This is a genomic window from Chitinophaga niabensis, from assembly GCF_900129465.1.
GTDB lineage: Bacteria > Bacteroidota > Bacteroidia > Chitinophagales > Chitinophagaceae > Chitinophaga > Chitinophaga niabensis.
Genome location: NZ_FSRA01000002.1, coordinates 576,714 through 634,384 on the forward strand (window position 1 = coordinate 576,714; position 57,671 = coordinate 634,384).

General features: G+C 46.3%; 53 protein-coding genes and 1 riboswitch (2 of these 54 cut by a window edge). Of the genes, 24 read left to right on the forward strand and 29 right to left on the reverse strand.

The window, feature by feature from the left end; translation table 11 throughout:
* The 5 genes from BUR42_RS19235 to BUR42_RS19255 all read right to left on the reverse strand — a co-directional run.
* Nucleotides 1-1,627: the 5' portion of a SusC/RagA family TonB-linked outer membrane protein gene (locus BUR42_RS19235; RefSeq protein WP_084185707.1), read on the reverse strand. The gene continues 1,886 nt to the left of window position 1, outside the view; only the first 1,627 of its 3,513 coding nucleotides appear in the window; the start codon lies at nt 1,625-1,627; the stop codon falls past the left edge of the window.
* Between the two features lie 119 nt (nt 1,628-1,746).
* Nucleotides 1,747-2,940, reverse strand: coding sequence for a FecR family protein (locus tag BUR42_RS19240; RefSeq protein ID WP_084185708.1), 1,194 nt, complete (start codon nt 2,938-2,940; stop codon nt 1,747-1,749).
* A gap of 56 nt (nt 2,941-2,996) precedes the next feature.
* Nucleotides 2,997-3,539, reverse strand: a complete 543-nt coding sequence (locus BUR42_RS19245; RefSeq protein ID WP_159442305.1) for an RNA polymerase sigma-70 factor — start codon at nt 3,537-3,539, stop codon at nt 2,997-2,999.
* A 65-nt stretch (nt 3,540-3,604) separates the two neighbouring features.
* Nucleotides 3,605-4,147, reverse strand: a complete 543-nt coding sequence (locus BUR42_RS19250) for a hypothetical protein (protein WP_074241079.1) — start codon at nt 4,145-4,147, stop codon at nt 3,605-3,607.
* 275 nt (nt 4,148-4,422) lie between these two features.
* Entirely contained in the window at nt 4,423-4,746 is a 324-nt protein-coding gene (locus BUR42_RS19255) for a YegP family protein (RefSeq protein ID WP_074241080.1), read from the reverse strand.
* A gap of 81 nt (nt 4,747-4,827) precedes the next feature.
* Here BUR42_RS19255 and BUR42_RS19260 point away from each other — a divergent pair, with 81 nt between their 5' ends.
* The 3 genes from BUR42_RS19260 (at nt 4,828) to BUR42_RS19270 (ending at nt 6,931) form a co-directional block, all read left to right on the forward strand.
* The gene (locus BUR42_RS19260; RefSeq protein ID WP_074241082.1) at nt 4,828-5,529 is read left to right on the forward strand and encodes a hypothetical protein; all 702 of its coding nucleotides are present in this window, start codon (nt 4,828-4,830) and stop codon (nt 5,527-5,529) included.
* A gap of 15 nt (nt 5,530-5,544) precedes the next feature.
* Nucleotides 5,545-6,102, forward strand: coding sequence for a Crp/Fnr family transcriptional regulator (locus tag BUR42_RS19265; protein WP_074241084.1), 558 nt, complete (start codon nt 5,545-5,547; stop codon nt 6,100-6,102).
* Between the two features lie 82 nt (nt 6,103-6,184).
* Nucleotides 6,185-6,931: a type 1 glutamine amidotransferase domain-containing protein gene (locus BUR42_RS19270; RefSeq protein WP_074241086.1), complete on the forward strand. Its 747-nt coding sequence runs from the start codon at nt 6,185-6,187 to the stop codon at nt 6,929-6,931.
* Nucleotides 6,932-6,969: 38 nt separating this feature from the next.
* Here the strand turns inward: BUR42_RS19270 and BUR42_RS19275 are convergent, their stop codons facing one another.
* Nucleotides 6,970-7,500, reverse strand: coding sequence for a GNAT family N-acetyltransferase (locus tag BUR42_RS19275; RefSeq protein ID WP_074241088.1), 531 nt, complete (start codon nt 7,498-7,500; stop codon nt 6,970-6,972).
* Nucleotides 7,501-7,559: 59 nt separating this feature from the next.
* Between BUR42_RS19275 and BUR42_RS19280 the strand changes: the two genes are divergently transcribed.
* Nucleotides 7,560-8,492 carry an ankyrin repeat domain-containing protein gene (locus BUR42_RS19280; RefSeq protein ID WP_074241090.1) on the forward strand — a complete coding sequence of 311 codons (933 nt, stop codon included), beginning with the start codon at nt 7,560-7,562 and terminating at the stop codon, nt 8,490-8,492.
* 4 nt (nt 8,493-8,496) lie between these two features.
* On the opposite strand, the gene BUR42_RS19285 is transcribed toward BUR42_RS19280, so the two are convergent.
* The 5 genes from BUR42_RS19285 to BUR42_RS19305 form a co-directional block, all read right to left on the reverse strand.
* Nucleotides 8,497-8,868: a hypothetical protein gene (locus tag BUR42_RS19285; RefSeq protein WP_074241093.1), complete on the reverse strand. Its 372-nt coding sequence runs from the start codon at nt 8,866-8,868 to the stop codon at nt 8,497-8,499.
* A gap of 70 nt (nt 8,869-8,938) precedes the next feature.
* A complete protein-coding gene (locus tag BUR42_RS19290) occupies nt 8,939-9,373 on the reverse strand; it encodes an FKBP-type peptidyl-prolyl cis-trans isomerase (RefSeq protein WP_074241095.1) in 435 nt (144 codons plus the stop codon).
* A 27-nt stretch (nt 9,374-9,400) separates the two neighbouring features.
* Nucleotides 9,401-10,141 (reverse strand): tetratricopeptide repeat protein, encoded by a 741-nt coding sequence (locus tag BUR42_RS19295; RefSeq protein ID WP_074241098.1) that lies wholly within the window; start codon nt 10,139-10,141, stop codon nt 9,401-9,403.
* 20 nt (nt 10,142-10,161) lie between these two features.
* Nucleotides 10,162-10,713 carry a hypothetical protein gene (locus BUR42_RS19300; protein ID WP_074241099.1) on the reverse strand — a complete coding sequence of 184 codons (552 nt, stop codon included), beginning with the start codon at nt 10,711-10,713 and terminating at the stop codon, nt 10,162-10,164.
* A 66-nt stretch (nt 10,714-10,779) separates the two neighbouring features.
* Entirely contained in the window at nt 10,780-11,553 is a 774-nt protein-coding gene (locus BUR42_RS19305; RefSeq protein WP_074241101.1) for a hypothetical protein, read from the reverse strand.
* Between the two features lie 110 nt (nt 11,554-11,663).
* On the opposite strand from BUR42_RS19305, the gene BUR42_RS19310 reads away from it, so the two are divergent.
* Nucleotides 11,664-12,371: an MIP family channel protein gene (locus BUR42_RS19310; RefSeq protein ID WP_074241103.1), complete on the forward strand. Its 708-nt coding sequence runs from the start codon at nt 11,664-11,666 to the stop codon at nt 12,369-12,371.
* 77 nt (nt 12,372-12,448) lie between these two features.
* Here the strand turns inward: BUR42_RS19310 and metE are convergent, their stop codons facing one another.
* Nucleotides 12,449-14,758: a 5-methyltetrahydropteroyltriglutamate--homocysteine S-methyltransferase gene (gene metE, locus BUR42_RS19315; protein ID WP_074243098.1), complete on the reverse strand. Its 2,310-nt coding sequence runs from the start codon at nt 14,756-14,758 to the stop codon at nt 12,449-12,451.
* 147 nt (nt 14,759-14,905) lie between these two features.
* Nucleotides 14,906-15,103: riboswitch (cobalamin riboswitch) on the reverse strand.
* A gap of 417 nt (nt 15,104-15,520) precedes the next feature.
* Between metE and BUR42_RS19320 the strand changes: the two genes are divergently transcribed.
* A complete protein-coding gene (locus tag BUR42_RS19320) occupies nt 15,521-15,904 on the forward strand; it encodes a response regulator (RefSeq protein ID WP_074241105.1) in 384 nt (127 codons plus the stop codon).
* 84 nt (nt 15,905-15,988) lie between these two features.
* Here the strand turns inward: BUR42_RS19320 and BUR42_RS19325 are convergent, their stop codons facing one another.
* The 3 genes from BUR42_RS19325 to BUR42_RS19335 are packed head-to-tail and all read right to left on the reverse strand — an operon-like array spanning nt 15,989 to nt 20,103.
* Nucleotides 15,989-16,753: a LytR/AlgR family response regulator transcription factor gene (locus BUR42_RS19325; RefSeq protein ID WP_074241106.1), complete on the reverse strand. Its 765-nt coding sequence runs from the start codon at nt 16,751-16,753 to the stop codon at nt 15,989-15,991.
* The gene (locus BUR42_RS19330) at nt 16,750-17,778 is read right to left on the reverse strand and encodes a sensor histidine kinase (RefSeq protein ID WP_074241108.1); all 1,029 of its coding nucleotides are present in this window, start codon (nt 17,776-17,778) and stop codon (nt 16,750-16,752) included. The genes BUR42_RS19325 and BUR42_RS19330 overlap by 4 nt, the downstream gene beginning before the upstream one ends.
* A gap of 9 nt (nt 17,779-17,787) precedes the next feature.
* Entirely contained in the window at nt 17,788-20,103 is a 2,316-nt protein-coding gene (locus BUR42_RS19335) for a carboxypeptidase-like regulatory domain-containing protein (RefSeq protein ID WP_074241110.1), read from the reverse strand.
* 112 nt (nt 20,104-20,215) lie between these two features.
* Between BUR42_RS19335 and BUR42_RS29590 the strand changes: the two genes are divergently transcribed.
* The 4 genes from BUR42_RS29590 to BUR42_RS19355 are packed head-to-tail and all read left to right on the forward strand — an operon-like array spanning nt 20,216 to nt 22,970.
* Nucleotides 20,216-20,431, forward strand: a complete 216-nt coding sequence (locus BUR42_RS29590) for a hypothetical protein (protein ID WP_143197521.1) — start codon at nt 20,216-20,218, stop codon at nt 20,429-20,431.
* A 47-nt stretch (nt 20,432-20,478) separates the two neighbouring features.
* The gene (locus BUR42_RS19345; protein WP_074241114.1) at nt 20,479-21,747 is read left to right on the forward strand and encodes a Y-family DNA polymerase; all 1,269 of its coding nucleotides are present in this window, start codon (nt 20,479-20,481) and stop codon (nt 21,745-21,747) included.
* Entirely contained in the window at nt 21,740-22,216 is a 477-nt protein-coding gene (locus tag BUR42_RS19350) for a hypothetical protein (protein ID WP_074241116.1), read from the forward strand. The genes BUR42_RS19345 and BUR42_RS19350 overlap by 8 nt, the downstream gene beginning before the upstream one ends.
* Before the next feature lie 4 nt (nt 22,217-22,220).
* Complete coding sequence (locus BUR42_RS19355; RefSeq protein ID WP_074241118.1) at nt 22,221-22,970, forward strand: SOS response-associated peptidase; 750 nt, start codon at nt 22,221-22,223, stop codon at nt 22,968-22,970.
* Here the strand turns inward: BUR42_RS19355 and BUR42_RS19360 are convergent, their stop codons facing one another.
* A complete protein-coding gene (locus tag BUR42_RS19360; protein ID WP_074241120.1) occupies nt 22,971-25,025 on the reverse strand; it encodes an ATP-binding response regulator in 2,055 nt (684 codons plus the stop codon). It lies immediately after the preceding gene.
* Nucleotides 25,026-25,701: 676 nt separating this feature from the next.
* Between BUR42_RS19360 and BUR42_RS19365 the strand changes: the two genes are divergently transcribed.
* The 4 genes from BUR42_RS19365 to BUR42_RS19380 all read left to right on the forward strand — a co-directional run bounded on the left by BUR42_RS19365 (nt 25,702) and on the right by BUR42_RS19380 (nt 30,012).
* A complete protein-coding gene (locus BUR42_RS19365) occupies nt 25,702-27,087 on the forward strand; it encodes a cytochrome ubiquinol oxidase subunit I (protein WP_074241122.1) in 1,386 nt (461 codons plus the stop codon).
* Complete coding sequence (cydB, locus tag BUR42_RS19370) at nt 27,087-28,121, forward strand: cytochrome d ubiquinol oxidase subunit II (RefSeq protein ID WP_074241124.1); 1,035 nt, start codon at nt 27,087-27,089, stop codon at nt 28,119-28,121. Before BUR42_RS19365 ends, cydB begins: the two co-directional genes overlap by 1 nt.
* 280 nt (nt 28,122-28,401) lie before the next feature.
* A complete protein-coding gene (locus BUR42_RS19375; RefSeq protein WP_074241125.1) occupies nt 28,402-29,361 on the forward strand; it encodes a helix-turn-helix transcriptional regulator in 960 nt (319 codons plus the stop codon).
* A gap of 48 nt (nt 29,362-29,409) precedes the next feature.
* Nucleotides 29,410-30,012 carry a GyrI-like domain-containing protein gene (locus BUR42_RS19380; protein WP_074241127.1) on the forward strand — a complete coding sequence of 201 codons (603 nt, stop codon included), beginning with the start codon at nt 29,410-29,412 and terminating at the stop codon, nt 30,010-30,012.
* 89 nt (nt 30,013-30,101) lie between these two features.
* Here the strand turns inward: BUR42_RS19380 and rnc are convergent, their stop codons facing one another.
* From rnc to BUR42_RS19395, 3 genes are read right to left on the reverse strand one after another with little or no spacing between them, the layout of a single operon-like run.
* Nucleotides 30,102-30,830: a ribonuclease III gene (gene rnc, locus BUR42_RS19385; RefSeq protein WP_234979723.1), complete on the reverse strand. Its 729-nt coding sequence runs from the start codon at nt 30,828-30,830 to the stop codon at nt 30,102-30,104.
* Nucleotides 30,831-30,834: 4 nt separating this feature from the next.
* Nucleotides 30,835-32,088, reverse strand: coding sequence for a beta-ketoacyl-ACP synthase II (fabF, locus tag BUR42_RS19390; protein ID WP_074241131.1), 1,254 nt, complete (start codon nt 32,086-32,088; stop codon nt 30,835-30,837).
* A gap of 23 nt (nt 32,089-32,111) precedes the next feature.
* Complete coding sequence (locus BUR42_RS19395; RefSeq protein ID WP_012788038.1) at nt 32,112-32,348, reverse strand: acyl carrier protein; 237 nt, start codon at nt 32,346-32,348, stop codon at nt 32,112-32,114.
* Nucleotides 32,349-32,796: 448 nt separating this feature from the next.
* Here BUR42_RS19395 and BUR42_RS19400 point away from each other — a divergent pair, with 448 nt between their 5' ends.
* From BUR42_RS19400 to BUR42_RS19410, 3 genes are read left to right on the forward strand one after another with little or no spacing between them, the layout of a single operon-like run.
* The gene (locus tag BUR42_RS19400; protein ID WP_074241133.1) at nt 32,797-33,879 is read left to right on the forward strand and encodes an efflux RND transporter periplasmic adaptor subunit; all 1,083 of its coding nucleotides are present in this window, start codon (nt 32,797-32,799) and stop codon (nt 33,877-33,879) included.
* A gap of 20 nt (nt 33,880-33,899) precedes the next feature.
* A complete protein-coding gene (locus tag BUR42_RS19405; protein ID WP_074241135.1) occupies nt 33,900-37,028 on the forward strand; it encodes an efflux RND transporter permease subunit in 3,129 nt (1,042 codons plus the stop codon).
* Between the two features lie 18 nt (nt 37,029-37,046).
* Complete coding sequence (locus BUR42_RS19410) at nt 37,047-38,372, forward strand: TolC family protein (RefSeq protein ID WP_074241137.1); 1,326 nt, start codon at nt 37,047-37,049, stop codon at nt 38,370-38,372.
* Nucleotides 38,373-38,637: 265 nt separating this feature from the next.
* Here the strand turns inward: BUR42_RS19410 and BUR42_RS19415 are convergent, their stop codons facing one another.
* A complete protein-coding gene (locus tag BUR42_RS19415; RefSeq protein WP_074241139.1) occupies nt 38,638-39,387 on the reverse strand; it encodes a carboxypeptidase-like regulatory domain-containing protein in 750 nt (249 codons plus the stop codon).
* A gap of 118 nt (nt 39,388-39,505) precedes the next feature.
* Here BUR42_RS19415 and prs point away from each other — a divergent pair, with 118 nt between their 5' ends.
* Both prs and BUR42_RS19425 read left to right on the forward strand, forming a co-directional pair.
* Nucleotides 39,506-40,435, forward strand: a complete 930-nt coding sequence (gene prs, locus BUR42_RS19420; protein WP_074241141.1) for a ribose-phosphate diphosphokinase — start codon at nt 39,506-39,508, stop codon at nt 40,433-40,435.
* Nucleotides 40,436-40,444: 9 nt separating this feature from the next.
* Nucleotides 40,445-40,876: a GNAT family N-acetyltransferase gene (locus BUR42_RS19425; RefSeq protein WP_074241142.1), complete on the forward strand. Its 432-nt coding sequence runs from the start codon at nt 40,445-40,447 to the stop codon at nt 40,874-40,876.
* Here BUR42_RS19425 and BUR42_RS19430 read toward each other — a convergent pair.
* Together BUR42_RS19430 and BUR42_RS19435 are read right to left on the reverse strand one after the other, a co-directional pair.
* Nucleotides 40,852-41,238 carry a YcxB family protein gene (locus BUR42_RS19430; RefSeq protein ID WP_159442307.1) on the reverse strand — a complete coding sequence of 129 codons (387 nt, stop codon included), beginning with the start codon at nt 41,236-41,238 and terminating at the stop codon, nt 40,852-40,854. The two genes, BUR42_RS19425 and BUR42_RS19430, sit on opposite strands and share 25 nt — an antisense overlap.
* Nucleotides 41,239-41,369: 131 nt before the next feature.
* Nucleotides 41,370-41,864 (reverse strand): hypothetical protein, encoded by a 495-nt coding sequence (locus tag BUR42_RS19435; protein WP_074241146.1) that lies wholly within the window; start codon nt 41,862-41,864, stop codon nt 41,370-41,372.
* Between the two features lie 272 nt (nt 41,865-42,136).
* On the opposite strand from BUR42_RS19435, the gene BUR42_RS19440 reads away from it, so the two are divergent.
* Nucleotides 42,137-42,883, forward strand: coding sequence for a Dph6-related ATP pyrophosphatase (locus tag BUR42_RS19440; RefSeq protein WP_074241148.1), 747 nt, complete (start codon nt 42,137-42,139; stop codon nt 42,881-42,883).
* Between the two features lie 1,135 nt (nt 42,884-44,018).
* Here the strand turns inward: BUR42_RS19440 and BUR42_RS19445 are convergent.
* Nucleotides 44,019-47,342, reverse strand: coding sequence for a vitamin B12-dependent ribonucleotide reductase (locus tag BUR42_RS19445; RefSeq protein WP_074241150.1), 3,324 nt, complete (start codon nt 47,340-47,342; stop codon nt 44,019-44,021).
* 286 nt (nt 47,343-47,628) lie between these two features.
* Here BUR42_RS19445 and BUR42_RS19450 point away from each other — a divergent pair, with 286 nt between their 5' ends.
* A complete protein-coding gene (locus BUR42_RS19450) occupies nt 47,629-48,390 on the forward strand; it encodes a phosphoglycerol geranylgeranyltransferase (RefSeq protein ID WP_074241152.1) in 762 nt (253 codons plus the stop codon).
* A gap of 425 nt (nt 48,391-48,815) precedes the next feature.
* Here the strand turns inward: BUR42_RS19450 and BUR42_RS19455 are convergent, their stop codons facing one another.
* Complete coding sequence (locus BUR42_RS19455; protein ID WP_074243099.1) at nt 48,816-49,544, reverse strand: LytR/AlgR family response regulator transcription factor; 729 nt, start codon at nt 49,542-49,544, stop codon at nt 48,816-48,818.
* A 59-nt stretch (nt 49,545-49,603) separates the two neighbouring features.
* Entirely contained in the window at nt 49,604-50,635 is a 1,032-nt protein-coding gene (locus BUR42_RS19460) for a sensor histidine kinase (RefSeq protein WP_074241153.1), read from the reverse strand.
* 176 nt (nt 50,636-50,811) lie between these two features.
* Here BUR42_RS19460 and dxs point away from each other — a divergent pair, with 176 nt between their 5' ends.
* From dxs to BUR42_RS19475, 3 genes are read left to right on the forward strand one after another with little or no spacing between them, the layout of a single operon-like run.
* The gene (dxs, locus tag BUR42_RS19465) at nt 50,812-52,740 is read left to right on the forward strand and encodes a 1-deoxy-D-xylulose-5-phosphate synthase (RefSeq protein ID WP_074241155.1); all 1,929 of its coding nucleotides are present in this window, start codon (nt 50,812-50,814) and stop codon (nt 52,738-52,740) included.
* 44 nt (nt 52,741-52,784) lie between these two features.
* Nucleotides 52,785-53,840, forward strand: coding sequence for a ferredoxin--NADP reductase (locus tag BUR42_RS19470; RefSeq protein ID WP_074241157.1), 1,056 nt, complete (start codon nt 52,785-52,787; stop codon nt 53,838-53,840).
* A 49-nt stretch (nt 53,841-53,889) separates the two neighbouring features.
* Nucleotides 53,890-55,443: a PAS domain-containing protein gene (locus tag BUR42_RS19475; RefSeq protein ID WP_084185712.1), complete on the forward strand. Its 1,554-nt coding sequence runs from the start codon at nt 53,890-53,892 to the stop codon at nt 55,441-55,443.
* Nucleotides 55,444-55,445: 2 nt separating this feature from the next.
* Here the strand turns inward: BUR42_RS19475 and BUR42_RS19480 are convergent, their stop codons facing one another.
* The 4 genes from BUR42_RS19480 to BUR42_RS19495 all read right to left on the reverse strand — a co-directional run.
* Nucleotides 55,446-55,820: a hypothetical protein gene (locus BUR42_RS19480; RefSeq protein WP_143197522.1), complete on the reverse strand. Its 375-nt coding sequence runs from the start codon at nt 55,818-55,820 to the stop codon at nt 55,446-55,448.
* Between the two features lie 121 nt (nt 55,821-55,941).
* Nucleotides 55,942-56,655 (reverse strand): pirin family protein, encoded by a 714-nt coding sequence (locus BUR42_RS19485; protein ID WP_074241163.1) that lies wholly within the window; start codon nt 56,653-56,655, stop codon nt 55,942-55,944.
* Between the two features lie 156 nt (nt 56,656-56,811).
* Complete coding sequence (locus BUR42_RS19490) at nt 56,812-57,222, reverse strand: OsmC family protein (protein WP_074241164.1); 411 nt, start codon at nt 57,220-57,222, stop codon at nt 56,812-56,814.
* Between the two features lie 265 nt (nt 57,223-57,487).
* A protein-coding gene (locus tag BUR42_RS19495) for a YceI family protein (protein WP_074241166.1) crosses the window boundary here: on the reverse strand, nt 57,488-57,671 show its final stretch. The gene runs 344 nt beyond the window's last position; only the last 184 of its 528 coding nucleotides appear in the window; its start codon lies beyond the right edge, outside the window; the stop codon is at nt 57,488-57,490.

The window sequence follows — 57,671 nt, forward strand, 5'->3', positions numbered from 1 at the left end:
GCGCGGAATTACTGCCCACATCATAAGGGATGGCACGATAGGTGAGATCTGAAGCATAGGAGCCATCTGCATTATAAGGTTTCTCATAAGGGTTGGCGAATACGGCATACTTAAACGGATCTACACCAGCCTGTCCTTCTACGTTCTTTTTAAGGGTGGTATAAAGATTTACCCTGAAGAGTAATTTATTCGTTACAAAACGGGAAAGTTTCATATTGAAACCACCGGTCTGGAATTTATTTTCAATCAGGCTTCCTTTTGAATCCTGGAAGTTGAAACCTGCGTAGTAAGTTGTTTTTGTATTACCTCCGCTGAAGCTGATGTTGTGTGACTGGCTGTTAGCTACCCGGTAGAGTTGTTTGATCCAGTCTGTATTCGTTTGCTCAAGTAATGCTATCTGCTTTTCTGCTTCATCATAGGTGATAGCACCTTTATCAGCAAGGCTCAGCAATTGTATCACGCGGCCACCGGATTCATAAGGAGGATAATAATCATCCCGCAGCCCTCTTTCAAACGCCACTTTTTCTTTGGAGTTCATGAAATTGAATCCGTTCTCCGGGCGCATGGTTACCCCCAGCTTACCGGTGTAATTAATATAATCACTGCCCATTTTACCGTTCTTGGTAGTGATCACAATAACACCGTTGGCCGCCCTCGATCCATAGATCGAGGCAGCCGTGGCGTCTTTGAGGATAGTGATGCTTTCTATATTTTCAGGAGGTATATTACCAATACCGTTTGTGATCAGGCTGTTCATGCTGGCAGATACTTCATCTCCCTGCAAAGGCATACCATCCAGTACATACAGCGGATTCACATTTCCCGTTAAGGTGTTCACACCACGGATAATGATCTGCCCTGTTTCTCCGGGGCGGCCAGAAACGCTGCGTACATATACACCCGGCATCTTTCCGGCCAGGGCTTTATCAAAAGTGGTGATACCTGAATTCTCCAGGTCTTTAGCAGTAACTGTACTGATAGATCCTACAGAAGCGATCTGCTTTCTGTTCTGGAAACCATTGCTCACCACGGAGATGGTACTAAGGTCGTTGGATGCGGCGCTCATTTTGATAGCAGCCGTGCTTGTAATCGCCGGTACTCTCATAGTTACAGCCCTGTAGCCGATATAAGATGCACTCAGTACCGCATCATTATCTGCTTTGATACTGAACTGCCCGGCCTGGTTAGTGGTAGTTCCCCCGGAACGTCCCAGGATGCGGATACTCACCCCCGGTAATGGCTGCCCGGAACTATCTGTTACCACACCCACAATTACTTTCACACCCTGGCGGCTGGTATCTTCCGGTATGCGCGGCATAGCCATGGTAAGCGCTCTCTTTCGCCGGATAATAATGGTGCGGTTCTCAATGGCATAATCGAGATGAGGGCCTTTGAATAATTCATTGAGAAAAGGTTCCAAAGGCATGCTCTTTGCGCTGATGGTAACAGGCGGCGCATCTTTAATGAGTTGGCTGTTGCTCATGACGAGGTACTTCGTCTGTTTTTGCACTTCGGTCAGGACGTCCTGCAAGGGTACTTTTGTACCGGTATAGGTGATCGTTTGTCCAGCCGCCTTGCCGCAAAGGAGCGTTGCGCATGCAAATAGCATTAAGGCAATAAATCGCATAGTCAGTAATTGATCTTGGTTGGTAAATGAATATGAAAAATAAGGCGCACTTTCCCTCACGAGCCAGGAATGGCCCACGATACATGCGTCCGCATACTTTTTACTTTTTTAGATTGTTGCTATTGTAACACGATCAGCTTGTTGACACTCTCCAGTTTTACTCTCACGTCCATACCGTTAAGTATCGTTATCAGCTGTTGCAGATTCTGGTTCCTTTCCATCCTGCCCCAAACCTTTATATCCGGAATACTTTTTTCATAAACAATATCGATGTTGTACCACCTGGATACCTGGCGCATTACTTCAGACAGCTTTGTGTCGTTGAAATCAAATACGCCGTTCTTCCAGGCTACGGCACGTACGGTATCTGCGGGTTCTACAATAATGGCCTTATTTCCATCATGATCTGTAACTGCTCTTTGCCCCGGAGCGATTGCCCTGCCAAAGCTGCCGGAATTTACGGCTACAGCTCCTTCTAACAGCGTGGTGTTGATCTTCTCTTCGTCTGTATATGCATTTACATTAAAACGGGTCCCCAATACCTGGATGGAAGTATGTTGGTTGACATCCACAATAAAAGGTTTCTTCACATCTTTGGCCACTTCAAAATAAGCTTCGCCGCTGAGCTGCACCCTTCTTTCCGTTCCCGAAAAACGGGTAGGGAAACGGATGGATGATGCGGCGTTCAGCCAAACGTGTGTGCCATCTTCCAGCAGCAAATGATATTCCCCTCCTTTGGGTGTGATCAGCTGGTGAAATTGTATTTCTTCATAGTTGTCGTTAATATCTTCATATGCCAGCAATCCCTGCTGTTGCTGCACTTTTACAGATGCCCCCTGCATAAAGGAAGTATCGTTACCGGTGTTCAGTTCCATGCTATTGCCGTTAGACAATACCAACTGTGCTTTCTGGCTGCCGGGCAATACGTTTTCAGCATATTCCGCCGTGGTGATATGGTCCGGTTTACGGAACTGTGTTTGCCAGATCGCAGCGGCGGCGGCCAGCACTAACAGTAATACCCCTGCGGCCCTGTAAAAGAACAGGCGCCTTGTACGGAAAACTTTACGCCTGGCCACTTCAGCGGCTAGCTCTTCCCGGGCTTTTTCTGTTCTTTCCCGGTAATAAGCCAGCTTACGCCATTCTTCCGCAGCCTTTTCTTCATTGATCAGTTCTTCCAGGATTGCCCGGTTACTTTCATTGGCAGCCAGCCACTGCTCCAGCTCCTGCCGCTCTGCATCGCTGAGCGTATTCCGGAGATAACCGGCCAGTAAACCCGTCATCCTAAACGTAGTGTGTAATTGCTGATCTTCCATGTACTTAAATAAAAACAGCGCCCAAAGACAAAATGGGACAACCGGGGTCAATTATTTTAAAAAAAACTTAACAATACATTGAAAGATTTAGGGGAAAGCAGCTTCCGCAGGGATTTCAGGGCACGCATCTTTTGTTTGTTGACGGTACCCACAGGAATGTTCAGCCGCTCGGCGATCTCTGCATTTTTCATTTCTTCTTTATAGGCCAGTTCCATGATCAGGCGGTATTTTTCCGGCAGCTGCTCAATGGCGCCATAGATCTCGCGCATAGCTTCTGCTTTAAAGATAGTGCTGAGGGTTACTTCTTCTGATATGGGCGCAACAAGTTCCAGCGCATGCTCATGTTTGCGCTGGCGCTGTATCTTTTCAAGGTAATTGAGACAGGCATTACGGGTGCTGATGTACAGGAATGCTTTCAGGGAGGGAAATGCATCAAAATCCGCCTGTTTTTCCCATACCCTGAGCATCACGCCCTGTACAACTTCTTCAGCGGCAAAGCGGTCTTTCAATAGCTTTTCTGCGAAAAAACAAAGGGCGGGGTAGTATTCGGAAAACAAGCAGTTAAACGTAGCCTCATCTCCACGCCGTAGTGCACTCATCGAAAAAGAATCGGGAAAAGCAGCCTTCATACCTCCGTTAATCTGGCAGAAAGATAGAAAAAAATCTACGCTATCACTATTTCCCTGTTTGTGCGGTTACCGGGCAGGTCTTCCGCCACAGCCATCACCCTGCATCCCGGAAGCGCTTCTGTGATTGCAGTATACATCCAGTCCTTACCATTCCTGCCCATCAGGGCATTTCCTTCTTCCAGCATCACCCCTTCAGCAGAATAAATGCCCACGGTCACACGGTATACCCTGAAATCGTCTGTAGCACGTACAATAATGTTGTTTCCCGCCTTTTCCATGTTTTCTATCACCGGGGGATTGTAAGCATCCCTGATTGCAATATTATAGGCATTCTGCCCCGGCTGGGCCATGGAACGGTAAACAGCAGCCATTTCCGGATCCGCCAGTACGCCTTTTGCATAGGCCGTTGCCTCCGTGAATTTATCCTGCGCCTCCAGCTGTTTCCCTGTTGCCGCCTTTTCCCTGGGCTGCTGGGCTTTGGAGACAATGGTTTTTCCGCCCCTTTGTTTGATGGTTACCTGCTTGCCGATGCTGCCGGAGAGCTTGCTGAGCAGCACATTATTGTCCGCTTTTGCCATAAAAATGATTGTTTTGGTGTTATAACATTGTTTATCAAGCTATTATAACAACATTAGGGGCATAAAAGTTCATCGATTCCGGCCCTCAGCTATATCACTCCTATAGCATTCCTATAGCATTGTAGGCACATACTTATATCCAAACGATATAGGAATGCTATAAGAGTGCTATAGGAATGCGCCTTCAGCGTTATAGGGATATACAAGTATCGGGCTAATAAAAAGCCCGTAAGTAAAACTTACGGGCTTTTTTAATCTCGCTGAGGTTAAGCAGACTATTCAACTACATCCGCATCCGGCGCATTCTTTTTTACCGACGCAATACCTGCATCCCTGTTGGAAGTGTTGCTATACGTTTCGCTGGTGCCTATCACCTGGTTATTCGCTGCTTTCAATACGAAGTAAGGACTTCCGTCCGCAGCGGTTTTCTTCTCATGCCTTTCATCTGCCTGGGAATTATCCCGTACTGATTCAATGCCTGCCAGGCAGTTAGCTTTTGCGGTGTACGTTTCGCTGTTAAGGATGGTTTCGCCATTACCGGCTTTTAATGTAAATCGAAATTGTCCATTTGGGGTTGGGGAGATAACAAATGAGGCCATAATGTATTGTTTTAGATACAGGAAGTTAAAGAAAATAACGGAAAATTATACTAGATTTAAATTTGTAATATAAGTCCCTCTATGCCTGATTTCCTCACTTTCCGCAAGTTTGACACAGCAGAAGAAGCTATCGCTATCAGTGATCTCTTAAAGGAAAAGGATATTCCTGTTATGCTGGAAAATACGCCGGTGTTATTAGATCAGCAATTGATCGGCCAGCAATTTGAAAATACCTTCCTGCTTAAAATTCCCCCTGAGCGTTTCATTGATGCGGATAATGTTCTCCGTGCGGCGGTTAGTTTTAATGAACAGGATATAGAAGCTGATTATTACCTGTTATCTTTTTCTGACCAGGAATTGCAGGAGATCATAGAAAAGAAAGACGAATGGGGGGCTTACGATTATGCCCTCGCATTACACCTGCTGGAAAAAAGAGGTATTTCCTATACCCCCGCACAGCTTGCAGGGCTCAATGATCAAAGGCATCAGCAACTGGCCAAACCTGAAAATGGATCTGCGGTATGGATCGCGATCGGTTATATGTCTGTTCTAATCGGTGGCCTGCTGGGTTTCTTTATTGGAGGATATATCATTGTAGCAAAAAAGACCTTGCCGGATGGCAGCAGGATGTATGCATTCCCGGATATAACGCGTAAACAGGGGAAATACATCCTCATCCTTGGCGGTATTGCATTTCCGTTGTGGGCATGGTATGTGATCCAGGGAGGCAGCGTTCCCGGATTCAATTCACTGATGAACCTTCTTGCCAATCTGCGGTATTAGCCCTAAATTGTATCAATGGAGAGTTTCCTGATTGAACATTTTAGAAAGATCGTTCCGCTGGATGAAAGTGAAGCAGCTTACATCGCATCTCATTTCACTTATAAGAAATTCAAAAAGCACCAGTTCGTGGTACAGGAAGGTGCGCCTGTTCCCAACAGTTTCCTGGTAGCAAAAGGCTCCCTGAAATCTTATCATACGGACGATAATGGCAAAGAACATATCCTCCAATTCGGATTTGAGAACTGGTGGATCACAGATTTTTATGCGCATTCCAATGAAACACCTGCTACCATCAACGTGGATTGTATGGAAGACAGCGAACTCTATTGCCTCTCGTTACAGGACCGTGAAAAGCTATGCGCAGAGCTACATAAGGTAGCGCGGTTCTTTCTCACAAAAGCCAATAATGGATACCTTGCTCAGCAACAAAGGATATTATCGCTACTGAACAGCAATGCCAGAGAACGTTACGAGCAACTGCTGCTGTTATACCCCGGCATCCTCAATAAAGTGCCCAAGCAACTGATCGCCGCTTATCTCGGTGTATCACGCGAAACCCTCAGCCGTTTGTGATCTATGTCACATTAAATTGGTGATCTACCTCCTGTGCCGGATGTTTGCATCTGCTGAACTTTGTGCTTCTAAAAACAATTGTATGAAGTACCTCTTATTTGCAGGCCTTGCTTTATCAGGTGGCCTTGCAGCCAAAGCACAGGAGAAGAAAAAAGTGCTGATCGTGTTAACCTCCCATAACCAGTTAGGCAATACCGGGGAAAAGACCGGCTTCTGGACGGAAGAATTTGCCACGCCTTATTATGCATTAACAGATCAGGGCATTGAAGTGACCATCGCATCTCCCAAAGGAGGCCAACCACCTATTGATCCCAAAAGTGACCTTCCGGAAAACAGTACCCCTGCTACTAAAAGATTTAAGGCAGACAAGGCTTTACAGGAGAAACTGAGCAAAAGCATTCCGCTCTCAAAAATAAACCAGGAAGATTTTGATGCGGTGTTCTATCCCGGTGGTCATGGCCCTATGTGGGACCTGGCGGAAGACAAACAATCCGCGAAACTGATCGCATCATTCTATCAGCACAATAAGCCTATTGCATTTGTTTGTCACGCTCCTGCTGCGTTACAACATGTAAAGGATAAAAATGGAGAGGCTTTGATCAAAGGCAAGAAAGTAACAGCTTTTACAAACACGGAAGAAGCAGCGGTGAAACTGGATAAAGTAGTGCCTTTTTCTTTGGAAGATATGTTGCGTTCGAAAGGTGCAAAATTTGAGAAAGGTGCAGACTGGCAGGCATATGCTGTAACGGACGGGTTATTGATCACCGGGCAGAACCCGGCTTCATCGGAGTTAGTGGCCAAACAGCTGATCAAGCTGTTAGTGAAGTAGTGAGTTGCCCCCGGGGAAAGGATGTCTTTTCCCCGGGGCTATTCCAGCTTCTTCAGCATATGAATATCTGTTGGTTCTTTTTCAAAAAGCACTTTATCCACCTCAGCCGTTACTGCAGCCCCGTTCCCCATATAAAAAGAAACGGCGGACCTTGTTTCTGTGGAAGAGATATAGAGCGCCTTTGCCCCTCTTTTCTTTGCTTCCTCACTCAGCATTTGCAGGATACTTTTTCCAATACCCTTCCTTCTGAAGTTCCGGGAAACATACAAAAGGTCTACCTGCAACTGGTCCTGTGCGGCACCGATAAAAGCATGTGCCAATACCCCAAAACCTACCAGGGCATCTTCCTTAAATGCCCCAATACCCATACCCCCTTTTTGCAGTTCAGATCTGAACCTTTCCTGCACCTCCTTTAAAGCCACAGCATCCCAACTGGAACATTCACAATGCATTTCAACGGAAAAAAGGGCGCCTTCATTCAGGGTATAGATCTTGTCTATTGACTCCGAGCGGTCAATTTCAGCCAATTTGCCGGCCATTTCAGGGGTTAGGGGGCGATAGGTTATCATGTTACGAAGGTACTTGCATCTGCCCAAAAGAATCGTTAATTTAATACTAAATCCTCCCCATGGAAAAGGACCCGATTGTTCAACAGGCAATAGCTGCCATTGATTCCGGAGATACCATTATCCTCGAAGCGCTTATAGCAGAGAACCCCTGGCTGCTGAGCGAACGGCATGCGAACGGAGAAAAAGGATATTTTAAAGATCCTTACCTCCTTTGGTATGTGGCAGGCAATCCTGTACGGCAGCCCAAACTGGCAGATAATATCCTGGATGTGGCCGCACTGATAATAAAAGCGCTGCCCGCGGACAGTTTGAAGGAGCAGGCAGGTTATACGCTTGGGCTTGTATCTTCCGGACGTATTCCGCGGGAAAGTGGCAAACAACTGGCATTGATAGACCTGCTGGTGGCAGCAGGCGCAGATCCTGACGGTGGCTTCGGTGCTGCTGCCGTTCACCAGGAAGTGGAGGCGGTGGAACATCTGATCAAAATTGGCGCGAAAATAAATATGCTGGCAGCTATCAGCACAGGGCGTACGGCAGTTGCAAAAGAATTCATTGCATCGGCAAATGCAGAAGAACTTCAGCAAGGGCTGGCACTGGCGGCATTATATGGCAATACGGAATTATTGGAAGCGTTGATAAAAGCGGGAGCAGATGTGAAGGCATTTTGCCCTCCGGGATTCCATCAGCATTCTACGCCATTGCACCAGGCTGTGGCGGCACGCCATTTAGCAGCTGTAAAAACATTGGTGAACGCCGGTGCAGACCTTTATATCAAAGATCCCATATACCTGGGTACACCTATAGGTTGGGCACTTCACCTGGAGCAGACCGCGGAAACGCCGGAACAGGCAGAGCAGTATAAAGCAATCAGTACCTGGCTCAGGGAATATATGAGCAGGGAAATTGCGCAGGACCTTTTCAAAGCAGGATTAATTTCAGCCGGGCAGGTGGAACAGGCCGTTCCTGTTATCGCTATAAAACTGGGTAAGTGAAAAATTATCTGATCGCTTCGCCCAATTCTTCACTCATCTTTTTTATCTTCTTATAGGAAGCCTCGCTGTTCTTTGTTTTATCCATTTTGATCTTCAGTTCCCCGGGGAAGAACTTGATATCAAAGGAGGTTTTATCGTCTAATGTGATGGAACCATCGTAAGTAACACTACCGTCTCCGCCAAAAATATTATTGGGCTTTATGAAACGATGCAACACCCGTTGTACGGCCTTATTATTTTTCTTATCAAAAGATGCGGTGATCTTATACGTTTCGTTGTTGTCTGAAATAGAGAGGCTCGTTTTGTCTGTTGCATATGCAAAGAAGATACAAAGAACGAGTGCGCAGACGGAGAGAAGGGCGAATGCTTTTTTCATTGGAGGGGCGATTTACCCCTAATTTACGATAAATTTAAAAAGGCCCCGATAGTTCGGGGCCTCTAATTATCTAGCTGATGCCTAAAAGTTCCACTTCAAAGATGAGGGTACTGTTCGGGCCGATGTAAGAACCGGTTTGTCTCTCTCCGTAAGCTAAGTTTGGCGGGATAAAGAAACGCCATTTACTGCCCTGGGGCATTAACTGCACACCTTCCGTCCAACCCTTGATCACCATGTTCAGGGGAAAGGTAGCCGGCTGGCCACGTTGTACAGAACTGTCGAATATTGTTCCATCTATGAGGGTACCGTGGTAATGACAGGTAACCTTGTTATTAGCAGTAGGTTTAGGACCTGATCCTTCTGTGATCACTTCGTACTGCAGGCCACTGGGCAATGCCACAACACCTTCTTTATGTTTGTTTGCTTCCAGGAAATCCTGGCCGGCCTTCAGATTTGCAGCGGCTTTTTCATTCTTCATATTAAACAGTTTATCAGCAATTCCCATATGATTTAATTTCTGCAAAAATAGCCATTATAAAGAAGATAATTCTCTTTTGGACAAACGTGCCCATTGCGCATGGAGCCTTCTTACATACCTTGGGTGCAGTTCAATTTCATCCACGGCAGCCTGGAACTGTTCCCGGGCTTCCTGTGTGCGCTGTTGTTCCTTCAGGAACAATCCAAGGCGGTAACGGCCTTCCAGGGAATGGTGCAGGCGGATGATCCTTACGTATTCTTCTTCCGCTCTTTCCTTCTCCCCGCTTTTTTCCAATGCCTGCGCATACAGTAATTCATCAATGGGATTATTGACCCTGTTCTTAATGCTTAATACTTTCTGGAAATTGGCGGCACTTTCAGCAAACCGTCCGCTATGGAACTGGATCTTTGCGAGTGTAAGGAGAATGCCCTGATCGTTTGGCCGTTGGGCAATACAGGATTGTGTTAATGCAATGGCTTTATCATACTGCTTACTCAGCATGTATTCTTCCGCCAGGTTCATTTTGTTGGTAATGGTATCGGAGATACGTACCCGGCGTTCCAGGTCCCGGATCCTGGCGCCGGGAAAAAAGATCCGTTGCAGGTTATTCCAGAAATCACCACTGTTAATTTCAGGCAGGATCTCCCTGATAATATAGATGCCGCAGCCGATCAGTGGTACAAACAGGATAATAAAGATCCAATCCCTCCGCCCGGTTTTTATGGCGTGAAAGATACAGATCCCCTGCAATACAAGGATAAGATAGTAGGAATTATTCCACCAGAGAAATGGCATAGTGAAAAGGTAATTATTTTTTATTTCAGCAACTGAAGGTCTTCCTGCATCTTCTCCAGCCGGCTGAGATAGGTAACGAACATAGGGTCTACGCCACCCATTTCCAGGCTTAGCTCATCATTATCAATCTGGTATTGTGTGATCATCTTTTGCCGCTCCAGTGCTATTTGTGCCAATTCACGCAGGGAAGCATCCAGCTTTCCTTCAATTTTATACTGGCCAAAAGTAGTGGCGATGATCACATTATCGATGGTATTGAACAGGAACACTTCGTTGCCATGGATCTTAATGATCTGGTTCTTATCAGTAAGCCGCAGGTGTTGGGCATCCATTCCCAAAGCGCCTTCTATTACCTCTTTCAGGAAACTTTCCGGGTCCTTCAGGTTGCCATACTCCTCGTACCAGTCCTGCAGCCTGAATAAAGTATCTGCCCCGTCGTCATTCCCGAAAGGAGAAAATTCATCCATACAATCATAATAGAAATCCTCCTGTAGAATTTTAACGAAAGCAGGATGGGAGGTTTCCCTGGCGGGACCTGCTCCTTCGGGATCATCAAAATAAAATTCAGGCATGGGTGGTTATTTAGTTGAACAGTTAAAGGTAAATATTGCCGCCTGTTCAACAAAATAAAACAGGCATCAACGTTTGCATTGCTGCAATAACCATTTAACAAGGTCTTTTACTGCGGCGGGATTCTCATAATCTGCCGGGATGCGTTTACCATCTACATACTCATTATACAGCCAGGGATCGCCTACTGCAAACACGGTTCCTTTTCCTACTTTGGAAACCGCCATGATGATATCTTCTCCCATGGTTACAGAAGCTTTTGCAGGAGGTTTCACTTCCAGTATGCTTACCTCTTTGAGATAGGCCTTTTTGATAGAAGGAAAGATGGGATGGTTAGCAGGGATCAGCACGGCGCCTGTCGGAAAATCTTTTCCCTTTACCATATTCCGGCTGCGGTCCGTAAATGTGATACCGAATTTTTGGGAGAGTTTGCTGAACTGGTGGAGTTCTGCGTTAGCACTGTCGTTTCCCATCATCACCAGTACACCGCCATTCTCTACCCATTTATAAATAGCATCTATGTGTTTTTGTGCTATGAGGTTAGGGCTGGGATTTTCTTTTGCGTTATCCGCATCCACAATGATGTAGATGGCTGCTTTTTTCAGATTTGCCGCGGTAGGGGCCTCATATAAAGTAGCCGTGTCTGCTCCATTGTTAATGAACTCCTGGCCGAACATGGAAAATCCGCTAAGCGGGGTTTCGCTCCATTTGTAGTGCCAGGAATAGGTTTTGCCGGTGGAATCCTTCTTCTGTTCGTTATTGAAATAGCTGTCCAGCAGCACGGTCTGTGCGGAAACGTGGAAGGTGGCCATCACCAGGATGGCGGAAAGCAGTGTTTTCATCTTGTAGCTAATTTACTATGCTTTGACGTCATTTGCAACCGTTTGCATTCAGGATGGTGAACAATACTGTTGATTAAATTGTAGATTGAAGAACTAAAACAAACCCTTTTATGGAAATAAGATCATCCACAAAGTATTTTGCCGAAATGGTAGGTACGTTTTCCCTCGTATTATTTGGCTGCGGCGCTGCCGTGGTATCAGGTATTTCCACTACCGGCCCGGCAGGGATTGGTTTACTGGGTATTGCGATCGCCTTTGGTGTTTCCGTTGTGGTGATGGCTTATGCCATAGGCGGCATCTCCGGTTGCCACATCAACCCTGCTATTACCATTGCCATGCTTACTGCAGGTAAGATCAAAGCGGGAGAGGCTTTGGGTTATATCGTCTCACAATTCATTGGTGCTACTATTGCTGCAGGTGTGCTGTATTGCATCCAGAAAGGATTACCCGGATGGACACCGGGGGAATGGGCTTTAGGTTCCAATGGCTGGGGGCCCGGTTACCTGGCGGAATATAACATTGCTTCCGCTTTCCTGGCTGAAGCGGTGCTCACTTTCCTGTTCCTCTTTGTAATCTTTGGTACTACCTCTAAATGGGGGAATGGTACCATGGCCGGGCTGGCAATTGGCTTTACCCTTGTGCTGATCCACCTGGTAGCTATTCCTATCACGGGAACTTCTGTAAACCCTGCCCGGAGCTTCGGCCCGGCTGTTTTTGCAGGGGGGAAAGCGCTGGAGCAACTCTGGCTGTTTATTGTTGCCCCGGTTGTTGGAGGAATTGCAGCGGCGATTGTTTGGCGGGTACTGGAGAAGAAATAGCTGCAAAAGAAAAAACCGCCCACACTGGAAAAGAAATAAATGAAAAAGCCTCCCCACACGGGGAGGCTTTTTGGTTTTTATAAGGATGGTTGTTTCTCTTGTAAAAGGCTCCTGGCCTCTTTAGCCGCAGCCACCATATTCTCCAATGCAGCTTTGGTTTCCGGCCATTTGCGTGTTTTCAGTCCGCAATCCGGGTTTACCCAAAGGTTCCGCACGGGCAGCAATACTGCCGCTTTCTGCAACAGGCTCACCATTTCTTCCACTCCCGGTACCCGTGGTGAGTGAATATCATAAACACCCGGCCCGATCTCATTTGGATAATGGAACCCTGCAAAGGCTTCCAGCAGTTCCATTTGGGAACGGGAGGTTTCTATGGTGATCACATCTGCATCCATCGCCGCAATGTGTTCAATGATATCATTGAACTCGCTGTAACACATATGCGTATGGATCTGTGTATCGTCCTTCACTCCGCAGGATGCTACCCTGAAGGCTTTCACAGCCCAATGCAGGTATTGCCCACGGTCGTCTTTCCTTAAAGGCAATCCTTCCCGGATAGCCGGTTCATCGATCTGTATGATGCCAATACCGGCTTTCTCCAAAGCCTGTACTTCTTCCCGGATGGCTAATGCAATCTGGTTGGTGGTGGCAGAACGGGGTTGATCGTCCCGCACAAAAGACCATTGCAGGATTGTAACCGGCCCGGTGAGCATGGCCTTCATGGGAAGATGTGTTTGCGCCTGCGCGTATTTCGTCCATCTTACGGTCATATCCTTTGGCCTGCTTACATCCCCATAGATCACGGGAGGTTTCACACAACGGCTGCCGTAACTCTGTACCCATCCATTACGGGTGAAAGTGAAACCATCCAGCATTTCGCCAAAATATTCCACCATGTCGTTCCGCTCAAACTCTCCATGCACCAGCACATCCAGCCCTATTTCCTCCTGCCAGCGTATAGCCGTAAGGGTTGCCGCTTCAATGGCAGTATCATACTGCTGCTGTGTGATATCGCCTTTGCGCAATTGTGCACGCAACTGGCGGATATCGTCTGTTTGCGGGAAAGAACCAATGGTAGTGGTAGGGAATAAAGGAAGGTGGAACCTTTCTTCCTGTACCTGCTGTCTTTGGGGGAAGGCACTTTGCCTGCTAGCGTCTGCATTGGTGATCGCAGCGGTACGTTGCTTAACTTCGGGTTTATGGATCCGCGGAGACTCACTGCGCGACCTTATAGCGGCCTGGTTAACCTGTAACAAAGCATCGTTGCCCTTTAAGATCGCATGCAATTCATACACCTCCTGTAACTTCTGGCGTGCAAATGCCATCCATGACTTCATCTCCGGATCCAGGTCTGTTTCAAAATCAAGGTCTGCCGGGGTATGCAGTAAAGAACAACCCGGGGCTATCATCACCCGTTCCTCTCCCAAAACAGCTACCGCTTTTTCCAGGAAGCCCAGTGATGCGGCGTAATCATTTTTCCAGATGTTCCGGCCATCTACCACGCCCAATGATAAAGAGGTTTTAGCCGGCAGGGCAGCGAGTACTGCATCCAGCTGATGTGGTGCGCGGGTAAGGTCTATATGCAAACAACAAACCGGCAGATTAGCTGCCAGGGAGGTGTTTTCTTTCAGGCCTTCAAAGTAAGTGGCCACCATGATCTTGAGCCCCTTGCACTGTTTGGCGATCTCCTGGTAAGCCTGTTTGAATGCATTTGTTTCCGCTTCCGTAAGGTCCATGGCCAGGAAAGGTTCATCCAGCTGTATCCACTCAGCACCCTGTGCCTGTAGCTTTTGCAGCACGCTGATGTATACGGGCAGCAACCTGTTCAGCAGGCTGATCCTGTGAAAACCGCTTCCCTTCTCCTTTCCAAGCAGGAGGTAAGAAACGGGGCCGATCAATACAGGCTTCGGTGTATGGCCTGTATAGTGGCGGGCACCATCAAATGCGCTGAATACTTTGCCGGAGAAAAGGCGGAATTCCTGTTTTTCGGTGAACTCCGGAACAATGTAATGGTAATTGGTATCGAACCACTTGGTCATTTCCATGGCCGTGATGTCCAACCCATCCTTCTGGTAACCGCGTGCCATGGCAAAATACAGGTCTATCTCGGCATTCTCTGCCACTTCTGTTACCACAGGCGCATAGCGGTCCGGTATGGCCCCCAGGAGCAGGGTCATATCCAATACCTGGTCATAAAAACTGAAGTCGTTACAAGGGATCAGGTCCATCCCGGCCTGCTGCTGGATAGCCCAGTGTTCTTCCTGCAGGCGTTTGGCTGTTGAAAATAGCTCCGGGCGGCTAATGCGGCCCTGCCAGTACTGTTCACAGGCTTTTTTGAGCTGGCGTTGTGCACCCATACGAGGGTAGCCAAGATTGTGTTTGAGCATACGCATAAACTTTTAAAACATTAATGTGAATTAATGTCCCTTACGGTTTCTGGTATGCTTTCAGGACTTGTGAGAGAGGTTAGAAATGAAAAGACACGTCAGGGCATGCCCTTCCGTTCCCGACTACTGCTTCAATTCGCGAAAGCATTTGTCTTACACAGCACGGCAAGTATCCTGGCTTGTAACATTACTGCCGTTCTTCTCACTCGTCTATTCAGGTTAGAGCAATGAACATGATTGGCAGTAACAGGTAGCGTTACTTACAGTTGCGCGACAGCCCGTGATTTGCACACGGTTCCAAATTAAAGGCGACTTTCATCGCCTACCACGCTGTGGAAAGAAAGAATAAGTAAAGAACTCAGGAGCAAATATAGGAAGGTGCAGAATATTTTCCTACACTTTGTTAAGCGGCAGTTAAATGAGCGCCTTTTAAATTGATTCCCGTTAATGGGCGTTAACATACTGGAATGCAATAATTTTTGGCACAGTATTAGTAAATATGATTGCAGCTAAATGCATTTTGCCGAGTAGTTTTAACCATAACTAAGCTGGAAACCTAAGGCCCACGCCACAGTAGAGTAACTGTATACCTATATATTGCCGTTGAACCGCGAGCAAAAAAACAACGGACCCGTATACACGCTTACATCGTAGAGAAAAAAACAAAAACTTTCATTGGAAGCAGCATGGATTGCGCCGCTGGCTACACAGCAGCAGGGCATCGTATGTCTTATGCCGCCTCGTTAACTATGTGTATCGCATATGAAAAAGATACTGGTGATTGAAGATGACCTGCTGATGATCCGTGTACTGGAGCTGATACTGAAGAGAGAAGGATTCGACACAGAGCTGGCATTAAATGGCAAAGAAGCTATTCTTAATCTTGTTTTGAATGATTATGATCTTGTATTGATCGATCTCAAGCTACCATTCGAAGACCTGAGGGAAATGGCGGACCAGATCCGCAGGAGCCAGGAAGCACGGCCCTTTCCTATTATGGTGATCATTCTCGGCGCCTTCATGGAAACTGCTATTTCAGACTGGTTTGGGCTGGAAGCAGATGAGTTCATCACCAAACCTTTCGTGCCACAGGAATTGGCAAGAAAAGTAAACCGTCTTCTGAATGTGAGGCGTTTGCAAAACTAGCCGGCCTTTTAATCTAACGTTTGTAACTCATTCGTCCATTCCCCGGGTAATGACACCGGTTATTTCCCGGGATAAATGGACCTCTTATTTACCCAGCCATTCCTTGAACCCGGATACCCGGTCCCTGCTCACTTCCAGGTCTACAGCAGGCACAGGTTCCAGTTCCAGTTTCAATCTTCCGCTGAACCAGGGATGAATGCGCCGTACACTTTTTACATGTACCACCAGGTGGCGGCTCACCCGGTAAAAATCTTTCGGAGGCAATTGCTGCTCTAAAGCAGAGAGGTTCCCTTCCAGTAAATGCCGCTTGCCATAGAAGTCCAGCGCATACACCAGTTTACCGTCTGCATACATGCAGGCCATTTCCGCTGTATTCACATAATAGAACTGCTGGCCGTTCTTCACTAAAAAACGTTCTTTATGCGTGGGTGCCTGCAACTGTTGCAGCAAGGCGCCTATCTTTTGTTCCCAGCCATCATTCACAGGCGTTCTGAAGAACTGCCGGAACTTTTCAATGGCCTGCTGCAGCTCCTGTTCATCCAATGGTTTCAGGAGATATTCGATCCCGTTATTGCGGAAGGCCGTTAACATGTATTGATCATATGCCGTGGTAAAGATCACGGGAGCAGTAACTTTTGTTTGCCGGAATATTTCCACGCTCAGCCCATCGGCCAATTGCATATCCATGAATACCAGGTCCGGCTGCGGGAATGCCTCAAACCACTTTACGCTTTCTTCGATGCTATCCAGCACTGCGAGTACCGTAATATCCGCCGCCAGTTTTTCCAGCAGGGAACGGAGCTTTTTTGCCGCAGGGGCTTCGTCTTCTATGATGACCGCTTTGATCATGATTCAGCAAATAAAGGCAAGGTTACAATAAAATAATCCATGGTGGTAATGTACTTCAACTCCTGGTCCTGCAAGAGGCGGATGCGTTCATCTATATTCTTCAAACCCTTTCCGGTGGAAGGAATGAGCGACTGTTTCTTTTGCAGGTTATTGGAGATGATCAGTTTGTTCTCCGCCACATCTATTACCACAGATAAAGGTTTGGTGATGGAAACAATATTGTGTTTGATGGCATTCTCCACCAGGATCTGCAAAGCAAAAGGAATGATCTTTTTCTGATGATAGGATGCAGGGATGTTCACCATTACTTTCAGGCTTTCACCAAAACGCGTCTGCGAAAGATAAACGTAAGCCTCCAGTAAATCCAGTTCTTCTTTCAGTGTGATCAGCGTGGTTTCCGGCATTTCCAGTATATAGCGGTACAGCCTTGCCAGTTGCTGGATAAACTTCTCTGCCTGTTTGGGATCTTCGTGTACAATGGTACTGAGGGTGTTGAGATTGTTAAACAGGAAGTGAGGGTCCACCTGGCTCTTCAATGCTTTGATCTGCGCCATGAGGCTTTCGTTCTTCAATACTTCCTGCTGATTTACAGATAAGCGTAATTGTTGCATATAATAGATCACCTCATAAATACTTGCTACCGCAATCGTGTTCATCACTCCCAATACATGCAGGTCAGGAGCACCGGCGTATCCGTTTGTTTCCCAGAAAGGCGGTGTGATGCCATTACAATTAGCTGCTACCAATGTGAACAGCAGCATCACCAAACCTGTGATGGTGATACGTTTCCGGGATTGCTCAAACAAAGGATACTTCCTGCGCAGCAGGATAAGGATGGTCCTGTTCCCCATCCAGAATACCAATGTGATAGCAGTGGATATAAAAAAAATAGGCCAGGTATAATAAGGCGGCCGGTGAAGCCTGATCCCCAGGTATATAATGGGGGTCAGGAATCCAAGGAGGGGAATGCCCAGTATCAGCAGCCATCTGTCATTAAAGCCCAGCACATCCTGGTATTTCGGCATAGTTGTGTATTAAAAAATAAACTGGTAGTTAACATTCGGGAAAAAGCCCATCTGGTTCACTTCCGTGATAGTACCACTGGCTGGTTTAATACGACGGGTGAAGATGTTCTTCCTTCCTGTAAGGTTCTGTAAATCTATATAAAATTTATGGGTGGTACTGCCCGATTCCCAGGTGAAAGAGCACTTCAGGTCCCAGCGGAAATAATTCCTGTTCCGCTCAGAGAAGGCTTTATCTTCCTGGTAAATGGCATATCCCTTCGCGATGGTTGCCGGTACATCAAATGGCGTATACCATTGACCTCCGGAATAAGAGAGCTTACTATCCGCACCAATATTGAATCCTGGCTTAATCGTCCATTCCTTCCCTACCAGGAAATTACTTACGTACTGTGTGTTGAAAGCCGTATTGCGCCATACCTTATCACTGCCCTGGTATCTGGAACTGAATACGCTTTGGGTAAAGAGGAAATAAAAACCTTTCTGCAGGAATTTCTCCAGCGTCAGCTCTGCACCATAGTTACGGCCAATACCATCATTGATCAGATGCTCTTTATTCGCAAAACCATACAGTGCGCCATTATTCAATAAGCTGAATGTGGAAGGCATCCTCTCAACCGGTGCATCAAACAAATGCTGGTAATATACTTCTGTTTTGAAACGTAACTTCCCGCCCAGGTCCTTATTATATCCCAGCACCAGGTGCAAACTCCGCGTAGTACCCAGGCCTTTATTGGAAAGCTGTCCATTGGTTTCATAGAAGTAAATTTCCATAGGCTGTAACTGGCTGTGCAGGCCTAATCCAAGGCTAAATGCCTGGTATTTCAGGTTGAACCTGGGTTCAATACTAAAAGAATTATTCAATAGAAAATATTGCGCATATACGCCTGCATTAGCTATTAAAGTATTGCTGAAACGATGCTGCCAGTTCAGCCATCCTTTTACAAAACCGGTGGAACGATTGGTGTTCACATAGGTGCGCAGTACAGAGTCTCCATCTTTGATCAGCTGCTGGTGCAGCCTGAGGTTCATCAACTCCCCGGATACCCCTCCGCTCAGTTGATTGCGTGCAGAAAAGCGATGGTCCAGCTGATACCCCACACTTCCTCTCGTTAGTTTATAATCCAGTACTACCGCAGGCTCTGTGATCACTTCATTCTCCACCAAAAATTCGTCTGCCGTGTTCTGCGCTAAAGACACTGCGGCATAAGCACGGCCAAAAGTATTGGCAGAGAAATTATAACTGTGTGTAATACCCAGCACACCTGTATTGGAACGGTAATGAGCATCCCGTTCTCCATCTCCGTACAGGCCGGTGGTATCATCGCCGGAATTAAAATGGATCTTGCTCAATCCTCCCAGTGCAAAGATGTTAAAGGTGCCGGCATTCTTTGTGGGCAGGTGAATTTTCATGTTGAGGTCCTGGTAATAAGGTACTGTGCTACCCGTTCCGAATTTCACACCCAGAGCCTGCACTGCTGCCAGTAGAGAATAACGATAATCCAGCAGGAAGGATGCCTTACCGGGTTTGCCGATAGGCCCTTCCGCCGCTGCTTCAAAACCGTTGAAGCCGATCTGCGCCAGGAATTCATATTTATCACTGTTGCCATTTCGCAGCCGCAGATCAAAAGCGCCTGCCAGTGCATTGCCATAAGGTGCAGGAAATGCACCTGTGAGGAAATCTGAATTACGCAGCGTGTTCGTATTGAGTATGGTTACAGGCCCACTGGTAGCACCGAGGGTGGAAAAGTGATTGGGATTGGGAATATCCACACCTTCCATCCTCCATAATACGCCGGCAGAGGAATTACCCCGTACAATGATGTCGTTACTGGCATCATTACTTCCACTCACCCCTGCAAAATTCTGTGCCATCCTTGCAGGATCATTTCGTGTGCCGGCATAACGCATGCCTTCTTCCATACTTAACTGGCGGGCACTGATCTGTGCCAGTGGGTTGATGGCCTGTTGTTTGTTCCGCCCTGTGATGGTTACATCCGATAGGTGCAGCACTGTTTCTGTCAATGCAATTTCCAGTACGGTTTCCTTACCGGCATTTACTTCCACATTATTCAGGATCGCCGCTTCATATCCCATCAGGGTTACTTTGATGTTGTGCCGGCCAACGGGAATACCCGGGATTCTGAATGCCCCTTTTTCATCAGTGGCCGTACCGGCGGATGTAGTTGTAATGGCTACTGTTACACCCGGCAGCGGTTGATGCGTATTCCTGTCTGTAACCAGGCCTTTGATGGTTTGCCGGGGTAATTGCTGTGCCATGGATGAAAAGGCCAGCATTGTACATAGTAAAGAGATAAATAACTTCATGGGGTATTTTTCCTGCAAAGATGAAGGGATAGCCTGCCTGCAGAAAAGTGATTTGGCGCCAACCGTCGTAAAATGGGAATGAATGGTATCTTTATACTTAAACCGCCGCCGTATGGAGCCATTCTCCGTTACCATCAATGAACAGTCTTATCTTGTTACTCCTTATGCCAAAGGGTATTCCATTTCCTTTCACGTCACTACGGAAAACAGCCAGATCATTTTTGAGCTGGATGAAGAAGATAACCTGCGGGCCCTTACCAGCGGAGATCCTGTGGATGCCCGCATTATTTCTGCACTGGCGGAAGCCATCACAAAACATTTTGCATAGTCCCAAAAATATTCGGTAGTTTTGCTAAAGAACTTAGCAAAAGACAAATGATCGCCATTGTAGATTGTAACAACTTCTATGCGAGCTGTGAGCGGCTCTTTAACCCCAGGATCAAAACAAGGCCCGTGGTTGTATTGAGTAATAATGATGGATGCGTAGTGGCACGGTCTGAAGAAGCCAAAGCCCTGGGCATCAAAATGGGAGAAGCTGCTTTTGCTATTGAGGATATGCTGGAGAAAAACAATGTAGCTGTTTATTCTTCTAATTATACGCTTTACGGCAGTGTTTCTAACCGGGTGATGAGCACACTTTCCCGTTATTCCCCCAACATGGAAATATACAGTATCGATGAGGCCTTCCTGGATTTTTCAGGCATGAAAGACCTGTTTGGGCTTGCAGCAGATATCAAAAGAACCATTGAGCAAGAGGTGGGCATTCCTGTTTCTGTTGGGGTGGCCCCCAGCAAAACACTGGCAAAACTGGCCAACCGTTTCACCAAAAAACATTTTCGTGATATTGGTGTGCATGTGCTGGATTCTCCTGAAAAAACCATCGCTGCACTGGCAGCCACGCCGGTAGAAGATATCTGGGGAGTTGGTGCGCAATACGCTGCATTACTGCATAAACATAACATGCATACAGCGTTGGATTTTTCCCGTGCATCCGATGATTGGGTACGCAAAGAAATGTCTGTTGTAGGTTTGCGGATGTTACATGAATTACGGGGTATCCCTTCTATTGAACTGCAGGAAGAACCGCCCCCTAAGAAAGGCATGGGCGTATCGCGCTCTTTCGGGAAACTATTAACGGACAAGAACGATATCAGGGAAGCGCTGGCCAGCTACATGGCTATCTGCGGAGAAAGATTACGCCGCCAGAAAAGCTGTGCAAAACTGATCACCATCTTCCTGCACACCAATAATTTCCGTACGCAGGACAAACAATATTACCGTTCCATCAATGTACAATTGCCCACCGCTACCAATAGTACAAAAGAACTGATCCATTATGCCATGCTGGGGCTGGACAGGATCTTCAAACCCGGTTTCAATTTCAAAAAAGTAGGAGTGCTGGCACAGGACCTTGTGCCGGAGGACCAGGTGCAGCAGAACCTCTTTTCTGAAGCTGATCTTGAAAGAGATGCGCGATTAATGAAAGCGCTGGATAATATCAACCAGCACTTTTCCAATAAACAATTGGTACGGTTTGCCATCCAGGGAAATGGCACGAAGTGGAAACTGCGGCAGGAGAAATTATCTGCCTGTTTCACTACCCGCGTTCCTGAAATATTAAAAGCTAAAGTAGGTCATGTATAATCCGCTCGCACTGTTAGATAAGATTGTACTCGATGGACTCATCTCCGCGGGGCACGCTTATTTTGTGCGGCAAACCTATGCACGTGGAAATGATCCGCGCATGAAAGAAGTGCTTCTGCTTTCTCCCTACCTTTCTAAAACAGCAGCCCTGGCGCATTATGAAGCGATAGCCGAAGATCCCCGCAGGTACCTCTACATTTTAGAAGAGCATGAAAGGCTTTACCGTGCAGCGGCGCAGCCTTCCGGTTACCTGGTTTATGTAGCACTGCTGAAAGAAAGAACATGGCAGCCCTCTTATGAACTCGCTGCAAAGATCAAACGATACATCACTTCCGAAGCTGGCTGGAAACCGGAACGGAAGGATGAAGTGCAGGCCTCTCTCTTCATTCAGTTTGGAGAACTTTTTATTACCTTGAAGCTGAATCAGGAAGAAATTAAAGTACCCTTATCTGATATAGAAAAATTATAGCCCAATGTGTTACGATCTCTCTTTTTCTGCCAGTATTGAATCAGTATATGATTATCTCCCCGAGCTGAAAGACCTGGGGCAACTGGATATGTATTTTGAGCCTACTTTTCACAAAGTGGCACAGGCTTATCCAAAGTGGCCTGTGGTGGTAGCAGACAAAGGGCAGTTGAAACTCCTGAAATTTGAATGGGGGGTTATTCCCGGTTATATGAAAACACCGGAAGAAGTAAAGAAAGGGCGCAAGTGGATGGTGAATGCACGCTCTGAAAAAGTGCTGGATACAAAAGCCTACTGGAGCCGTATCCGTAAGAACCGTTGCCTTATTCCTGCCACCGGTTTCTTTGAACACCGGGAAATACCCGGTTGGAAAAATAAAGTACCTTATTATATCAGGGTAAAAGACCGCAGCATGTTCTTCATTGCAGGGCTTTATGCTTACTCACATATTCCAAATCCTGAAACAGGAGAACTGCCGGGCACCTTTACCGTACTCACCCGTGATGCGAATGATATTATGAAGCGTATTCACAACGGGGGAGATAATGCAGGGCGGATGCCGCTTATCCTTCCCATAGAACTGGAAAGGGAATGGCTGAACCCCCATCTCACGGATACGGATATACAGAAGATCCTGCAATACACATTACCTTCAGATGACCTTGAATACTGGCCGGTGAATTCTGTAAGAAAAGCAAAACCGGATGATGAAGGGGTTATTGAAAGGGTGGAATATGAAGGGTTGCCGGCGTTGTGATTAACTCACTTTTGCAACCATCCTTTCCGCTGTAACAAAACAGGGCGCATCTAAATATTTATCTACCACTTCATATAGGCGATCGAACTCAACGGGTTTGATCAGGTATTCGTTTACGCCAGCTTCCAAAGCTGCTTCCTGTTGTTCGCGGAAAGCATCCGCAGAAATAGCGATCACGGGAATATGGCGCAGTGCGGGATCTTCGCGGATAATTTTCAATGCTTCACGGCCGGTAAGTTTTGGCATATGCATATCCATGATGATCAGGTCCGGCATATGCGCACGGGTCATTGCTACGCCATCCTGCCCGTTATCTGCAATCATGATCTGGATGCCGATGTTAGAGAAGAAACGTTCCATGATCATCTGGTTGGTCTGATTATCTTCCATCAGCAGGATCCGTTTGCTGGAAGGCAGTACAGAGAATTGCTTCTTGCCGGGAACGATCTCCTGCAGCTGCTGGTTCTTTTCAATCTTCAACGGCAGCGTTACGGTAAAGGCAGTACCTTCACCCGGCTGGCTCCATACTTCTATTTCTCCACCCATCAGTTCTGCAATACGTTTGGAAATAGCGAGCCCCAGGCCGGTTCCTCCAAACTTGTGATAAATAGTTTTATCTGCCTGCTCAAAAGGCTGAAAGATCAAACCTTGTTTTTCTTTGGCAATACCTACTCCTTCATCCGCTACCCTGATGCACCATTGCAATGCATTCTTTTTAAAACAGTAGAGTGTTACTTTCTTATTCGCAGGCGTGAACTTGATGGCATTTGCCAGCAGGTTATTCAGGATCTGCGAAAGATGCACACGGTCTCCCAGGATATGAGAAGGTAACCCATTATCGATCTGCAACTGCAGCCCCACATCTTTCAACCTTGCCGCATTCTGGTAAATAGTTACCACGCTGCGCAGCCAATCCCGCAGGGCAAATGATTCCTGGCGGATATCATCTGTTTTGCCTGCTTCTATCTTAGCCAGTTCCAGTACATTATTGATGATCTCCAGCAGGCTGTGGCTGCTGGTATAGATATTCTCGATGTAGCTTACAATGTCGCGCGGCACTTTGCCTTTATTGCTTTTATCGTTCAACAAAAGATAACTGATACCAATAATGGCATTCAAAGGATTGCGGATCTCATGGCTGATCTCCCGCAGGAAAGCAGATTTGGCGGCATTGGCATTTTCCGCTTCATCCCTGGCAGTAGTAAGGTTAGCCCTGAGTGTTTCCAGTTCCGCCACATATTCTTCCAGTTGCAGGTCTTTCCGCTTCATCTGCGCGAGGGTATGCTGCAGGTCTTTCAGGATCTCCCCCTGCACTTTGTAGTTCGCGTTCAGTTGTGCGGTACGGTTCTCAACTTCTCTTTCCAGCTTCTCATTATAACTTTCCAGTTCTTTATAAGCAAGTTTGAGTTCTGCTTCTTTACCGGCTATCTCTTCATGCCTTTTTCTCAATGATCTGTTACGGATTCCCAGGGTTTTAACAAGGCTGGCAATATTCACCTGGTAAAAACTGATCACCATACCATTCAATACCACTACTACGGCCATGATCAGCCAGCGGAAAGCAAAGGTCATGCTGCGGGTTAGTTCCATCGGTTGAACTACCTGGTAGTAATAATTAGCTTCCAGTAATATGAGGCCGGTAAGGGGCATGGCCATACAGGCACATTTGAGCCCCCGTTCTTTGGGAGAGCAGATCAATAATGGAACACCTATGAGAAAAAGCCCCAGGAAATGCACCTGTGTGCTTTCGCCGAAAGTTGTGCCATAATACAGCATCACGCAGCAATAAACGAACAACAGCCCGAACTTGGCCATGGCGTAATGATGTTTACGATTGAGCAGAAGTATGCTGAGGAAGCCGGCAACAAATGCCATGGCGGTATAAAGAATGATCCACTGGCCTGAAATAAGGGAGAGCGATACACCGCAGAAAGTGCACAACAGGGCGGTAAGGAAGCTGAATGAATTTACGATCATGACCTTGCGGGCATCATCGTCTTTCACGGCAGAGGTAAGGCCTGTTTTCTTAATGATATTGAACTGGTGATAGATCATTTTTCAAACAAATACCTGTATCAAATGTAAAGCATTTTCACATGCCATCAACAAAACAAATGAGACTGGTAGTTTTATCAATATTATGGTTATCAATAAATTAGTATAATTTCTTCTGCACAATACAAGGGCGGGGCAACTATCGATTAACAAATCCGCGCTTTAAAAGATTTGGCCCGATAAAGATCGGGCCAGGGTAAAGTTTACTCTCCAATTTAACTTATTAAACTATCTGGTAATAAATATTTTTCGATCTTGGTTATGCTGTGTTCTAACCCCAATTTAATAACACAAAATGGTAAGAATTGTTAACCATTAGTTAATAATAGATCTTAGCCTGTTCAAAAAATGAACAGGCCCGGGGGGAACCCCAGACCTGTTAAATACGCTCCAATTTAACTCATGGCAGCCAGTTCTGCTATTGGTACTGCTGCGATGACGGCTCAAATATAAAAATCAGCCCAGCCGGGGCGTGTTAAAAGCTTGTTATTACACGAAGGTGCTATACGGAAACAACCATGATGGGTTAAAACCCATCTGTTTATATATAAATAACCTTTCTTTCCTCCCGTTGTTTTATTAACTTGACTAACGTCAGGCGGGATGCCTGATGTTAGTCACCATCCGCTCGCTGTTACCATATTACTTTTGCAGGACCAACATCAAAAACCGGATTATGCCCTCAGTTGAAATCCTTTCCCGCATCCAATTTGCTTTCACCATCGCCTTTCATTATATATATCCCCCGCTCAGCATAGGTCTCGGTCTCTGCCTGGTGATCATGGAAGGGATGTATCTCCGCACAGGCATTAAAATGTATGAGGATATCACCCGCTTCTGGATCAAAATATTTGCCCTCATCTTTGGTATTGGTGTGGCTACAGGTATTGTGATGGAATTTGAGTTTGGTACCAACTGGGCTGTTTATTCCCGCTATGTGGGAGATATCTTTGGCAGCGCCCTCGCAGCAGAAGGCATTTTTGCTTTTGCGCTGGAATCCGGTTTCCTGGGGATCCTTTTATTTGGATGGAACAGGGTGAGCAAAGGCGTTCACTTTTTCTCCACCATCATGGTAGCCATGGGTTCTATCTTTTCTGCCCTGTGGATCGTGATCGCCAACTCCTGGCAGCAAACACCAACAGGTTATATCATTGAAGGGGAAGGACTGGAAGCCCGCGCCATCATTACGGATTTCTGGGAAATGGTGTTCAACCCCTCTTCTGTAGACCGTTTCTCTCATGTGATCATTGGCTCTTTCCTGGCCGGCTCTTTTTTAGTGATGAGTGTGGCGGCCTGGTATATCGTGAAAAAACGTTTTGTGGAACCCGCAAAAGCCATGTTCAAAGTAGGCCTTTGTGTAGCAACGGTTGCTGCATTGGCGCAACTTTTCACCGGCCACCGTTCTGCACATTATGTAAGTGAATACCAGCCGGCAAAGCTGGCGGCTATGGAAGGACATTACGATAGTTCCGCCGTGGCAGCGATGTACATTGTTGGCTGGGTAGATGCCAAATCAGGAAAAACAACGGGTATTAAAATTCCCGGAGGGCTTTCTTTCCTCACTCATGGCAGCTTTAATGCACCGGTTACAGGACTGAATGCTTTCCCTGGAACAGAACGCCCTTCTGCCGTGAACTTCGTTTTCCAGACCTATCATATCATGATCAGCATTGGCATGTTTCTGATAGCGCTTACGCTCACAGCCTGTTTCCTGCTCTGGAAAAAGAAATTGTTTTCCCAGAAATGGCTCATGACCATTTTTATATGGGCTGTGCTGTTGCCCCAGATCGCCAACCAGGCAGGATGGTATGCTGCAGAAGTGGGCAGGCAGCCCTGGGTAGTGTATGGCCTGCTGCGTACTTCCGATGCCTTATCCAAAGAAGTGAAAGCAGAACAGGTGGTTTTCTCGCTGGTATTATTCAGTCTCGTATACACTTTACTGTTAGTGCTTTTCCTCTACCTCCTGAATAAAAAGATTGTACATGGCCCGGAAATGACGCCGAATGAAGAGGACGACAGCGATGAATTCTCTAAACGTAACATTAAACAACTGCAGGCATAATGGAAACAATTCTCGGCATAGACTTACCCACACTCTGGTTCCTGGTGATCGGAGGGCTCATTACAGGTTATGGCGTACTGGATGGATTTGATCTTGGGGCAGGCAGCCTGCACCTGTTCTTTAATAAAGAGGAAAGCAGGCGTATTGCACTCAATGCCATTGGGCCTGTATGGGATGGAAATGAGGTGTGGCTGGTTATTTCAGGCGGCGCCCTCTTTGCAGGGTTCCCATTAGTGTACGGCACGATCCTTTCCACCTTTTATGTTCCCTTCATGTTATTCCTGGTAGCCCTCATTTTCAGGGCTATCTCTATTGAATTCCGCAGTAAGGAAACCATGGCCTGGTGGCGCAAAATGTGGGATATCAGCTATATGGTATCCAGTACATTGATCACTTTATTACTGGGATTGATCCTTGGTAACCTGATCCATGGCCTGCCCTTCAATGAAAAACATGAGTTCACGGGTAACCTGCTCTCTTTCTTCAATCCCTATTCCATCCTTATCGCTTTTACCACCCTCTCCCTTTTTATGCTCCATGGTGCTATTTACCTGGTGATGAAAACGGAAAACCGGCTGTACGCCAAACTCACCATTATGGTGAATAACTGCAGCAAGTTCTTCATCCTCTGTTTTATCCTGGCTTCCATGTCTACCCTCATCTATATCCCCCATATGACGGACCAGTTCAAGGAATACCCATGGCTGTTTGCCCTTCCCTTGCTGGCTGTGCTGACTGTACTGAACATCAAACGTAATATTGATAATCGTAAATATTTTACCGCTTTTGTTTTCTCGAGCTGCATTACGGCAATGCTCCTGATCCTTTTTGCCATTGGCCTGTACCCCAATATTATTATTTCCACCACAGATCCCGCCAACAGCATCAGTATTTATCATGCCGCCTCATCACCTAAAGCATTGAGGATCATGCTATTGATAGCAGCGATCGGCACACCGCTGGTGCTGGGTTACACTATTTTTGTTTTCTGGACCTTCAGGGGAAAAGTGAAGTTAAATGAGATGAGCTATTAAAAAAGAAACCCCGGCAAGGAATTGCCAGGGCTTTACCATTTAACCTAACTATATGCTGTAACAGCAACTAGTACTTTACAAACCGCCCTTCCGGGAGGTTGAATATCTTTAAGGGGTTATGTCTTTAATAGTTAGACGACGTTATTTTAAAAAACATGTGCGTTGAAACACCCTTTTCTAAATCGTCACATTATTTGACTAATAAGGAAGTGCAAGGTTTAATACGCCAAAAGTTTTCCAGAGGTTTCCTCACGGCTACAGGAAAATGTAAATTTGGTGTATGAATCGTATCGACCGGCTAACTGCCATCCTCATACAGCTCCAGGGTAAAAAAGTGGTGAAAGCCCAGGAAATAGCTGACCGCTTTGAAATAAGCCTCCGCACGGTATACCGGGATGTGAAAGCTTTGATGGAAGCGGGCGTGCCTGTTGGTGCCGAGGCCGGTACGGGTTATTATATTGTGGAAGGTTACCACCTGCCGCCGGTGATGTTCAACCGTACAGAAGCTGCCGCCCTCCTCACGGGCGAAAAACTGATGGAAAAACACAGCGACCATTCCAATAAACAGCAGTTCAGCAATGCCATGCAAAAGATCAGGGCGGTGCTGCGGGGAACAGATAAGGACTTCCTGGAATCCCTGGACGACAATATTGCAGTACTCAAAACCCGCCCTGCCAACGTGGGAGAAGAATTTCCCAACCGCTTCCTGAGCGAGATCCAGGATGCGCTGGCCCGGCAGAAAGTACTCTCTCTCGACTATTACTCTTATTATAATGATACCTCCTCCCGCCGGGACATTGAACCCATCGGGATCTTTCACATGAACAGCAGCTGGCACCTTATTGGCTACTGCCGTTTAAGGCAGGACTACCGGGATTTCAGGGCAGACCGGATTAAAAGTCTTTCTACCACAGACCAGACCTTTAACAAGAGCAGCCGGATGAGCCTCCAGGAATTCATTGCCAGAGGACATAAAGAAAATGAAGAACGGCTCACGGAAGTGAAAGTGCGTTTCACCAATGAGGTAGTACGCTACCTTGGAGAACAGAAATACTATTACGGTTTTGTGGAAGAAAGAACAGAAAAGGATTATGTTGAAATGACCTTCCTCTATGGCAGCCTTCCCTGTTTTGCCCGCTGGCTCCTGGCCATGGGCAATAACGCTACCATTATGTCACCGCTCAGCATGAAAGATATCCTGCAGGTGAAGATTAAAGAATTATTGGCACATCACTGCTGACATAATGTTGTCACTCCCCCGGCTTTCCTTTGCATAAACTAACATCATATGCAAAAGACAGACCTCGCCAAAGAACACAAACAATATTATAGCGCAAAAGCCACACCGGAGATAGTGACGATCGCTGCGGCGGACTTCATTACCATTGAAGGAAATGGCGATCCGAATTCCGCGCTGTTCAATGCAAAAGTAAAAGCGCTGTACACAACTGCGTACACGATCAAAAAGATCTTCAAGCTACAGGACAAAGATTTCAAAGTAGCCAAACTGGAAGGTTTCTGGTGGACGGAAAGTGGTGCTGAAGTAAATGCAGTGCCTGTTAGCGAATGGGAGTGGAAATTAAGGATACAGCTTCCCTCTTTTGTTAAAAAAAGTGATTTTACACAGGCAGTAGCGCTGGCCGGCAATAAGCAGATACCCCACCTGGATGAATTGCGCTTTGAACATTTTCCCGGAACACTGGCAGTACAGATCCTGCATACCGGTTCTTATCATGAAGAAACGCCTACGATCCACAAGATGCTGGCGTATATCAAACTGCATAACCTGGAAGTTAGCGGCACCCATCATGAGCTGTATATTACAGATCCTTCCAAAACGCCGAAAGAAAAGTTAAGGACTATTTTAAGGTTGGATGTGAAGTCGAAATAGCTAAGGCATCAAAGTAGTGGCGGGAAAACCGGGGATCATGCTTAGCACTCAGCTATCAGCGCAGGGTGAATGGGCAACTGTTCACCTTTTTATTTATCGTCCGATCCTATACCCAGCAGTTCTATAGCCTGGGAGGCTGCGATCTGGCTGGCGTCTTTTTTATTAAAGGCTTTACCGGTGCAAATGAGTTCACCGTTCAGCATGGCGCCCACTGTGAAAATACGGCGGCCATTATCCATTTGTTCTTCTATCAGTTCAAACTCCAGCGTTTTGCCATTTTTGTTAGCCCAGCCATAGAGTTTGTTCTTGTGGTTCATTTCTACGGACTCCAGTGTTTCCAGATCGATGTATGGGACCAGGAGGCGTTTATGTACGAACTGTTTGGTCTGATTATATCCTTTATCCAGGTAAACGGCACCCACCAATGCTTCCAGGGTATTACCAAAGATCTGGCTGATCTTCAGGAAGCTGTTGTATTTATCATAGATGGTGAGTTTGCGCAGGCCCATTTTGATAGCGATATCATTGAGCTGTTGGCGGTTCACGATCTTTGAACGCATTTCTGTGAGGTAACCTTCTGTTTTGTAGGGGTATTTTTTGAAGAGATAGTCGCCGATTATTGCTCCCAATATGGCATCACCGAGGTACTCCAGTCGCTCGTTGCTTTCGAGAAATTTCTCTTTGCTGGAACGATGGCTCAAAGCCACTTCATATAAAGCCAGGTTACCAGGGTGAAACCCGAGTAAATTATACAGGTCTTTATACAGTTGCTTTTTCCCGTAGATGAGCTTATATAGAAATCCTGGAAGTATTTTCACACAATCAAGGAACAAATTTTTTGAAAATAACCGAGGCATTGTGTCCACCAAAACCGAAAGTATTGCTGAGGGCTGCTCTTACTTCGCGTTTTTGGGCAACATTGAAAGTAAAGTTCAACTTAGCATCCAGTTGGGGATCGTCCGTAAAGTGGTTAATGGTGGGAGGAACCAGGCCTTCAATAATACTCTTGATAATGGTAATAGACTCCACTGCTCCTGCTGCGCCCAATAAGTGGCCGGTCATGGATTTAGTGGAGCTGATATTCAGCTTATATGCTGCATCGCCAAATACCTGTTGTACTGCCTTCACTTCCGCAACGTCACCCAGGGGGGTGGAAGTTCCATGCACATTGATGTAATCAATGTCTTCAGGAGCCATTCCGGCGTCATTCAGTGCAGCTTTCATTACATTGAAAGCACCCAGCCCTTCCGGATGGGGTGCAGAAATGTGATGTGCGTCTGCAGTGGCACCACCTCCTGCTAATTCTGCATAGATCTTTGCACCGCGTGCCATAGCATGCTCATAACTTTCCAGTACAAGTGCGCCTGCACCTTCTCCCATTACAAAACCATCACGGTCCAGATCAAATGGCCTGGAAGCCGTTTTAGGATCATCGTTACGTTCACTCAATGCCTTCATGGCGTTAAATCCGCCAACACAGGGTTCATTGATGATGTTTTCAGATCCTCCGGTAATGATCACATCTGCTTTGCCCCATCTGATATGGTACATTGCATCAATAATAGCATTGGTAGAAGAAGCACATGCAGAAACCACGGAGAAGTTAGGCCCTCTGAAACCATGCCGGATGGATATATGCCCTGCGGCAATATCCAAAATAAGGCGGGTGATCAGAAAAGGACTGAACCGCGGGGTCCCGTCACCTGCAAAGAATTCCTTCAGCTCGTGGCTGAAGTTGATCATACCTCCAACACCCGTACCCCAAATCACCCCAACACGGTCTACATCAACGGAATTGCGATCGATCTTTGCATCGGCAATTGCCTCGTCGGCTGCAATAACTGCTGTTTGGGTGAAGGGATCCATCTTGCGCGCATCCTTCTTATCCATGAATTGAGTGGGATCGAAGTCCTTAAGCTCGCAGGCGAAGCGGGTCTTGAATTTGGCAGCGTCGAACTGCTTGATGAAGTCAGCGCCGGATACACCGTTCGCCAATCCCTGCCAAAAGGCATCTATGGAATTGCCGAGCGGTGTTAGCGCGCCTAAACCTGTAACGACTACTCGTCTTGGTTGCATTAAAACAGTTCTGATTAGTTGGATTATTTTACGTGTTCTTCCAGGTAAGCTACTGCCTGGCCAACAGTGGTGATAGTCTCTGCTTGTTCGTCAGGAATGGAGATATTGAATTCTTTTTCGAATTCCATGATCAGTTCTACAGTATCCAAAGAGTCAGCGCCTAAGTCGTTGGTAAAGCTGGCTTCAGGAGTTACCTCGGCCTCGTCAACGCCTAATTTGTCAATAATGATCTTTTTAACTCTTGATGCAATGTCTGACATAATTTTAAGTGTTTTTGGTTTAAAACTTGACTGCAAAAATATAATATTTATTGAATTGCCAAGACCATAGTCAAATTTTAACGGAGATTTTCCAATTTAGTATCACTGTCAAATCCTCACGAATGGCGCTTATGGCGGGATGCACGGTAGTTTAACGGGTTTCGATATACGCGAAATTCCTTATGTTATCTCCCCTTTTTGTGAACATTTACACCATTATATATTATATAACCGTCCTTTTATGGCACATAGGTGTTATGACATACAAGTTGACCATTCAAATATTTATTGCACCACTTAACCAGATTTAAAACCGGAACAGGGTCCGCTTGACGTCCAATTATTACATTTGTCCGGCCATGAAAGCGTAACTTGCAGGTAAGCGCAGGTGTCTACGTGGAAACTGATCAGAACAGGAAATCCAGCTAAACAATATATTTATTTAATCATGCGCAATAAGACCTTAAGAATCGTTCTATTAATCCTTATTCTGGCGGTAGCCGGCTTTTTCGTCTACAAAATGACCGCTAAGAGTGAACCCAGGGAATCCGCTGGACCATCCAAACCAGCAGCAGGTCGCGGTGCAGGAAGACCCATACTCGCAGATGCTTATGTAGTTAAACCCGTTCTGCTGGACCAGGCTATTGAAGCCAGCGGTACCCTTCAGAGTAATGAGGAAGTGGAGTTGAAACCGGAAATTACCGGCAGGATCACGAATATCTATTTTAAAGAAGGCACCACCGTTAGCAAAGGCGCCCTCCTTATTAAGATATATGACGGAGATATTGTTGCACAGATCCGTAAACTGGAATTACAGCGCGAATTGTCCAAAACCACCCTTGCCCGTCAGCAACAGCTGTTAAAGATCAATGGTATCAGCCAGCAGGATGTGGATGTTACCAGTAACCAGGTGAGTGCTTACGGTGCAGATATTGAATATAATAGGGCACAACTGCAGAAAACAGAGATCCGCGCTCCCTTTAGCGGAACGCTGGGTTTAAGGAATGTGAGTGAAGGCGCCATTGTGGGGCCAACTACCATTATGACCACCCTGCAACAGCTGAATCCTTTAAAGATAGATTTTGCCGCACCTGAAAAATACCGCAACTCCATCAACAAAGGGGAGCCGGTAACTTTCACCGTAACAGGTGATACACAAAAATATAAAGGCTCTATCTATGCCATCGATCCCAAGATCGACCTGGCCACCCGCAGCGTAATGATCCGTGCCCTGGTACCCAACCCAACCGGCAAACTGTTTCCCGGTTCTTTTGCTAAAACCTCCCTCCGTTTAAAAGATAATCCAAATGCGATCATGATCCCCTCACAGGCAGTGATCCCGGGTACCCGTAATAAAACGGTGATCGTGGCAGATAGCGGAAGGGCTAAAATAGTGGTCGTAGAAACCGGTTTCCGGAATGAAAGTAGTGTGGAAATATTAAGTGGATTGCAGATAGGCGATACAGTTATCACAAGTGGCATCCTTCAATTAAAACCCGGTTCTTCTCTTAAGTACAATAAGGTACAGTAGAACAACGCAAAATAATTAACATGAGCTTACCTTCTTTATCGCTCAAGCGGCCGGTACTGGCAATTGTGATGAACATCATTATTGTGATCTTCGGCCTTGTGGGTTATACTTTCCTGGGGGTGCGGGACTTCCCGGCCATTGACCCTCCGGTTGTGAATGTGCGTACTTCTTATGGTGGCGCCAACTCAGATATTATTGAAACACAGATCACGGAAACACTGGAGAAAGCCATCAATGGTGTTGCCGGGATCAAAAACATCTCTTCCCTCAGCAGCCAGGGTACCAGCAATATCACGGTGGAATTTGAACTGGGAGAAGACCTTGAAGCAGCAACGAACGATGTGCGGGATAAAGTGTCCCAGGCGCAACGGAACCTTCCGCCGGACCTGGAAGCACCACCTGTAGTGTCTAAAGCTGATGCCAATTCGGACAACATCATTTCCATGACGGTGCAGAGCAATACCCGTAATCAGCTGGAGATTACAGAATATGCTACCAACGTACTCCTGGAAAAATTACAAACGATCCCGGGGGTAAGCTCTATCCAGATCATGGGTGAAAAGAAATATGCCATGCGCATATGGATGGACCCTTCCCGTTTATCAGCATATGGCCTCACACCGGGAGATGTACAGAATGCCCTTACAAGAGAGAACGTGGAATTACCTTCCGGTAAAATTGCCGGTAACTCCACAGAATTAACTGTGCGAACCTTCGGACGGCTGGATACGGAAGAGGAATTCAATGCACTGATCATTAAGAATGTGAACGGCGCCGAAGTGAGGCTCCGGGATATAGGACAGGCTGTATTAGGACCGGAGAATGAAGAAACACAGCTCAAGGAATCCGGTATTCCACAGATCGCATTGGGATTAATACCACAACCAGGCGCCAACTATGTGGCCATTGCCAATGAATTCTACAAACGATACGAACATCTTAAAAAAGAAATACCAGACGATTTCAGTCTCAATATCGGGATAGATAATACAGCCTTCATTAAAAAGAGTATCCACGAAGTACAGGAAACACTCATCATTGCATTGGTGCTGGTGATCCTGATCGTATACCTCTTCTTCCGTGACTGGCTGATGGCTTTGCGGCCTATCCTGGATATCCCCGTATCATTGATCGGGGCATTCTTCATCATGTACATCTGCGGCTTCACCATCAACATCCTTACCCTGCTGGCCATTGTACTGGCAACGGGCCTGGTGGTGGACGACGGTATTGTGGTAACGGAGAACATCTATAAAAAGATAGAAGCCGGTTTGCCCCGTATGCGTGCAGCGAAAGAAGGATCTGAAGAGATCTTCTTTGCGGTAATTGCCACTTCCATCACACTGGCCTTCGTATTCCTGCCGATCATTTTCTTACAGGGTTTTGTGGGAAGCCTGTTCCGGGAATTCGGGATCGTGGTGGCCGGTGCGGTATTGATCTCTGCTTTTGTATCCTTAACGCTTACCCCCGTGCTCAACGTTAAGCTGGCACACAAAACACATAAACACTCCTGGTTCTACGAAAAAACAGAACCATTCTTCCGCTGGATGGAAACCAGCTATCAGAAATCGCTGACCGCATTCATGAAAATAAAAGCGATGGCGGTAGTGATCATCCTTATCTGCTTAGGCATGATCTACTGGTTGTTCAACACACTGCAATCAGAACTGGCGCCGATGGAAGACAGGAACTCTTTCCGTTTGTCCGTTACCGCGCCGGAAGGAACTTCTTACGATGCTATGGATAAATATGTGAACAGCCTGGTGCAGTTCCTGCTGGATTCCATTCCTGAAAAACAGATCATCCTTTCTGTAACAGCACCCGGTTTCTCCGGTGCAGGTTCTGTGAATACGGCCTTTATATTTGTGACCTTGCCGGAACCAAAAGACAGGAGCCGCTCTCAGAAGCAGATCGTGGAAATGGTGAACCGGAACATGTACAGGTTCCCGCAGGGAAGAGTATTTGCGATAGAACAACAAACCATCCAGGTAGGCCGCCGTGGCGGTTTGCCGGTATCATTCGTATTGCAGAATGTGAACTTTGATAAACTGGCATCTGTGATCCCGCGCTTCATGGATGAGGCCAACAGCAACCCCACTTTCCAAAGTGTGGATGTGGACCTTAAGTTCAATAAACCGGAATTACGCATCCAGATCAACCGTCCCAAAGCCAGTGAGCTGGGCGTTTCTGTGGAAGACATTTCCTCTACATTACAACTGGCACTCAGTAACCGGCGCTTTGGATATTTTATCCGCAACGGTAAACAATACCAGGTAATGGGCCAGGTGTTCCGGGACGACAGGGATGATCCGGTGGATCTGCAAAGCATTTATGTGCGGAATTCCCGTGGCGAACCCATTCAGCTGGATAACCTGGTTACCATCAGCGAAGAAACCAGCCCGCCGATCATCTATCACTTTAACCGGATGAAATCCGCTACCATTTCAGCAGGCCTTGCGCCAGGTAAAACTATCGGTGATGGTATCGCCGCCATGAATAGCATTTATGATAAGCTGGAAAAAGAAAAACTGATCGATGAATCCTTTGCAACAGCGCTGAGCGGTTCTTCACGGGATTATGCGGAAAGTGGTTCCAACACTATGTTTGCATTGGTACTGGCACTCATATTGATCTATCTTGTACTGGCCGCACAGTTCGAAAGCTGGGTGGATCCATTCATCATCATGTTAACGGTGCCGCTGGCCTTTGCGGGTGCATTGCTCTCGCTGTGGCTATTCGGGCAAACCTGGAATATCTTCTCCCAGATCGGTGTAATTATGCTGATAGGGTTAGTAACCAAAAACGGTATCCTCATCGTGGAATTTGCCAACCATATGCGGGATAGTGGTAAGGAAAAAGCAGCGTCTGCCATAGAAGGTTCCGTGATGCGTTTACGGCCCATCCTTATGACCAGCCTTGCGATGGCCCTGGGTGCATTGCCTATTGCCATGAGCCTTGGTGCCGCTGCAACCAGCCGTATTCCACTGGGTATCGTGATTGTGGGTGGTATTATGTTCTCGCTGGTACTCACCTTATATGTGATCCCGGCGATGTACACCTTCCTGAGCCGCAGAAAAAAGAATGTTGAATATGAAGAAGCGTTGTTGCAGGAAAATCCGGAAGCGGCTGCTGCAACAGCACATGCATAAGAATCATTAATCAATACGATGAAACTGATCAGAATATTTTTAGCCGGCATTTTTTCACTATTGCTTGTTACAGGCGCTAAAGCACAACAGGTGCTTACGCTGGAACAGGCCATAGACCTTGGCTTAAAGAACAACTTTGATATCCGCCTCGCTAAAAACGATGCTGCGGTTGCAGCCAACGATAATGCCTACGCCAACTTTGCGTTTGCACCCCGTGTGAATGGTACTGCATCTAAACTATGGACCAATACCGGTACCAAACAGGAGTTCGGGAATGGCAACAAACGGGATACCAGTGGTATCAAGAACCGGCAGTTCCAGGGAGCGGTGAACCTTAACTGGACCTTGTTTGACGGGCTTAAAATGTTTGCTACCCGCCAGCGTATCCAGGCGATTGAAATATTAGGTGAGATGGGGGTGAAGAACCAGGTAGAGAATACCATTGCTGCCATCATCAACAGCTATTATAACATTGCACAGCAGAAGCAACAGCTCCGTGCACTGGCAGAACAAATGAGCATCTCGGAAGAAAGGGTGAAATTGTCCGATGCAAAGTTCCAGACAGGGCTTGGGCCTAAAACAGACTGGTTGCAGGCAAAGGTGGATTACAATGCACAACGTGCTATGTGGCTCCGTCAGCAAACCACGATTGAGCAAAGTAAAGCTTCCCTCAACCAGTTACTGGCTATTGCAGATGAAAGTACTAATTACGATGTGCATGATACCATTCCGGTGAACCTCGCGCTGTCTTATGGTGAGATCCAGGAAAATATCCATCAGACCAATCCGCAGTTGCAGATGGCGAAACAGAACCTGGAGATCTCACGTATTGCTTTGAAGGAAGCTAAAGGAGATTTCTTCCCGGTGCTCTCTTTCAATTCTGCTTATAACTTTAACCAATCCAGGGCTAATGCTGCGGTGAACCAGTTCAGCCCTGTGTTTAATCAAAACAAGGTTTTTAACTACGGGTTTTCTGCCACGGTGCCCATCTTCAATGGACTGAACGTACACCGGCAGGTGAAGAATGCGAAACTGAATATTGAATACCAGCAGCTTGCTTTGGATAATCAGCAATCACAGGTAAACCTTTTCCTGAGAAATGCGTTTAAAGATTATGAGTATTATAAAATGTCGCTCACGCTGGAGGAAGAAAGTGTAGACCTTGCGAGGGAAAATGTGATGGTGGCGTTGGAGCGTTTCAGGCAGGGGGTATCTACTACACTGGAGTTAAAGGAAGCGCAGCAAAGTCTTGAACTGGCTGCTTATCGTTTGATCCAGGCGAGGTATAATACCAAGATCTCCGAAACAGAATTGATGCGTTTGAAAGGAACGCTCTTGAAATAATAAATACCTGCTTAAAAGAAGGGGCTGTTCCGTGAGGAATGGCCTTTTTCTTTTTATGAAATATTTGCTGAAAGCCTGCCGCGCAGCAGAGGGCGGAGATTTTTTGCTTTGAGGGAGAAGGAGATGCTTTTTTACTGAAAGCCTGCCGCGCAGCAGAGGGCGGAGTTTTTTTTGCTTTTATAGCTTCTGCTCAATAGCGAACAAACCGATGCAGTGAGTGACACAACGGCGGCTGAGTAAAGATCAATTGCTGACCCTAAAAAAATTATTGTTGTGTGGATGTATCCTTTGGTTTCAATCCCTGCTCCCGGAGATACCTGTCGTACGATTGTTTGATGAAGAGCATCAGGTCATAATCCGATGCATTGAGCAGGAATGCATAGCTGGGCCGGTGCGTAAGCATAAAGGAATCCAGCGCGGGGCTTTCCAATTTGGTGAGCCTGGCTACGAGTTCAGGATTATAGCGGTAGTCGATATGTTTCTCTTCTTCCCAGTATTGCAGCTGCTCCCCGAACTTCTCTTTCCGTTTACGGGCCTTGCTGGGTATCAGGTAACTCAATGCGGTGATAGGATTGGAAGGTAGTGTTTTGAGAACATCCAGGGCGCCGGGTCTTTTATATCCGAAGTATTTCTCATACTCATCCCGGATGGCCAGGGAATCCCTTTTATAGATCCGGCCACGCACATTCACCCCCTGCAATCCAAAGATCTGGCGTTTTAGTTCCACATTCTGGGTAGAGGAAATGCCGGTTGCAATGATGGAGGTCCTTACATAACTCAGCATGGAAAACTCAATGGTATCTCCCGGAAGGGCCTCAATATAATAACGGCCGGTTTCATTACTCACCGTACCTATCCTGGCCCTTTTATTCCAGATACTCACGGAAGGCAGCCCCACACGGGTATCACCATCCGTAACCATTCCGGTTAACCGCACCTGCGCGGCCGCCTCCTGTAAAGCGGGCACTATAAAAATTAAGAGTGCAACAGCGTATCTGAATAGAAAATACTTCATACTAATATTTCAAATTTAGCGTTCCAAGCTCAAATGAAACGTTAAAAATATGCGCAATCCTTTGCCTATTGCCGTTGGATTTGCATAATTTCGGTCATAATCATCCGAATATTGTGCCATGCCGAAAAAGATCTTATTTGCCACGCAACGTTACCAATACCTGAAAGCGCGCATTTTAGCGATCGCCCCGGCAGATTGGGAAGATGGTCATATCATTATCCGGGATTTCCCGGACGGGGAGCATTACCATCGTATAACCAGCAACGTTAGCGGTAAAGAAGTGGTGCTCATCGGAGGTACCATTGATGATAAGGAAACCCTCGAACTCTTCGACATTGCCAACGGTTGTATCCAAACAGGCGCTACCTGCCTGAACCTTGTGATCCCTTATTTTGGCTATTCCACCATGGAACGTGCCGTACAGCATGGGGAAATTGTAAAGGCCAAGAACCGTGCTATCCTTTTTTCAGCTTTGCCCACCACCCTCAATACCCGGGTAATAATGATAGACCTCCATGTGGATGGGATCTCCTATTACTTCGAAAGCAATGTTCGCCCGGTACACCTGTATGGCAAACTGCTGGTGAAGGAAGCTGCCCTGGAACTTGCGCAAGGTAAGCCTTTTGTGCTGGCCAGCACAGACGCAGGCCGGGCAAAATGGGTAGAATCCCTCGCGAATGACCTCCAGGTGACCGCCGCTTTTGTTTTCAAACGCCGTGTTTCAGGTGAAGAAACCCATATTACCGGCATCAGTGCCAATGTTGAAGGCAAGCTGGTGATCATCTATGATGATATGATCCGTACCGGCGGATCCCTGATCCAGGCTGCCCGGGCTTATAAAGATGCCGGTGCCCGGGAAATTGCCGTGATCACTACCCACGGCATCTTTGCCGGCAATGGCTTTGAAAAGATCCGTGACAGTGGCCTCGTTCAAAAGGTGGTTTGCACAGATACCCACCCTAATGCCCTGCAAATAACAGACCCGCTTTTGCGTGTACAGTCCGTGGCCCCGCTGATCCTTGATTATTTTCTGAGCATTCCGCAATAATTTTGTTCCATGTTTGATATACGCATTATTGAATACGGCAGCTGTGATTACCAGGCCATGGTATCACTGCGGGATAAGATACTCAGAGCTCCGCTAGGCCTCACTTTTTCTAATGAATACCTGCAACAGGAGATCTCCGATGTGCTGATAGGCGCCTTTGAAGAAGAAAAGCTGCTGGCCTGCTGCATCCTCACTCCTGTAAACGAAACAACGGTACAATTGCGCCAGATGGCCGTGGATGATAAGCTACAGGGTAAAGGCACTGGCAGTAAGGTGCTCCGGTTTGCGGAAGAAGAGGCAAAACGGAATGGGTTCCGGGAATTAATGATGCATGCGCGCAAAGAGGCAGCACCTTTTTATCGTAAGAACGGGTATGAAATAAGGGGAGAAGAATTTGAAGAAGTGGGCATTGCCCATTATGAAATGTTCAAACGGCTGTAATCTGAAAAGAGGGTTTGCATCAGGCGGCTGAAATTATCTTTGGCATCCTCGCTTTCAAAAGCACTGGTAGGTATGAGGAAAAAACTGCGCTTATCCCTGTACAGGAAAAAAAATGAATTTGTTTCCACGATCTGGGAGAAATTCTTCCAGGACAAGGACCTTTCCCCCGGGCCGGTAGAAATGGCCATGCCCTCCTCGTTATAACGCAAACGGATACTGTCCTTAAAAGTAGCGGCTTTATTATAGGTAGATACGGGTAACAAATACCAGAATGCCCATCCCAGGATCACCATCATAGCAGAAATGCCCAGCAGTGCATTAAAGTTTACCACATGAAACAGGTATCCTGTTACTGTGGCCACCAATAAAATAATAAGAGTGTTACGAAATACTTTTATCTCGCCACGCCGGAGAAAGTGGAAGCGTAATGCATTTATAACCTCTTCCCTATTGTACGTAAACTGAAGGAAATGCATTCATCGAACTTACGAAATTATTTTGATGCAGTCAAAGACATTGGTGCATCCAGATCGTCGCAAGTGGAAACGGGTGCATTCTTCCGATTTACGGCGGAAGTGGTGATACGCTTGTCTGTCAGGTCTTCTTCATTCAGACCGGGGAAATTCTTTTTGATGAATTTCAGATACTGCTGCAATACTTTAGGATCAACCTTGAAAGGAGCTACCGGCGCGTCTATATTATCGCCTTTTATGGAGGAGCTGTTATTTACGCGTGTTTCATTCTGCAAATACCATTTGTAGAGGTCTACCATGGCCTTTTGCATTTCAGTATCATCTACCTTTTCTACTTTGGAAGATTGGGGCAGGGTCCATATGAACTCTTCCAATCTGTTTGTATTGGTGGTAGTTTTGGCTTTTGCACCTTTATCGGTTTTCTCGCCGTTATTGTCATTCTTATCGCCGGGATGGGCGATCGCTGCAGTGGCAGTTACTGTTCCCAGCACCAGCAAAAACAACAGCTGTTTCATAAGGTAATTTTTAATGACCTAAAAATACTAAATAAATAACATAAAATACTCCCCGGGGGCTAAATACGCACTTCTACGGGACAAACTGCGGTTTTCACGGTATAAACAGCCTCGGAGTACAAATAAAAGACGACCCGGGTGATAAAAAGTTGCAAACCGGCCCGATCTTTTTTTAAAATATACCCCTGGCCAGGGATTAGCCCCTAAAACGCTGGTCCCCTTATATATATTACATAGCCGGGTAAGCCGGAATTTGAATAATTTTACAGACCATGAATGCATATATTAATTGGAGTGGCGGCAAAGATGCTTCTTTCGCCCTCTGGCAATTGCAACAACAGCCTGATTACCACATCCGGTATCTCTTCACTACACTCAGTGAAGCCTTCCAACGTGTTTCCATGCATGGGGTAAGAGAAGTGCTGCTGGATGAACAAGCCCGCCAGACGGGTATTCCCTTAAAAAAGGCCTATTTGCCGGAAAATGCTTCCATGGAAGACTATAACCGGATAATGAGTACACAACTGGCTGAATTACAGGCAGAAGGAATCAGTCATGCTGTTTTCGGAGACATTTTCCTGGAGGACCTGCGTGCTTACCGGGAAACACAATTGGCGCAGATAGGTATGGAAGGGGTGTTCCCCCTTTGGAAAAAAAACAGTACCCAACTGGTAAAAGATTTCATTACGGCAGGCTTTAAAGCCATTATTGTTTGTGTGAATGCCAAATATCTCCCGGCATCTTTTGCAGGCCGGATCATTGACGAAGCCTTCCTCGCCGATCTCCCAGCAGAGGTTGATCCTTGCGGAGAGAACGGCGAGTTCCACAGTTTTGTGTTTGACGGCCCCCTCTTTTCTACACCTGTGGCTTTTACAGTAGGTGAAACGGTAGAAAGAGTGTACTCCCCTGTTCGTGCCGGGGAAGGTAATTGCTATAAAGATGATGGTGAAAACTGTTTTCAAAAAGAAACGATTGATTGGGACACCCGTTTCTATTTCTGCGATCTGCTGCCTGCCTGAGGTTCTTAAGTTAGGTTGTTGATTCTTTGGGACTAAAACACTCCATTCCTGCACCCGTAAGAAAAACAAAAGCAATGGATGAATCCATTGCTTTCGAGAGTCATTTACTTTGCAAGAAGATTCTCGCGGTGTAGGAATATTTGGTTTTTCATAGGACAGTAACCATATAAAAATTAATACTTTAACAAATATAAAATAATTTGAATAAATAGGGAAAACTCTTTTCTAATATTCAAAATCGTCAAAATAAGCGCCGCAAAATGAAAATAAACAAAATAAAAGGCGCTTTTTTGAAGGAAATCGAATAAAAATTTACCCCGGGGGCAAAATCGGTTTTGCAAGGTTCAATACGGGAGGAAGGATTTGTTAACAAAAAAGGGGGCTTTTTGCCAAAACAAGCGCCTTTATATGGCATATTTAACAAATGGGAAAACTACTGTTAACATTTCAGCCATTGGGATGATCCTATCTTTGCAAAAGATGCTACATGGTCATGTAGTATTATCGGGATAATTTCTTTTGTTGCCGGTAGAATTTTCAAAACGCATTCTACTTTACTACTACAAGATGTTATCAATTGCATCTTTCATCTCATTTCAATTATGAAGATGCAGGTTTGTTTAAATCATTTCATATTGCTTTCAGCGCAGTATTGATAAGCTACCCTCTAAGGCGCAATCCCTTTCCTGGTATACGTTTCAGCGCACCTTATTTTATCCTCCATTTAAGTATACATTTATTATCTGCTTCACAATTGATCTGTAGTACATTCTGATCAGTGCATCTTTTTTGCAGTTAATGTATTGTTTTTTGCAAATCCTTCGTAAAGATCATTGAGAGAGGCTTCGGCTGAAACCCTTTGTGGGAAAGGGGGGAAAAGAAAAAGGGCACTTAGAAAAGTGCCCTCAATTTGTTACTATCCTATGAAAACCCTATTTGTATACAAAGGTATATCTATGTTAACTTTATTTGAAATTTTTACCTTCGAATAACAAATAATTAACAAACCATTTGCTGCGTACGATCCACACAAACTCAACACCAAAGCCACTTTCGAAGGGTACTATCAAAATACTTTTTTTGCTTTACTTGTTAAACATTCCTAAACAATTGCCTAAACAATTGTAAGGTCAGATCAGCTACAACCCATGCTGTTCCCGCAATTCAGGCATTTGTAACAAGTGCCTGAACGCACAGTGATGTGCCCGCATGTGCTGCAGGCAGGTGCATCACTTTGCATACTGCGCATGTATTCCTGTGTGCTGCTCTCTCCGCTCGCAGCGGCTACAGGCTGAGGTTTCGGAGATTTTTGCCCTGAGGTATTACTTGCTGCACCAACAATTCTCATATTGGATAATTCAGGTTTCACAACGGGTTCATCCCAATCATCTTCTCCTGTATTGCCTGGTGCATCGAGTATGTGTACAAGATCAGTTCGGCCAAGGTATTCATAACCCAGCACCCTGAAAATATAATCGATCAATGAAGTGGAAGAGCGGATGTTTGGATGATCAACCATACCGGCAGGCTCAAAGCGGGTAAATACGAACTTATCTACAAACTCTTCCAGTGGCACACCATATTGCAAACCAACGGATACCGCAATGGCAAAGCAGTTCATCAGGCTGCGTAAAGTGGATCCTTCTTTTGCCAGATCAATGAAGATCTCTCCCAATGTTCCGTCGTTGTATTCGCCTGTGCGCAGGAAAATAGGTTGGCCTCCTACCTTTGCTTTCTGCGTAAATCCGCGGCGTTTGGCAGGTAATGTTTTTCTTTCTACGATCCTGGACAATGCCCGTTTCAGTGAGGTATCCGAACTAGCGATCATGCGCTTATTCAATTCCTCCAGCAATTCATCGATCGTGAGCTGATCCATATCTATGATCTGCCCGCCACCTTCTGCTGTGGTTTCTGTTGCTTCTGCTGATTTCTTCCTCTTATCTCCTTTTGTATTGAGTGGCTGGCTCAGTTTAGAGCCATCCCTGTATAAAGCACAGGCCTTAAGCCCTAATTCCCAGCTGAGCTTATAGGCATCTGCGATCTCTTCTACCGTTGCCTCGTTGGGCAGGTTGATGGTTTTGGAAATGGCACCGGAAATGAACGGTTGCGTAGCCGCCATCATACGGATGTGGCCATGTGGATGTATATAACGCTCTCCTTTTTTGCCACATTTATTAGCGCAGTCAAAAACAGGAAGATCTGCCTCTTTCAGATAGGGCGCCCCTTCTACAGTCATGGTGCCACATACATAATCATTGGCAGCTTCAATTTGCTCATCTGTGAATCCCAGTTCATGTAACAGGCTGAATTCCATGTTATAGAATTGCTCCGGTGTGAAACCAAGTCTTTGCAGGCATTCCTCACCCAGCGTATATACATTGAACACAAAGGCTACATCAAATGAGGAAGCCACAGCCGCGTCCAGCTTCCGGATCTCTTCTGCAATAAATCCTTTCTCGCTCAGTGTTTGCGGATTGATGTAAGGCGCCCCCGCAAAACTGCCTGTGCCCTTCGCATAATCCACAATGGCCTTGATCTCATGCTCTTTATACCGGAGATTGCGTAATGCGGTTGGAATAGATTGATTAATGATCTTGAAGTACCCGCCGCCGGATAATTTTTTAAACTTAACGAGCGCAAAATCAGGTTCTACGCCGGTTGTGTCGCAATCCATTACCAGCCCTATTGTTCCGGTTGGTGCAATCACGGTGGATTGTGCATTGCGGTACCCATATTTTTCACCTAACTGCACTGCATCATCCCAGGCTTTTGTAGCTGCCTTCAGTAAATTATCAGGGCAATATTTAGCATTGATCCCTAATGGTTTGATCTCCAGCCCTTCGTAAGCATCCGCCGCATCATAGGCTGCTGCCCGGTGGTTACGCATCACGCGCAGCATCTCTGTTTTGTTCTCTTCGTATTTAGGGAAAGCACCCAGGTGACTGGCCATTTCCGCTGAAGTTTTATAAGATACGCCGGTCATGATAGCTGTAATGGCACCGGCAATTCCGCGCGCCTCTTCGCTGTCGTATGCAATACCGCTTACCATGAGCATGGAACCCAGGTTGGCATATCCCAGCCCGAGTGTTCTGTACTCGTAGCTGAGCTGGGCCACTTCTTTGGAAGGGAATTGTGCCATCAGTACGGAGATCTCCAGTACTACAGTCCACAACCGAACGGTGTATTCAAAGCCCTGTACATCAAACTGGTTACTGGCCTCATCAAAGAAACGGCGCAGGTTCACGGAGGCCAGGTTACAGGCTGTATTGTCCAGGAACATGTATTCAGAGCAGGGATTGGAAGCATTAATGCGACCACCTTCCGGACAGGTATGCCATTCATTGATAGTGGTATCATATTGTGTTCCCGGATCTGCACAACGCCAGGCCGCATAAGCGATCTGGTTCCAGAGGTCCGCCGCTTTTACTGTTTTAATGGTTTTGCCATTCATGCGGGCCTTTAATTCCCAATCCGCATCTGCTTCCAGCGCATGGAAAAAGCTGTTGGGGATCCGCACGGAGTTATTGGAGTTCTGGCCGGAAACTGTTTTATATGCATCTCCTTCATAATCAGAGGAATACCCTGCGGCAATGAGTGCGGCCACTTTCTTTTCTTCTTCCACCTTCCAGTTCACGAATTCCAGGATCTCGGGATGATCCAGGTCCAGGCAGACCATTTTTGCTGCCCGGCGGGTGGTGCCACCAGATTTAATGGCGCCTGCCGCTCTGTCTCCTATCTTGAGGAAACTCATCAATCCGCTGGAGGTACCACCACCGCTCAGTTTTTCTCCGTCGCCACGTACATGGGAGAAATTGGTACCCACCCCGGAGCCATATTTAAAAATGCGGGCTTCCCTTACCCAGAGGTCCATGATCCCCCCGTCATTTACAAGATCATCACTTACACTGAGGATGAAACATGCATGGGGCTGGGGTCTTTCATATGCTGAGGTAGATCTTTCCAGTTTATTGGTACGGGGGTCCACAAAATAATGTCCCTGGGGCTTGCCTTTGATCCCATAGCTTTCATGCAGCCCGGTATTAAACCACTGCGGGGAATTAGGTACACAGGCCTGGTTAAGCATGCAGTAGGCCAGTTCTTCATAAAAGACGGAGGCATCCTGCGGGGAAGCAAAATAGCCATACCTTTCACCCCATGCACGCCAGCAATTGGTCATTCTGTGTACCACCTGTTTCACAGAGGTTTCCCGGCCAAGGGAACCATCGGGCTGGGGAACACCTGCTTTCCGGAAATATTTCTGCGCAAGGATATCAGTAGCTATCTGCGACCATCCTTTGGGAACTTCCACATTATTCATTTCAAAAACCACATCCCCGCCGGGGTTGCGGATTACAGAGGAGCGATATTCATACTCGAACTGATCATAGGGGCTAATACCCTGCTGGGTAAAGTGACGGGTGAATCTAAGGCCACCAGCCTTATTATCTTGATTTTTCATATGCCCTAGAATATTTACAGGATTAAGCAAATCGGTTTATAACTCTCTATCTACGCGGGATTACTAAAATAATTTTTAAAACCTTTCTACGCTTATTATTCTTATCCACAGGCTGTGCATAAGCAAAAAGACCGGGCCGATTAACAATCAGGGGGCAAAACGGGGAACTTGGCACTCTTTTGGTGCTATTTCAGTTGTAAAATCAATACTATGCATACTTATTTAACTATGTGCCTTATTAGAAAATAATTTATACATTTGCCACAACCGGAACAATGCAATATTAATGTATAAAAAAATATACAATTCCTTTATTGAAAGAAAGGCAAAAGGTACAAAGTCATTCGCAGTTCTGATTGATCCCGATAAGGTAACCCCTGCCGGTATTGCTGATCTGACTGCCAAATGCACTGAGGCGAAGGTTGATTATATATTTTTAGGCGGAAGTCTTGTGATCACTAACCATCTCGATGAGGTGGTGCAGCAGATCAAGGCTACCTGCTCTATTCCGGTTATCCTGTTCCCGGGTAGCCCTTCGCAGGTTTCACGATATGCAGACGCATTGCTTTACCTTTCCGTGATCTCCGGCCGTAATCCCGAATTACTCATTGGCCAGCACGTGGTTTCCGCTGCGGCAGTGAAAAAAAGTGCCCTGGAAGTGATCTCTACCGGTTACCTGGTCATTGACGGAGGTGCCCCTACCACCGTTTCCTACATTAGTAATACTACCCCCATTCCTGCGGATAAAGATGATATCGCTATGGTTACTGCCATGGCCGGCGACATGCTGGGCATGAAGGTGATCTATATGGATGCCGGCAGCGGCGCCCGTAAACCTATTACGGAAAGCATGATCCACAGAGTTGCCAGCCAGGTGGACATTCCGGTTATTGTTGGTGGCGGTATCCGCGATGCGGAAAAAGCCTACCGCAATTGTAAGGCCGGTGCAGATATTATTGTTGTTGGTAATGCCATTGAAAAAGACTTTTCCCTTATCAAGGAAATTGCTGATGCCGTACATCAGGCTCCGGTGAATGTTAATCGCTAAGTAGCTCTTATCCTGTGGGTTCCATTCTGCGGGATAAAAATCCGCACATCAAAAATTATTTACGGGAAATGCAAAAATGTATAAAATCTTCAACGAGGTTGTATATCTTAGCATCTGAATTATAGAGCTATCTATTTTTATTTTAAGTATTTAAACCAACCAGGAAGAATCCCTCGATATACCGTGAAGTAAGTCCGTGTGTTTTATGGTTCCGTTTCATTCCCTTGTATTGCTGCCTGGATGGTGACTATGTCTCCATGTCTGTTACCATAGGTAACAGCGAAACAACATTCGTAAATCTGGCCCGAAATGGCCTTTTTTCATAAGCATAATTTAGCGGGCTGTTCTTTCCAGGACAGCCCTTCTTTATAAAAAGAAAAGCAGTATGCGGGGGCATACTGCTTCTTTATTATTGAACGATGTTCTTATAAGCTCATCATTTCTTTAAACTTCACTGCCTGGCGGCGGCTCACTTCTATTTTTTCCCCTCCGCGCATTTCCAGCAGCAGGCCTCCGTTGAAGTATGTATCGATCCTTTCTATCATTCGCAGGTTCACGATGTGTTTGCGGTTAGCCCGGAAGAACACCCTTTCGTCCAGCCTTTCTTCGAGTGCGTTGAGTGATTTGAGGATGAGGGGTTTATTCGTTTCAAAATATACCCTCGCATAGTTACCCACGCTCTCAAAGAGGCGGATCTCCTGGAGCTTTACAAACCAGCAACGGTCTCCATCCTTTACAAATACCTGGTCACTTTCTCCCAGGATATTCCGGATACCGGAAGCGGCCGCCAGTCTTTCCTTTTCATCCACCTGGTGCAGTTTGTGAATGGCATCTGCCAGCCGCTTAGGTTCTATGGGCTTCAGCAAATAGTCCAGGGCATTGTATTCGAATGCCTTGAGGGCATATTCGTCATATGCCGTGGTAAATATTACCTGGGGCGTTCTTTCCAGCTCCGCCAGGAGGTCAAATCCGGTTTTATCCGGCATCTGGATGTCCAGGAATAAAAGGTCAGGCCTCAGCGTTTCTATCTTTTCCATCCCGTCTTTTGCATTCACCGCCTCTCCTACTACCACTATTTCCGGGTGATCCGCCAGGAGTTTCTTTAGTTCGCTCCGGGCCAGCCTTTCATCGTCTATGATCAATGCTTTTTTCATACTACTGTTTGCATTTTTGGTTGATGATCCTGCGTCCATGACATACAGGACGCATCTTTTTATAACAACGGCATCAGCACTTTTGCTTCAACAGTTGCTTTATCAAGGTTATAGATTTCAAATGAGGCACGTCTGCCGAACAGCAAACCCAGCCGTTGGCGGGTGCTGGCCAGGCCAAATCCGTTGCCGTTCAGGTTTTCTATGATCTGCCCGGTATTCCGGATGGTGATCTCATGCTGCATATCGTGCACATGGGAACCTATCAGGATCAGGCCGCCGTTCACTTCCCGGGAAATTCCATGTTTGATGGCGTTTTCTACAAGGGTTTGCAGCATCAGCGGCGGTATGGGTAACTCCAACGTTTCCGGGTCTATATCATATTGCACTTTAAGTCTTTCCTCAAAACGGATATTTTCTAATGCAAGATAATCTTTTACGATGCTCAATTCGTTTTCCATGCTCACAGTTTCTGCTTTATCCGCCTGCATGGAATTGCGCAGGATATTGCTTAATTCCGTGATGGCAGTACGTGCCCGGCGGGGGTTTTCATCTACCAGTGCCCTGATACTGTTGAGGGCATTGAAGATAAAATGCGGGTTCAGCTGCGATTTGATGGTCTTAAGCTCCAGGGTTCGCACAGTGGCCTCCAGCTTTAATTGCCCCAGTTGGGAATTCCGGCTCTCCTCCACATAATGCCACATGAAATAGATCACAGCCCACAGTGCCAGGAAAACCGTTTGCTGAAAGATCACCTTCAGCCAGTAATTATTAAAATCGAACTCCAGGTGGCTGGGATTGATCAGCCAGGCCAGGCAGGTCAGTAAAAAGGAGTCCAGCGCAGCACATACCAGGATACCAAAGAAAAAGTAGATGGCTACGTTCTCAAATGGTTTTTCTATCCATTTAAATTTGACGATAATTGCCCGAAAAGCGTGTGTGATAAGAATACCCAGTACCACCACCTCTAAAACGTGGATTAACATGGAGGTACCCAGGAAGTCGAAGAAGTAACCGAAGAAAAAGTAAAGAAAGGCATAAGCTCCCCACCCCAGAATCTGACACCACCAATATTTTGACAAGCGTTTAAACATCCCTGAAAAGTTAGCAAAGTCTTTCGATTAAATAAAACCTCGCGTGTCATCCAAAAGTAGTACCTGCGCCCATGGGTCTAAAAGTAATTTTTATCAATGGTGGAATAGGCATTTAAATGGGAACCCTTAAATAACTTAAAAACTTGTATTTTTGGGGCTTAAACCCTAATGCTGATATGGAAATTACGGCCGGTCAATTACTAAGCCAGATCGAATACCCTTCTGATCTGCGAAAATTGAGCAAGGAGCAGCTTCACCAGGTGTGTGACGAGCTGCGCCAGTTCATTATTGACGTGGTGAGCGTACATGGCGGACACTTTGGTGCCAGCCTGGGTGTGGTTGAGTTAACTGTTGCCCTTCACTACATTTTTAACACCCCCTATGACCAACTGGTTTGGGACGTAGGCCACCAGGCATACGGGCATAAGATCCTCACAGGCAGAAAGAGCGTTTTCCATACTAACCGTAAATACAAAGGCATCAGCGGTTTTCCGAACCGTGGAGAGAGTGAATATGACACTTTCGGGGTAGGCCACTCCAGTACTTCCATCGGTGCGGCATTGGGTATGGCCATTGCTTCCAAGAACAAAGGAGAACTGGACCGCCAGCATATTGCCGTAATTGGTGATGGTGCCATGACTGCCGGGATGGCTTTTGAAGCCCTCAACCACGCAGGGGTATCCAATGCAAACCTGCTGATCATCCTGAACGATAACTGCATGTCCATAGACCCTAACGTAGGGGCTTTGAAAGAATATCTCACAGACATCACCACCTCACATACTTATAACAAGTTCCGGGATGATGTATGGAACCTGCTCGGTAAATTGCCAGTGGGCAAAAAATTCACGCGGGACATGGCCTCCAAACTGGAAGCCAGCGTTAAAGGCATGGTGTCCAAATCCAGTAATCTCTTCGAAAGCCTGAACCTGCGCTATTTTGGCGCAATAGACGGACATAATATCACCAAACTGGTGGATACCCTGCAGGACCTGCGCGATATTCCCGGTCCCAAACTGCTGCATATTGTTACCACAAAAGGTAAAGGTTATGCACTGGCGGAAAAAGACCAAACCAAATGGCATGCACCCGGTTTGTTCGACAAGATCACAGGCGAGATCTTTAAGAAAACTATCGATACGCCGCAACCACCCAAATACCAGGATGTTTTTGGCCATACCATTATTGAACTGGCCGAACTCAATAATACCATTATGGGCATCACCCCCGCCATGCCTTCCGGATCTTCCCTCAAACTGATGATGGAAAAGATGCCGGACCGCGCCATTGACGTGGGAATTTGCGAACAACATGCCGTAACCCTCTCCGCAGGCCTTGCCACACAGGGAATGACGGTGTTCTGCAATATCTATTCTTCCTTTATGCAAAGGGCATATGACCAGGTGGTACATGATGTGGCCATCCAGAACCTGCCCGTAATACTCTGCCTGGACCGTGCAGGTCTTGTTGGTGACGATGGCGCCACCCATCATGGAGCATATGATATCTCCTACATGCGCTCCATTCCCAATATGATCGTGAGCGCGCCGATGAATGAAGAAGAGTTACGGAACCTGATGTATACCGCTCAGTTGCCTACAAATAGATCACCTTTTGTGATCCGCTATCCGCGTGGAGAAGGTGTAATGGCTGATTGGCGCAAACCTTTCACAGAGATCCGTATCGGTACCGGCCGTAAGATCCAGGATGGCCGTGATGTTGCGATCCTCTCTCTGGGCCACCCCGGTAATTTTGTGACAGAGGCCATGAAAGAACTGATGACGGACGGACTGCAGCCCGCACATTACGATATGCGTTTTGTAAAACCACTGGATACAGCAATGCTGCACGATATCTTCCAGCGTTATGATAAGGTGATCACTGTAGAAGATGGTTGCCTGCAGGGTGGGTTCGGCAGTGCCGTAATTGAATTCATGGTAGATAACGATTACAAAGCTGAAGTAAAACGTTTGGGTATTCCCGACCGTCTTGTAGAGCATGGCAAACCAGTGGAATTGCAAAGGGAATGTGGTTATGATGCTATCGGCATTGCGAACACCGTTCGTGAAATGCTCAAAAGTAAAATTACTGTTCACGCCAGCTGATAAAGGCTCTGCGGCCATCGGAATACCGGTGGCCGTTTTCCATCATGAAGGACCTGTATATACAATTACGTATTACCGCTATTATACCGGAAACCCCGGATACTTTCACTTACCGGTTTGAAGCAGTTGATGGCAAACCTGTTCTTTACCAGGCAGGCCAGTTCCTCACGTTCCTGGTCACACTGCATGGCAGGGAGATCCGCCGTTCCTATTCTTTGAGCTCCACACCCGGCATTGATCCTCATCCCGCTGTAACCATTAAAAGGGTCACGAATGGTGAGGTATCCCGTCATATCATCCGGCATTGGCAGGTTGGCGATATCGTAACTTCCTTATTACCTTCCGGCCGTTTTACCCTGGAAAGTATGCCGGACATCAAACGCGACCTCTTCCTCATAGCTGCCGGCAGTGGTATCACCCCTCTTTTCTCCATTTTGAAACATGCCCTGAAATCGGAGACGGCTGCTCATATCACCCTGATCTATAGTACCCGCAATAGTGCCAATACCATTTTCTATCAGCAGATCCTGGCCTTGCAACAACAGTATCCGGAACGCCTGACCATTTTATGGCTGTTCAGCGATCCTGAAGAGGCAACCGGGATGTTCCGCCGGATGAGTAACAGCCTGCTGGAAATGATAGCCCCCAAACATCTGAAATACGATCCCGAACTGGCACAGTTCTTCCTTTGCGGCCCTGCAGAATATATGCGCATGGTACAGTTCACCCTGGTGTTCCTGGGTTTTAACCCAGCACACATTCATAAGGAGAACTTTGTGGTGAACACAGAAGCAAAAATTGCCCGTATTCAAATACCCCAGGATACCAGTATCAAGCAGGTGTTACTTAACATGAAAGGGAAGGAACAGATATTGGAAGTGCCTGGAAATGAGAGCATACTGCATGCTGCTTTACGGCAGGATGTGCATCTGCCTTATAGTTGCAAGGGAGGTGTTTGTGGCTCCTGCATTGCAAAATGTACCGGAGGTAAGGTATGGATGTCTGTGAATGAAGTACTTACAGATAAAGAACTGGCACAGGGCTTAATCCTCACCTGCACAGGTTACGCACAAAGCGACCAGGTAACATTGGAATGGTAGAAATTGGCCAGTCCGCCAAATTTCCATAAATTGATTTCAAATTAACGCGATGAGCTATACTGCTTTAAAAGCAGCAAGTCTTTATCTCCTCCTTGGATTGGTGTGGATAAGCTGTTATAGCTGGATTTGGCTTTCTCTCGCAGCACGGTTCCCCGTAGTTAACCCCGCTTTGCTCCAGTATTTGTTGCATGCGTTCTTTATTGCCGGCTCGGCCATTTTTATTTACGTGCTCGTTAGAAAGGACTTCAGAAAGAACATTAATCATTCAGAACAGTACCGGCAGTTGTTCTATGAACATCCGGTGCCCATGTGGATCTATGAGTGGAAGACCTTGCGATTCCTGGCAGTGAACAATGCTGCTATTCAGAAATATGGATACAGCCGCGAAGAATTTCGGCGGATGAGCATCCTGGATATCCGCGATCCGTCTACCATTCCACAGATCCTGGAAGATGTAAAAAAAACGATCCAACATGTTGCTTACCGCGGCATCTGGCAGCATAGGAAAAAGAACCGGGAAATATTTGCCGTAGAGATCTATTCACATAGTACAAAGTATAGAGGACGGGATGCACGTATTGTTATGGCAATTGATGTGGATGCCGAAATCAGATCAACTATTATGGCCAAAGACATTGGAACACGGTATGAATTATTGGCCCAGGTGACCCAGGATTATATTTATTACTGGGACATCGCCACCAACCATGTGACACGCAATCACGGGCCGGCTTCCCTGTTTGGATATAAGGAAGAAGATATCCTCAATAACGGAGACTGGTGGAAGGAGAATGTACATCCGGATGATATCGGTAAAGTAATGACTTCCGTTGAACAGGCCATGCGCAATGGCGATATCAACTGGGAGGAGGAATACCGTTTCCGTTGTGCGAATGGCCAGTACAAGTATGTGAATGACCGCGGTTACATTATCTATAATGATCAGAAACAACCGGTACGGATGATCGGTGCGGTACAGGATATTGATGACAACACCCGCCAGAAACATGAGATAGAGCTACTGTCTATGGTAGCCAGTAAAACCATCAATTCCGTATTGATCACTAATGCGGCCGGTGAAATTGAATGGGTGAATGAAGGGTTTGTTGCACAAACGGGATACTCTTTAATAGAATCTCTCGGAAGACGGCCCCGGGAGCTGCTGAGCGGCCCTGCTTCCAATGAAGATACATTGCAGGAGATAGATTTAAAAATGGCCAGCAAAAAACCTTTCTCTGAAGAATATGTGAACTATAAAAAGAATGGGGAAGCTTATTGGGTAAAAATGGATGTTACCCCCATCCTTCAGGAAGACGGGAATGTTTTTAAATTCGTATCTATCCAAACGGATATTACGGAACGCAAAAAGTTTGTGAACCAGCTACAGCATCAAAATGAATTATTGCAGGAAATAGCCCGCATCAATTCACATGATATCAGGAAGCCGGTTGCTTCTATATTGGGCATTGTTTCCGTGATGGACCTGGATAAGAACGAACCTGCCCTCAACAGCCGTTTATTACAGATGTTACAGGAAAGTACAAAAGAGCTGGATGCTATGTTGTTCAAGATCCAGGATAACCTGAAAAAGATAAATGACTAAGCCTATTTGAAAGATTCAAACTGATGGAACTCCCCTTTTAATTCGTTGTGTAGTTTGTGAAAAACCTGCATACGGTCCTGCATGGTATTGAAGTCTTCAATCGGCCTGTCCTGATGGATGAAGGCAGGATTGTTGTTACCCATGCTTTTTGCCGATTGTTTGAGATCGTGACACATTTCGTCTGCAACTTCCAGCTGGCGGATAAACTGGTTTTGGAAGTGCTCGATTCCCGCCATTCTTTCCGGGTTTGCCTGGAGTGGAACTATTTCTTCCAACCTGCTGCGCATGGAACGTATGTTGTTCCTGACTTCATCAACTTCTCCTCTCCAGGTGAGGAGCTGTGCCTGCAGGTCTGATGTCTGTGTTGGTACTTCCATGATATATTGATTTAATTGAAATAAACATATCGATTTCCCTTTCACTTCTAATTTACGACACTTTTCCCTTTCAAAGCACAAACATCCGGGGATTTTATTCACCGGATGTTTGTTGTTTTTATCAGGCAACCATGGGTACATCCATTAACAAAAATGAAGCATCTTCCTGCACACTGATGTCCAGTTTATCATAATCTGAAACTGCTATGGCATCGCGGCTGTCCAGTATTTCATCTCCAACTTTCAGCTTCCCGCTGAGCACTAAAAGATAAGCGCCATTGCCATTTAATTTAGGACTATAAGTAAGGGTTTGACCTTTATCGAACTGCCCGAGAGAGAACCATGCATCCTGGTTGATCAGGAGTGTTTCTTCACTCTCTTCCGGCGCTACCACTACCTGCAGTTTATTATGCCGGTTAGCGGGATCAAATGTTTTCTGATCGTAGCGTGGTTGAATATCTTTTACCTTAGGGAACAACCATATCTGCAGGAATTTAACGGTTTCTGTTTTGGAAGCGTTAAACTCTGAGTGTTGTATACCAGTACCGGCGCTCATGATCTGCACATCATGCTGATTGATGATCTTATGCCTGCCCGTGTTGTCTTTATGTTCTAACGCACCGGATAAAGGAATACTTACTATTTCCATATTATCGTGGGGATGTGCGCCGAAGCCCATGCCGCCTTTTACAGTATCATCGTTCAGCACGCGTAATGCGCCGAAATGAATTCGTTCGGGGTTGTAATAACCTGCAAAGCTGAAGGTGTGATACGACTGCAACCATCCGTGATCTGCGAATCCGCGGGTATTTCCGCGGTGAATAACTGTTTTCATATTTAAATCCTCCTGTTTGTTTTTCTATTGCAAAGATCCTTCAAACAAGCGCTTTTATCAATGGACGAATTCGACAAAAGCATGCACTATTCCTTACAAGAACAAAGGCCGGCAGCATTGCTTTCCGGCCTTTGAAATATTTGTATGCGAGCGTGTTTACACCAGCTTTGCATCCATGGTGATCTTTGTGTTGAGCAGTTTGGAGATAGGGCAATTCTCTTCTGCATCTTTTGCATACTCCGCAAACTTTTCAGCATCCAAACCAGGTACGCTGGCAGTTACTTCCAGGTGGCTGTTTGTGATAGCGCCATTCTCAAAAGTGATGGTAGCTTTTGTATCAATGTTACCGGGAGTTAATCCTGCAGCAGAAATAACAAAGCTCAGTTTCATGGTAAAGCAACCTGCGTGTGCGGCAGCAACCAGTTCTTCAGGGTTAGTACCTGCGCCATCTTCAAAACGGCTGGTGAAAGAATAGGGGGTATTGCTCAATACACCTGTTTGGGTTGAAACTGTTCCTTTTCCTTCTTTACCGGTGCCTTTCCAATTGGCAGATGCGGATCTTTTCATGATTCAAATTTTTTATGGGTGAAATGTGAGTGATAGAGGTCTAAAATTAATGAATTATCGTAAACCCGTTGTTAATAAATAAAACCGGGCGAATTAAATCGCCCGGTTCACCTAAAACCCTAGACATTCATCTGCACTAATTCCACAAAATCTTTCATCAGGCATGCATCTCATCTGCAGTTCTTATCCTCTCACATGCTTCCAGCCTATTTTCCGTTAACCTTCTATGCCGGGTATTGGTCGGTAGTATCTATGATTGGTTTACTTATGCTTGTTTGATCATTTGCACGGCAGCGATCAGGCGCACTTCATCACTCACTACTAATCCGCCGGCTTCTGTAGTAGCCGTCCAGGTTAAACCGAAATCCTTACGGTTGATCTTGCCTGTCAGTTCAAAACCGGCTTTAGTTTGACCATAAGGGTCTACAGTCAGCCCGGTATATTCTACG

Coding starts and splice junctions, on each gene's coding strand:
- BUR42_RS19470 (WP_074241157.1), top strand. CDS start 52,785: ATGAAGGACCTGTATATACAATTACGTATTACCGCTATTATACCGGAA.
- BUR42_RS19435 (WP_074241146.1), bottom strand. CDS start 41,864: ATGAAACAGCTGTTGTTTTTGCTGGTGCTGGGAACAGTAACTGCCACT.
- BUR42_RS19475 (WP_084185712.1), top strand. CDS start 53,890: ATGAGCTATACTGCTTTAAAAGCAGCAAGTCTTTATCTCCTCCTTGGA.
- BUR42_RS19255 (WP_074241080.1), bottom strand. CDS start 4,746: ATGGCCTCATTTGTTATCTCCCCAACCCCAAATGGACAATTTCGATTT.
- BUR42_RS19395 (WP_012788038.1), bottom strand. CDS start 32,348: ATGTCAGACATTGCATCAAGAGTTAAAAAGATCATTATTGACAAATTA.
- BUR42_RS19265 (WP_074241084.1), top strand. CDS start 5,545: ATGGAGAGTTTCCTGATTGAACATTTTAGAAAGATCGTTCCGCTGGAT.
- BUR42_RS19290 (WP_074241095.1), bottom strand. CDS start 9,373: ATGGGAATTGCTGATAAACTGTTTAATATGAAGAATGAAAAAGCCGCT.
- BUR42_RS19410 (WP_074241137.1), top strand. CDS start 37,047: ATGAAACTGATCAGAATATTTTTAGCCGGCATTTTTTCACTATTGCTT.
- BUR42_RS19285 (WP_074241093.1), bottom strand. CDS start 8,868: ATGAAAAAAGCATTCGCCCTTCTCTCCGTCTGCGCACTCGTTCTTTGT.
- BUR42_RS19365 (WP_074241122.1), top strand. CDS start 25,702: ATGCCCTCAGTTGAAATCCTTTCCCGCATCCAATTTGCTTTCACCATC.
- BUR42_RS19405 (WP_074241135.1), top strand. CDS start 33,900: ATGAGCTTACCTTCTTTATCGCTCAAGCGGCCGGTACTGGCAATTGTG.
- BUR42_RS19310 (WP_074241103.1), top strand. CDS start 11,664: ATGGAAATAAGATCATCCACAAAGTATTTTGCCGAAATGGTAGGTACG.
- BUR42_RS19300 (WP_074241099.1), bottom strand. CDS start 10,713: ATGCCTGAATTTTATTTTGATGATCCCGAAGGAGCAGGTCCCGCCAGG.
- BUR42_RS19485 (WP_074241163.1), bottom strand. CDS start 56,655: ATGAAAACAGTTATTCACCGCGGAAATACCCGCGGATTCGCAGATCAC.
- BUR42_RS19415 (WP_074241139.1), bottom strand. CDS start 39,387: ATGAAGTATTTTCTATTCAGATACGCTGTTGCACTCTTAATTTTTATA.
- BUR42_RS19275 (WP_074241088.1), bottom strand. CDS start 7,500: ATGATAACCTATCGCCCCCTAACCCCTGAAATGGCCGGCAAATTGGCT.
- BUR42_RS19490 (WP_074241164.1), bottom strand. CDS start 57,222: ATGAAAAGATCCGCATCTGCCAATTGGAAAGGCACCGGTAAAGAAGGA.
- BUR42_RS19335 (WP_074241110.1), bottom strand. CDS start 20,103: ATGAAGTTATTTATCTCTTTACTATGTACAATGCTGGCCTTTTCATCC.
- BUR42_RS19325 (WP_074241106.1), bottom strand. CDS start 16,753: ATGATCAAAGCGGTCATCATAGAAGACGAAGCCCCTGCGGCAAAAAAG.
- prs (WP_074241141.1), top strand. CDS start 39,506: ATGCCGAAAAAGATCTTATTTGCCACGCAACGTTACCAATACCTGAAA.
- metE (WP_074243098.1), bottom strand. CDS start 14,758: ATGCTCAAACACAATCTTGGCTACCCTCGTATGGGTGCACAACGCCAG.
- BUR42_RS19250 (WP_074241079.1), bottom strand. CDS start 4,147: ATGGCAAAAGCGGACAATAATGTGCTGCTCAGCAAGCTCTCCGGCAGC.
- BUR42_RS19460 (WP_074241153.1), bottom strand. CDS start 50,635: ATGTTTAAACGCTTGTCAAAATATTGGTGGTGTCAGATTCTGGGGTGG.
- BUR42_RS19260 (WP_074241082.1), top strand. CDS start 4,828: ATGCCTGATTTCCTCACTTTCCGCAAGTTTGACACAGCAGAAGAAGCT.
- BUR42_RS29590 (WP_143197521.1), top strand. CDS start 20,216: ATGGAGCCATTCTCCGTTACCATCAATGAACAGTCTTATCTTGTTACT.
- BUR42_RS19440 (WP_074241148.1), top strand. CDS start 42,137: ATGAATGCATATATTAATTGGAGTGGCGGCAAAGATGCTTCTTTCGCC.
- BUR42_RS19280 (WP_074241090.1), top strand. CDS start 7,560: ATGGAAAAGGACCCGATTGTTCAACAGGCAATAGCTGCCATTGATTCC.
- BUR42_RS19375 (WP_074241125.1), top strand. CDS start 28,402: ATGAATCGTATCGACCGGCTAACTGCCATCCTCATACAGCTCCAGGGT.
- BUR42_RS19270 (WP_074241086.1), top strand. CDS start 6,185: ATGAAGTACCTCTTATTTGCAGGCCTTGCTTTATCAGGTGGCCTTGCA.
- BUR42_RS19480 (WP_143197522.1), bottom strand. CDS start 55,820: ATGGAAGTACCAACACAGACATCAGACCTGCAGGCACAGCTCCTCACC.
- BUR42_RS19450 (WP_074241152.1), top strand. CDS start 47,629: ATGTATAAAAAAATATACAATTCCTTTATTGAAAGAAAGGCAAAAGGT.
- BUR42_RS19295 (WP_074241098.1), bottom strand. CDS start 10,141: ATGCCATTTCTCTGGTGGAATAATTCCTACTATCTTATCCTTGTATTG.
- BUR42_RS19355 (WP_074241118.1), top strand. CDS start 22,221: ATGTGTTACGATCTCTCTTTTTCTGCCAGTATTGAATCAGTATATGAT.
- BUR42_RS19445 (WP_074241150.1), bottom strand. CDS start 47,342: ATGAAAAATCAAGATAATAAGGCTGGTGGCCTTAGATTCACCCGTCAC.
- BUR42_RS19360 (WP_074241120.1), bottom strand. CDS start 25,025: ATGATCTATCACCAGTTCAATATCATTAAGAAAACAGGCCTTACCTCT.
- BUR42_RS19245 (WP_159442305.1), bottom strand. CDS start 3,539: ATGAGTGCACTACGGCGTGGAGATGAGGCTACGTTTAACTGCTTGTTT.
- BUR42_RS19425 (WP_074241142.1), top strand. CDS start 40,445: ATGTTTGATATACGCATTATTGAATACGGCAGCTGTGATTACCAGGCC.
- BUR42_RS19400 (WP_074241133.1), top strand. CDS start 32,797: ATGCGCAATAAGACCTTAAGAATCGTTCTATTAATCCTTATTCTGGCG.
- BUR42_RS19320 (WP_074241105.1), top strand. CDS start 15,521: ATGAAAAAGATACTGGTGATTGAAGATGACCTGCTGATGATCCGTGTA.
- BUR42_RS19345 (WP_074241114.1), top strand. CDS start 20,479: ATGATCGCCATTGTAGATTGTAACAACTTCTATGCGAGCTGTGAGCGG.
- fabF (WP_074241131.1), bottom strand. CDS start 32,088: ATGCAACCAAGACGAGTAGTCGTTACAGGTTTAGGCGCGCTAACACCG.
- BUR42_RS19350 (WP_074241116.1), top strand. CDS start 21,740: ATGTATAATCCGCTCGCACTGTTAGATAAGATTGTACTCGATGGACTC.
- BUR42_RS19305 (WP_074241101.1), bottom strand. CDS start 11,553: ATGAAAACACTGCTTTCCGCCATCCTGGTGATGGCCACCTTCCACGTT.
- dxs (WP_074241155.1), top strand. CDS start 50,812: ATGGAAATTACGGCCGGTCAATTACTAAGCCAGATCGAATACCCTTCT.
- BUR42_RS19455 (WP_074243099.1), bottom strand. CDS start 49,544: ATGAAAAAAGCATTGATCATAGACGATGAAAGGCTGGCCCGGAGCGAA.
- BUR42_RS19240 (WP_084185708.1), bottom strand. CDS start 2,940: ATGGAAGATCAGCAATTACACACTACGTTTAGGATGACGGGTTTACTG.
- cydB (WP_074241124.1), top strand. CDS start 27,087: ATGGAAACAATTCTCGGCATAGACTTACCCACACTCTGGTTCCTGGTG.
- BUR42_RS19330 (WP_074241108.1), bottom strand. CDS start 17,778: ATGCCGAAATACCAGGATGTGCTGGGCTTTAATGACAGATGGCTGCTG.
- BUR42_RS19380 (WP_074241127.1), top strand. CDS start 29,410: ATGCAAAAGACAGACCTCGCCAAAGAACACAAACAATATTATAGCGCA.